The 55,191-nt window shown below is 67.3% G+C and carries 57 protein-coding genes (2 of these 57 cut by a window edge); 31 read left to right on the top strand and 26 right to left on the bottom strand.

Annotated elements, in window-relative coordinates:
* The 7 genes from lepB to folK form a co-directional block, all read right to left on the bottom strand.
* On the bottom strand, nucleotides 1-591 hold the 5' portion of the coding sequence (gene lepB / locus P2G62_RS03230) for a signal peptidase I (protein WP_275733431.1). The gene continues 192 nt to the left of window position 1, outside the view; 591 of the gene's 783 nt are visible here — the first part of the coding sequence; the start codon lies at nucleotides 589-591; the stop codon falls past the left edge of the window.
* A gap of 57 nt (nucleotides 592-648) precedes the next feature.
* Complete coding sequence (gene acpS / locus P2G62_RS03225; protein WP_275733430.1) at nucleotides 649-1,050, bottom strand: holo-ACP synthase; 402 nt, start codon at nucleotides 1,048-1,050, stop codon at nucleotides 649-651.
* Entirely contained in the window at nucleotides 1,047-1,790 is a 744-nt protein-coding gene (locus tag P2G62_RS03220; RefSeq protein ID WP_275733429.1) for a pyridoxine 5'-phosphate synthase, read from the bottom strand. Before P2G62_RS03220 ends, acpS begins: the two co-directional genes overlap by 4 nt.
* A gap of 123 nt (nucleotides 1,791-1,913) precedes the next feature.
* Nucleotides 1,914-2,597, bottom strand: a complete 684-nt coding sequence (locus P2G62_RS03215; RefSeq protein WP_275733428.1) for a DUF2062 domain-containing protein — start codon at nucleotides 2,595-2,597, stop codon at nucleotides 1,914-1,916.
* Nucleotides 2,598-2,627: 30 nt separating this feature from the next.
* Complete coding sequence (locus P2G62_RS03210) at nucleotides 2,628-4,745, bottom strand: bifunctional (p)ppGpp synthetase/guanosine-3',5'-bis(diphosphate) 3'-pyrophosphohydrolase (protein ID WP_275733427.1); 2,118 nt, start codon at nucleotides 4,743-4,745, stop codon at nucleotides 2,628-2,630.
* Between the two features lie 24 nt (nucleotides 4,746-4,769).
* On the bottom strand, nucleotides 4,770-5,126 hold the full coding sequence (gene rpoZ, locus P2G62_RS03205) for a DNA-directed RNA polymerase subunit omega (RefSeq protein WP_275733426.1): 357 nt from the start codon (nucleotides 5,124-5,126) through the stop codon (nucleotides 4,770-4,772).
* A 48-nt stretch (nucleotides 5,127-5,174) separates the two neighbouring features.
* Nucleotides 5,175-5,792, bottom strand: a complete 618-nt coding sequence (gene folK / locus P2G62_RS03200) for a 2-amino-4-hydroxy-6-hydroxymethyldihydropteridine diphosphokinase (RefSeq protein WP_275733425.1) — start codon at nucleotides 5,790-5,792, stop codon at nucleotides 5,175-5,177.
* A 140-nt stretch (nucleotides 5,793-5,932) separates the two neighbouring features.
* Between folK and P2G62_RS03195 the strand changes: the two genes are divergently transcribed.
* From P2G62_RS03195 to P2G62_RS03170, 6 genes are all read left to right on the top strand, one after another.
* Complete coding sequence (locus P2G62_RS03195) at nucleotides 5,933-6,496, top strand: NYN domain-containing protein (protein WP_275733424.1); 564 nt, start codon at nucleotides 5,933-5,935, stop codon at nucleotides 6,494-6,496.
* 66 nt (nucleotides 6,497-6,562) lie between these two features.
* Nucleotides 6,563-7,009, top strand: a complete 447-nt coding sequence (locus P2G62_RS03190; RefSeq protein ID WP_275733423.1) for a YqaA family protein — start codon at nucleotides 6,563-6,565, stop codon at nucleotides 7,007-7,009.
* Nucleotides 7,010-7,175: 166 nt separating this feature from the next.
* The gene (gene ispH, locus P2G62_RS03185) at nucleotides 7,176-8,123 is read left to right on the top strand and encodes a 4-hydroxy-3-methylbut-2-enyl diphosphate reductase (protein ID WP_275733422.1); all 948 of its coding nucleotides are present in this window, start codon (nucleotides 7,176-7,178) and stop codon (nucleotides 8,121-8,123) included.
* On the top strand, nucleotides 8,120-8,722 hold the full coding sequence (locus P2G62_RS03180) for a LysE family translocator (RefSeq protein WP_275733421.1): 603 nt from the start codon (nucleotides 8,120-8,122) through the stop codon (nucleotides 8,720-8,722). Before ispH ends, P2G62_RS03180 begins: the two co-directional genes overlap by 4 nt.
* Nucleotides 8,723-8,748: 26 nt before the next feature.
* Nucleotides 8,749-9,207, top strand: coding sequence for a ribonuclease HI (gene rnhA / locus P2G62_RS03175; RefSeq protein WP_275733420.1), 459 nt, complete (start codon nucleotides 8,749-8,751; stop codon nucleotides 9,205-9,207).
* A complete protein-coding gene (locus P2G62_RS03170; RefSeq protein WP_275733419.1) occupies nucleotides 9,204-9,863 on the top strand; it encodes a trimeric intracellular cation channel family protein in 660 nt (219 codons plus the stop codon). Before rnhA ends, P2G62_RS03170 begins: the two co-directional genes overlap by 4 nt.
* Here P2G62_RS03170 and P2G62_RS03165 read toward each other — a convergent pair.
* Nucleotides 9,860-10,576: an LrgB family protein gene (locus P2G62_RS03165; protein ID WP_275733418.1), complete on the bottom strand. Its 717-nt coding sequence runs from the start codon at nucleotides 10,574-10,576 to the stop codon at nucleotides 9,860-9,862. The two genes, P2G62_RS03170 and P2G62_RS03165, sit on opposite strands and share 4 nt — an antisense overlap.
* Nucleotides 10,569-10,925 carry a CidA/LrgA family protein gene (locus tag P2G62_RS03160; protein WP_275733417.1) on the bottom strand — a complete coding sequence of 119 codons (357 nt, stop codon included), beginning with the start codon at nucleotides 10,923-10,925 and terminating at the stop codon, nucleotides 10,569-10,571. The genes P2G62_RS03165 and P2G62_RS03160 overlap by 8 nt, the downstream gene beginning before the upstream one ends.
* A gap of 188 nt (nucleotides 10,926-11,113) precedes the next feature.
* Between P2G62_RS03160 and smc the strand changes: the two genes are divergently transcribed.
* From smc to P2G62_RS03135, 5 genes are all read left to right on the top strand, one after another.
* A complete protein-coding gene (smc, locus tag P2G62_RS03155; protein ID WP_275733649.1) occupies nucleotides 11,114-14,572 on the top strand; it encodes a chromosome segregation protein SMC in 3,459 nt (1,152 codons plus the stop codon).
* Between the two features lie 126 nt (nucleotides 14,573-14,698).
* Nucleotides 14,699-15,157 carry a RidA family protein gene (locus P2G62_RS03150; protein WP_275733416.1) on the top strand — a complete coding sequence of 153 codons (459 nt, stop codon included), beginning with the start codon at nucleotides 14,699-14,701 and terminating at the stop codon, nucleotides 15,155-15,157.
* Nucleotides 15,157-15,918 carry a glycerophosphodiester phosphodiesterase family protein gene (locus P2G62_RS03145; protein ID WP_275733415.1) on the top strand — a complete coding sequence of 254 codons (762 nt, stop codon included), beginning with the start codon at nucleotides 15,157-15,159 and terminating at the stop codon, nucleotides 15,916-15,918. Before P2G62_RS03150 ends, P2G62_RS03145 begins: the two co-directional genes overlap by 1 nt.
* Before the next feature lie 42 nt (nucleotides 15,919-15,960).
* On the top strand, nucleotides 15,961-17,139 hold the full coding sequence (locus P2G62_RS03140) for a GNAT family N-acetyltransferase (RefSeq protein WP_275733414.1): 1,179 nt from the start codon (nucleotides 15,961-15,963) through the stop codon (nucleotides 17,137-17,139).
* Between the two features lie 77 nt (nucleotides 17,140-17,216).
* Complete coding sequence (locus P2G62_RS03135; protein ID WP_275733413.1) at nucleotides 17,217-18,092, top strand: mechanosensitive ion channel domain-containing protein; 876 nt, start codon at nucleotides 17,217-17,219, stop codon at nucleotides 18,090-18,092.
* Between the two features lie 58 nt (nucleotides 18,093-18,150).
* Here P2G62_RS03135 and P2G62_RS03130 read toward each other — a convergent pair whose 3' ends face one another.
* Nucleotides 18,151-18,639: a peroxiredoxin gene (locus tag P2G62_RS03130; RefSeq protein ID WP_275733412.1), complete on the bottom strand. Its 489-nt coding sequence runs from the start codon at nucleotides 18,637-18,639 to the stop codon at nucleotides 18,151-18,153.
* A 77-nt stretch (nucleotides 18,640-18,716) separates the two neighbouring features.
* Here P2G62_RS03130 and P2G62_RS03125 point away from each other — a divergent pair, with 77 nt between their 5' ends.
* From P2G62_RS03125 to P2G62_RS03115, 3 genes are read left to right on the top strand one after another with little or no spacing between them, the layout of a single operon-like run.
* Nucleotides 18,717-19,928 carry an FAD/NAD(P)-binding oxidoreductase gene (locus P2G62_RS03125; RefSeq protein ID WP_275733411.1) on the top strand — a complete coding sequence of 404 codons (1,212 nt, stop codon included), beginning with the start codon at nucleotides 18,717-18,719 and terminating at the stop codon, nucleotides 19,926-19,928.
* A complete protein-coding gene (rsmD, locus tag P2G62_RS03120; protein WP_275733410.1) occupies nucleotides 19,925-20,488 on the top strand; it encodes a 16S rRNA (guanine(966)-N(2))-methyltransferase RsmD in 564 nt (187 codons plus the stop codon). Before P2G62_RS03125 ends, rsmD begins: the two co-directional genes overlap by 4 nt.
* Nucleotides 20,485-21,132, top strand: a complete 648-nt coding sequence (locus P2G62_RS03115; RefSeq protein WP_275733409.1) for an HAD family phosphatase — start codon at nucleotides 20,485-20,487, stop codon at nucleotides 21,130-21,132. Before rsmD ends, P2G62_RS03115 begins: the two co-directional genes overlap by 4 nt.
* Nucleotides 21,133-21,197: 65 nt before the next feature.
* On the opposite strand, the gene map is transcribed toward P2G62_RS03115, so the two are convergent.
* A complete protein-coding gene (gene map, locus P2G62_RS03110; protein ID WP_275733408.1) occupies nucleotides 21,198-22,007 on the bottom strand; it encodes a type I methionyl aminopeptidase in 810 nt (269 codons plus the stop codon).
* A gap of 116 nt (nucleotides 22,008-22,123) precedes the next feature.
* Here map and P2G62_RS03105 point away from each other — a divergent pair, with 116 nt between their 5' ends.
* From P2G62_RS03105 to P2G62_RS03095, 3 genes are read left to right on the top strand one after another with little or no spacing between them, the layout of a single operon-like run.
* Entirely contained in the window at nucleotides 22,124-22,852 is a 729-nt protein-coding gene (locus P2G62_RS03105) for a competence/damage-inducible protein A (RefSeq protein WP_275733407.1), read from the top strand.
* Complete coding sequence (locus P2G62_RS03100) at nucleotides 22,849-23,562, top strand: GNAT family N-acetyltransferase (protein ID WP_275733406.1); 714 nt, start codon at nucleotides 22,849-22,851, stop codon at nucleotides 23,560-23,562. Before P2G62_RS03105 ends, P2G62_RS03100 begins: the two co-directional genes overlap by 4 nt.
* Nucleotides 23,559-24,497: an OmpA family protein gene (locus P2G62_RS03095; RefSeq protein WP_275733405.1), complete on the top strand. Its 939-nt coding sequence runs from the start codon at nucleotides 23,559-23,561 to the stop codon at nucleotides 24,495-24,497. The genes P2G62_RS03100 and P2G62_RS03095 overlap by 4 nt, the downstream gene beginning before the upstream one ends.
* 34 nt (nucleotides 24,498-24,531) lie before the next feature.
* On the opposite strand, the gene P2G62_RS03090 is transcribed toward P2G62_RS03095, so the two are convergent.
* On the bottom strand, nucleotides 24,532-25,437 hold the full coding sequence (locus P2G62_RS03090) for a LysR family transcriptional regulator (RefSeq protein WP_275733404.1): 906 nt from the start codon (nucleotides 25,435-25,437) through the stop codon (nucleotides 24,532-24,534).
* A gap of 228 nt (nucleotides 25,438-25,665) precedes the next feature.
* On the opposite strand from P2G62_RS03090, the gene P2G62_RS03085 reads away from it, so the two are divergent.
* Nucleotides 25,666-27,678, top strand: coding sequence for an NADPH-dependent 2,4-dienoyl-CoA reductase (locus P2G62_RS03085; protein ID WP_275733403.1), 2,013 nt, complete (start codon nucleotides 25,666-25,668; stop codon nucleotides 27,676-27,678).
* 46 nt (nucleotides 27,679-27,724) lie between these two features.
* Here the strand turns inward: P2G62_RS03085 and P2G62_RS03080 are convergent, their stop codons facing one another.
* The 8 genes from P2G62_RS03080 to P2G62_RS03045 form a co-directional block, all read right to left on the bottom strand.
* Nucleotides 27,725-28,093 carry a hypothetical protein gene (locus P2G62_RS03080; RefSeq protein ID WP_275733402.1) on the bottom strand — a complete coding sequence of 123 codons (369 nt, stop codon included), beginning with the start codon at nucleotides 28,091-28,093 and terminating at the stop codon, nucleotides 27,725-27,727.
* 7 nt (nucleotides 28,094-28,100) lie between these two features.
* Nucleotides 28,101-28,874: a DUF6478 family protein gene (locus P2G62_RS03075; RefSeq protein ID WP_275733401.1), complete on the bottom strand. Its 774-nt coding sequence runs from the start codon at nucleotides 28,872-28,874 to the stop codon at nucleotides 28,101-28,103.
* Nucleotides 28,875-29,025: 151 nt separating this feature from the next.
* On the bottom strand, nucleotides 29,026-29,649 hold the full coding sequence (locus P2G62_RS03070) for a hypothetical protein (protein WP_275733400.1): 624 nt from the start codon (nucleotides 29,647-29,649) through the stop codon (nucleotides 29,026-29,028).
* 59 nt (nucleotides 29,650-29,708) lie between these two features.
* Nucleotides 29,709-30,359 (bottom strand): ATP-binding cassette domain-containing protein, encoded by a 651-nt coding sequence (locus P2G62_RS03065; protein ID WP_275733399.1) that lies wholly within the window; start codon nucleotides 30,357-30,359, stop codon nucleotides 29,709-29,711.
* On the bottom strand, nucleotides 30,349-32,010 hold the full coding sequence (locus P2G62_RS03060) for an ABC transporter permease (protein WP_275733398.1): 1,662 nt from the start codon (nucleotides 32,008-32,010) through the stop codon (nucleotides 30,349-30,351). Before P2G62_RS03060 ends, P2G62_RS03065 begins: the two co-directional genes overlap by 11 nt.
* Complete coding sequence (locus P2G62_RS03055; RefSeq protein WP_275733397.1) at nucleotides 31,986-33,164, bottom strand: ABC transporter substrate-binding protein; 1,179 nt, start codon at nucleotides 33,162-33,164, stop codon at nucleotides 31,986-31,988. Before P2G62_RS03055 ends, P2G62_RS03060 begins: the two co-directional genes overlap by 25 nt.
* A 3-nt stretch (nucleotides 33,165-33,167) precedes the next feature.
* A complete protein-coding gene (locus P2G62_RS03050; protein WP_275733396.1) occupies nucleotides 33,168-33,779 on the bottom strand; it encodes a CDP-alcohol phosphatidyltransferase family protein in 612 nt (203 codons plus the stop codon).
* On the bottom strand, nucleotides 33,776-35,881 hold the full coding sequence (locus P2G62_RS03045; protein WP_275733395.1) for a bifunctional TVP38/TMEM64 family protein/FAD-dependent oxidoreductase: 2,106 nt from the start codon (nucleotides 35,879-35,881) through the stop codon (nucleotides 33,776-33,778). Before P2G62_RS03045 ends, P2G62_RS03050 begins: the two co-directional genes overlap by 4 nt.
* Nucleotides 35,882-36,073: 192 nt before the next feature.
* Here P2G62_RS03045 and P2G62_RS03040 point away from each other — a divergent pair, with 192 nt between their 5' ends.
* Complete coding sequence (locus P2G62_RS03040; protein WP_275733394.1) at nucleotides 36,074-36,907, top strand: BadF/BadG/BcrA/BcrD ATPase family protein; 834 nt, start codon at nucleotides 36,074-36,076, stop codon at nucleotides 36,905-36,907.
* Nucleotides 36,895-38,028, top strand: a complete 1,134-nt coding sequence (nagA, locus tag P2G62_RS03035) for an N-acetylglucosamine-6-phosphate deacetylase (RefSeq protein WP_275733393.1) — start codon at nucleotides 36,895-36,897, stop codon at nucleotides 38,026-38,028. Before P2G62_RS03040 ends, nagA begins: the two co-directional genes overlap by 13 nt.
* On the opposite strand, the gene serB is transcribed toward nagA, so the two are convergent.
* On the bottom strand, nucleotides 38,016-38,888 hold the full coding sequence (gene serB / locus P2G62_RS03030) for a phosphoserine phosphatase SerB (protein ID WP_275733392.1): 873 nt from the start codon (nucleotides 38,886-38,888) through the stop codon (nucleotides 38,016-38,018). The two genes, nagA and serB, sit on opposite strands and share 13 nt — an antisense overlap.
* Nucleotides 38,889-39,040: 152 nt before the next feature.
* Between serB and P2G62_RS03025 the strand changes: the two genes are divergently transcribed.
* The 11 genes from P2G62_RS03025 (at nucleotide 39,041) to P2G62_RS02975 (ending at nucleotide 51,341) form a co-directional block, all read left to right on the top strand.
* Entirely contained in the window at nucleotides 39,041-40,189 is a 1,149-nt protein-coding gene (locus P2G62_RS03025; protein WP_275733391.1) for a phosphoserine transaminase, read from the top strand.
* Between the two features lie 72 nt (nucleotides 40,190-40,261).
* The gene (serA, locus tag P2G62_RS03020; RefSeq protein WP_275733390.1) at nucleotides 40,262-41,857 is read left to right on the top strand and encodes a phosphoglycerate dehydrogenase; all 1,596 of its coding nucleotides are present in this window, start codon (nucleotides 40,262-40,264) and stop codon (nucleotides 41,855-41,857) included.
* A 62-nt stretch (nucleotides 41,858-41,919) separates the two neighbouring features.
* Entirely contained in the window at nucleotides 41,920-42,651 is a 732-nt protein-coding gene (locus tag P2G62_RS03015; RefSeq protein ID WP_275733389.1) for a metallophosphoesterase, read from the top strand.
* 92 nt (nucleotides 42,652-42,743) lie between these two features.
* A complete protein-coding gene (locus tag P2G62_RS03010) occupies nucleotides 42,744-43,646 on the top strand; it encodes a lysophospholipid acyltransferase family protein (RefSeq protein ID WP_275733388.1) in 903 nt (300 codons plus the stop codon).
* Complete coding sequence (locus P2G62_RS03005; RefSeq protein ID WP_275733387.1) at nucleotides 43,643-44,671, top strand: N-acetylneuraminate synthase family protein; 1,029 nt, start codon at nucleotides 43,643-43,645, stop codon at nucleotides 44,669-44,671. The genes P2G62_RS03010 and P2G62_RS03005 overlap by 4 nt, the downstream gene beginning before the upstream one ends.
* On the top strand, nucleotides 44,668-45,855 hold the full coding sequence (locus P2G62_RS03000) for a capsular biosynthesis protein (RefSeq protein ID WP_275733386.1): 1,188 nt from the start codon (nucleotides 44,668-44,670) through the stop codon (nucleotides 45,853-45,855). The genes P2G62_RS03005 and P2G62_RS03000 overlap by 4 nt, the downstream gene beginning before the upstream one ends.
* Nucleotides 45,849-46,781, top strand: a complete 933-nt coding sequence (locus tag P2G62_RS02995) for a glycosyltransferase family 92 protein (protein ID WP_275733385.1) — start codon at nucleotides 45,849-45,851, stop codon at nucleotides 46,779-46,781. The genes P2G62_RS03000 and P2G62_RS02995 overlap by 7 nt, the downstream gene beginning before the upstream one ends.
* Nucleotides 46,778-47,578: a hypothetical protein gene (locus P2G62_RS02990; protein WP_275733384.1), complete on the top strand. Its 801-nt coding sequence runs from the start codon at nucleotides 46,778-46,780 to the stop codon at nucleotides 47,576-47,578. The genes P2G62_RS02995 and P2G62_RS02990 overlap by 4 nt, the downstream gene beginning before the upstream one ends.
* A gap of 58 nt (nucleotides 47,579-47,636) precedes the next feature.
* Nucleotides 47,637-48,758, top strand: coding sequence for a UDP-N-acetylglucosamine 2-epimerase (gene neuC, locus P2G62_RS02985; protein WP_275733383.1), 1,122 nt, complete (start codon nucleotides 47,637-47,639; stop codon nucleotides 48,756-48,758).
* A complete protein-coding gene (locus P2G62_RS02980; protein ID WP_275733382.1) occupies nucleotides 48,751-50,037 on the top strand; it encodes a glycosyltransferase N-terminal domain-containing protein in 1,287 nt (428 codons plus the stop codon). The genes neuC and P2G62_RS02980 overlap by 8 nt, the downstream gene beginning before the upstream one ends.
* The gene (locus P2G62_RS02975) at nucleotides 50,028-51,341 is read left to right on the top strand and encodes a glycosyltransferase N-terminal domain-containing protein (protein WP_275733381.1); all 1,314 of its coding nucleotides are present in this window, start codon (nucleotides 50,028-50,030) and stop codon (nucleotides 51,339-51,341) included. The genes P2G62_RS02980 and P2G62_RS02975 overlap by 10 nt, the downstream gene beginning before the upstream one ends.
* Here the strand turns inward: P2G62_RS02975 and P2G62_RS02970 are convergent.
* From P2G62_RS02970 to P2G62_RS02950, 5 genes are all read right to left on the bottom strand, one after another.
* Nucleotides 51,338-52,279 (bottom strand): hypothetical protein, encoded by a 942-nt coding sequence (locus P2G62_RS02970; RefSeq protein ID WP_275733380.1) that lies wholly within the window; start codon nucleotides 52,277-52,279, stop codon nucleotides 51,338-51,340. The genes P2G62_RS02975 and P2G62_RS02970 overlap by 4 nt on opposite strands.
* Complete coding sequence (locus P2G62_RS02965; RefSeq protein WP_275733379.1) at nucleotides 52,273-53,064, bottom strand: SDR family oxidoreductase; 792 nt, start codon at nucleotides 53,062-53,064, stop codon at nucleotides 52,273-52,275. The genes P2G62_RS02970 and P2G62_RS02965 overlap by 7 nt, the downstream gene beginning before the upstream one ends.
* 3 nt (nucleotides 53,065-53,067) lie before the next feature.
* A complete protein-coding gene (locus tag P2G62_RS02960; RefSeq protein ID WP_275733378.1) occupies nucleotides 53,068-53,775 on the bottom strand; it encodes an acylneuraminate cytidylyltransferase family protein in 708 nt (235 codons plus the stop codon).
* Nucleotides 53,772-54,680 (bottom strand): hypothetical protein, encoded by a 909-nt coding sequence (locus P2G62_RS02955; protein ID WP_275733377.1) that lies wholly within the window; start codon nucleotides 54,678-54,680, stop codon nucleotides 53,772-53,774. Before P2G62_RS02955 ends, P2G62_RS02960 begins: the two co-directional genes overlap by 4 nt.
* A gap of 93 nt (nucleotides 54,681-54,773) precedes the next feature.
* On the bottom strand, nucleotides 54,774-55,191 hold the final stretch of the coding sequence (locus P2G62_RS02950) for an acetyl-CoA C-acyltransferase (RefSeq protein ID WP_275733376.1). The gene runs 761 nt beyond the window's last position; only the last 418 of its 1,179 coding nucleotides appear in the window; its start codon lies off the right edge, out of view; the stop codon is at nucleotides 54,774-54,776.

Genomic DNA, 55,191 nt, shown 5'->3' with positions numbered 1-55,191 from the left:
CTGCCCTTCGGGAACGGTGAAGACCGGCGTGTTATCGGCCACCCAAGTATCGCTGATGTTCAGGATCGAATGGGTCACACCATTGGGCAGCGTTTCGAGTTTGCGCGATTTCACGCAAAGGCCACCCTGCCCCACCGGGTCATTCTCGCAGCGCGGCTTGGAGCCCTGCGGCCCCTGCAGTTCCATGACTTCCTCGAACTTGCCGCCATCGGCCAGTTTCACCGGGGTGCCGTTGATCTGCAGCACGCCGTCGATCACCTGAATCGTGTCACCCGGCAGGCCGATCACACGCTTGATGAAATCGACGCCACGGGTCGGGTGACGAAACACCACGACATCGCCGCGCTCGGGTTCGGAACCGAACAGCCGCCCCTCGATCGGGCAGGCCGAGAACGGGCAGGAGTGCTTCGAATAGCCATAGGCCATCTTGTTGACGAACAGGAAATCGCCGATCAGCAGCGTGTCCTTCATCGAGCCCGAGGGAATCCAGAACGGCTGAAAGAACAGCGTGCGGAACACGCCCGCAATCAGCAGCGCCCAGACCACGGTCTTGACCGTCTCGACGATGCCGTTTTCCGACTTGCTTGCCATTATCTGCCCGATCCTTGTGAAATTTCCCGCCTTCCTTGGCCCGGCTGCGCCCCCGAGTCAAGGAAGCGCGCGCGCCTCGATGACCACGAAGGCTTGAGCCCAGGGGTGATCGTCGGTCAGCGTGACATGCACGATCGCCTCATGGCCCGCGGGCGTCATCTGCGCCAGCCGGTCGGCCGCCCAGCCCGTCAGATGCATCACCGGCTGGCCGGTCGGCAGGTTGGTGACCGCCATGTCCTTCCATGAAATCCCCATGCGCAGCCCGGTGCCCAAGGCCTTGGAACAGGCCTCTTTCGCGGCCCAGCGTTTGGCATAGGTGCCCGCCACATCGGCCCGGCTTCCGGCCTTGGCCTGTTCGGTCGGGGTAAAGACCCTGTTGCGAAACCGATCGCCATGACGCGCCAACACCCCGGCGATGCGGTCGATATTGGCAAGGTCGGACCCGATCCCCAGGATCATGCCCGCGCCGCATCCATCAGACGGCGCATTTCGGCAATCGCGGGCCCAAGCCCGATGAACACCGCTTCGGCGATCAGGAAATGGCCGATGTTCAGCTCGCGGATCTCGGGGATGGCGGCGATCGGCGCCACGGTTTCAAACGTCAGGCCGTGGCCCGCGTGAACCTCCAGCCCCAGACTGTGGGCATAGGCCGCGCCTTCGCGCAGGGCGGCAAGTTCGGCGTCGCGCTCGGCAAAGCGGCCTTCGTAATGCAGGTCGCAATAATGGCCGGTGTGCAGCTCGACCACCGCCGCGCCGATCCGGGCCGAGGCCGCGATTTGCGCCGCATCATGGCCGATGAACATGGACACCCGCGCGCCCGCATCGCGCAGCGGCGAAACATAAGCCGCCAGCCGCGCCTCGTCGCCGGCCACATCCAAGCCGCCTTCGGTCGTGCGCTCCTCGCGTTTTTCGGGCACCAGGCACACCGCATGCGGCCGCGTGGCCAGCGCGATTTCCTGCATTTCCGCAGTCGCGGCCATTTCGAAATTCAGCGGAATGCCGATCCCGGCCTTCAGCGCGGCCATATCGGCGTCGCGGATATGGCGGCGGTCTTCGCGCAGATGCGCGGTGATGCCGTCCGCCCCCGCAGCCTCGGCCAGAAGCGCCGCGCGCAACGGGTCGGGATAGGCCGAGCCGCGCGCGTTACGGATCGTGGCGACATGGTCGATGTTGACGCCAAGACGCAAAGGTTTGGACATGGGAGACTCCGCGTTGTTTGGCGCGAGTATGCGCGAGCGGGGCGGCAGATTGAAGGGGCAGCGCAGCGCCGCGGCCGGTATTTATACCCGGCAGCGGCCGCCTTGGCCCGCAAGGTCAGGCACTCAGGCCTCGGGGCCAGTTTTATCCAGCCGGGCTGCGTCCTTGCGTTCGTCCCGCTTGGCGTGCAGCTTGGCCCGCAGCTTTTCCAGCCGCTCTTTCAGCCGTGTGCGGCGCCGCTTCTGATAGGCGTCGATCAGCGGCAACGAGATATAATAGCACGCCAGCCCGCAGACGATGCCCGGCAGCAGCCCGCCCACCAGATACGGCAGCCAGACATCTTCGAAAAACTGCGCCAGCCCCGACCATTCCGCATGGCCATGGGTAAAAAGCGCCACGACATTGTGTTTCAGATCCGCCCCGGCCGCCAGAAAGGCATCGGCCACCCCGCCGATGCGATGCATTCCCGGCGCATGGCCCAGGATCATGTGGCCCAGTTTCAGCGAGGTGACCGCGATCACCGGAAAGGTGATCGGATTGCCGAAAAACGTGGCCAGCAACGAGGCCAGCACATTACCGCCCAAGAGCCAGGCGATCGCCGCCGCGCCGAAGAAATGCCCGCCGAAGAACGGCGTGAACGAGATGAACACCCCCGCGAAGATCCCGCGCGCGATCCGATGCGGCTGATCGGGCAGACGATGGATCCGGTGCTTGATATAATGAAACCCACGCGCCCAGCCGCGCCGTGGCCAGACGGCTTCGCGCAGCGTCACCAGCCAGGATCGCTTGTCGCGCCGTTTGAAAACCACCGTCTATCCTTCCACCCGATCAGGGTCGATTCAGGGTTTGCGCGCCAGATCCCGCCAGCGCTCGACCTGCGCCACATCTGTTTCCGCCTCGAGCGCCGTCAAGAGCGTGTGCAGATGTTCGACGTCCCGCAACTCGACCTCTACCACCAGCGAGTAAAAGTCCGGTTTCCGGTCGATGAAGTTCAGATCCGAAATATTGGCCTTCTGCTGCCCGATCAAGGAGCAGATATGGCCAAGAACCCCCGCATCATTCGAGATCGTCAGCTTGAGCGAGGCCGAATAGACCGGCGGGTGCTGCCCCAGATGCCAGTGCAGATCGACCCAGCGGCCGGGCTGTTCCTCGAATTCCTCCAGCGCAGGGCAGTCGATGGCGTGGATCACCACGCCCTGCCCGCGATAGGTGATGCCGACGATCCGTTCACCGGGCAGCGGCTGGCAGCAATTGGCGCGGCGGAAGCTCTGATCGGCGGCCAGCCCCAGAACGGCGCGGGTCGGCTCGATCATCTCGGGGCCCTTGGCGGCCAGTTCGGGATAGAGCGCCTCGATCACCTCGCGCGAGGTCAGCTCGGCCGAGCCAAGCCGCGCCATCAGTTCGATCTCGTCGGCCAACCCAAGGGTTTTTGCTGCGGTGCGCAGCGCCTTGTCGGACACCTTGCGCCCGACATGTTCAAACGCCACCCGCGCCAGTTCGCTGCCCAGCTTGACGAAGCGCCCGCGATCTTCCTCGCGCAGGGATTTGCGGATCGCGCCCTTGGCACGACCGGTCGCCACAATGTCCAGCCAGGTCGCCTGCGGGCGCTGGCCCGCGGCGGTGATGATCTCGACCGACTGGCCGTTCTTCAGCCGGGTCCAGAGCGGCACGCGAATACCGTCGACCTTGGCGCCGACGCAGGAATTGCCGATCCGGGTGTGGATCGCGTAGGCGTAATCAATCGGCGTGGCACCTTTCGGCAGCTTGACCACATCGCCCTTGGGGGTGAAGCAGAACACCTGATCGGAATACATCTCGAGTTTGACGTTCTCGAGGAATTCGTCGTGATCGCCCTCGCCGAAACGTTCGGTCAGTTGCGAAATCCACTGCCCGGGATCGACCGCAAACGGGTTCACCGCCAGTTCGCCGTCCCGATAGGACCAGTGCGCCGCCACGCCCGCCTCGGCCACTTCGTGCATCTGCCGGGTGCGGATCTGCACCTCGACGCGTTTGCCGTCGCGCCCCGACACCGTGGTGTGGATCGAGCGATAGCCGTTGGTCTTGGGTTGGCTGATGTAATCCTTGAACCGCCCCGGCACCGCGCGCCAGCGCTGATGGATCAGCCCCAGCACGGCATAGCAATCGGCCTCGGTCCGGGTGATGACGCGGAACCCGTAGATGTCGGACAGCCGCGAGAACGCCAGCTGCTTTTCCTCCATCTTGCGCCAGATCGAATAGGGCCGTTTGGCGCGGCCGAACACATCGGCCTCGATCTGCGATTTTTCCAGCAGGCCGCGAATGTCGGCGGTGATCTTGGGGATCACATCGCCCGATTCCTTCTGCAGGCTGACGAAACGGCGGATGATCGAGGTGCGCGCCTCGGGGTTGAGCACCTTGAACGCCAGGTCTTCCAGCTCTTCGCGCATCCACTGCATGCCCATGCGGCCCGCCAGCGGCGCGAAGATTTCCATCGTCTCGCGCGCCTTCTGCGCCTGCTTCTCGGGCCGCATCGACTTGATCGTGCGCATGTTGTGCAGCCGGTCGGCCAGCTTGACCAGGATCACCCGCAGGTCCTTGGACATCGCCATGAACAGCTTGCGGAAGTTTTCCGCCTGCTTGCTGGCCGAGGACGACAGTTGCAGATTGGTCAGCTTCGTCACGCCATCGACCAGTTCCGCGATATCGGCTCCGAACAGTTCGGTCACCTCGGAATAGGTCGAACGCGTGTCCTCGATCGTGTCGTGCAACAGCGCGGTCACGATGGTCGCATCGTCCAGCCGCTGTTCGGTCAGGATCGCGGCAACGGCAACGGGATGGGTGAAATAGGGTTCGCCGGAATGGCGAAACTGACCGTCATGCATCCGCCGCCCGTAATCATAGGCACGGCGGATCATGTCGGCATTGGTGCGCGGATTGTAATTGCGAACGAGCGCGATCAGGTCTTCGACGTCGATCATTCGCGCTCGCTTGCCCCCGTCAGCTTATTCGCGGCCCTGCGCGTCCATCAGCGCGCGCAGCATGCGCTCTTCGGACATGTCGTCTTCGCGCGGGCGATCCGCCGTTTCGCCCCCCATCAGCAGCGACATCGCGTCGTCTTCCGGCTCGTCGACCTCGATCTGGGTCTGGTTGTTCTCGATCAGACGTTCGCGCAGATCATCGGCGCTTTGCGTCTCTTCGGCGATCTCGCGCAGCGAAACGACCGGGTTCTTGTCATTGTCGCGGTCCACGGTGATCGGGGCACCGGCGGCGATTTCGCGCGCGCGATGGGCCGCGAGCATCACCAGCTCGAAGCGGTTCGGAACCTTGTCAACGCAATCTTCAACCGTCACGCGGGCCATCGGCAACTCCAGTCAGACTTGGGCGGTGTGAGGCGCCTATTTAGGCCCTCAGTCCGGGCTTGACAAGCGCTGTTCCCCGCCAAACGGCGCGACAAAGGGCGCAAGGGCCGCTTTTTCGGCGTCGGGCAGGGCGTCAAGCATCTGCACAACACTCTGCCCCGTCGCCGGATGGCGCCACTGCGGCGCGATTTCCGCAAGGGGAATCAGCACGAAGGCGCGTTCGGACAGGCGCGGGTGGGGCAGGATCAGGGTTTCGGGCGCGCGCACCATCTGCTCGGCCAGGGGCAATTCCCGCCAGGCGGCCTGCGTCGCCGGATCGGGCAGCACCGCCTGCCCCATCGCCAGAAGATCCAGGTCGATCAGCCGCGCGCCCCAACGCTGCCCCCGCACGCGGCCCAGCCGCGCCTCGACGCGATGCAGCGCCGCCAGCACCGCCCCCGCATCCTTGCCACGCAGGCGGCGCGAGTCGAGCACCGCGCAGGCGTTCACATAATCCGGCCCCGACCCCGCAGGAAAGGCGGGCGAACGGTAGAAGCGGCTGATCGCCTGCAACGGCAGCCCCTCCTCGGGCAACATCGCAAGCGCGGCAACCAGCGTCTGCGCAGGCGATCCCACGGGCGAAGGCAGATTGGCCCCCAAAGCAATCAAAATCGAGTGGTTGCACATAAAGATAGATACCCATGCCCGCTTTGCCTTGCTATGTCAGGCGACATAAACACGGCACGCTGGCGTAATTGGGCATTCTTTAACCTGCGTCAACCACTCAACGACGCTGCCAGACGAGCCCGGGGGGGAAAGGACATTTGATGTTTTACAAGGACGAACGGCTGGCGCTGTTCATCGACGGATCGAACCTTTATGCGGCCGCCAAGGCGCTGGGGTTCGATATCGACTACAAACTGCTGCGACAGGAATTCGAACGTCGCGGAAAACTGGTGCGTGCATTCTACTATACTGCGCTGTTGGAAAACGAGGAATATTCCCCGATCCGGCCGCTGGTCGACTGGCTGCACTACAACGGCTATGCGATGGTCACCAAACCGGCCAAGGAATACACCGACTCCATGGGGCGACGTAAGGTCAAGGGCAACATGGACATCGAATTGGCCGTCGACGCGATGGAACTGGCGCCGCGGCTCGATCATGCGGTGCTGTTCTCGGGCGACGGCGATTTCCGCCCGCTGGTCGAAAGCCTGCAACGCCAGGGCGTGCGTGTCTCTGTCGTCTCGACCATCCGCAGCCAGCCGCCGATGATCGCCGACGAGTTGCGCCGCCAGGCCGACAACTTCATCGAACTGGACGCATTGCGGGATGTGATCGGGCGCCCGCCGCGCGAACCGCGTGACGGCGAAGGGGTGGCAGAGTCCTGATCTGCCGACTATGTGTAGCGAAGGGCGCGCGCGGGGACGCGCGCCCTTTTGCATTGGAGACCTCGCATGCTCGAAACCGCCTCGCTGATCGGGCTGTTCTTTTCGGCGATGCTGGCCGCCTCGCCCATACCGATGCAGTCCGAAGTCGTCTTCGTCGCATTGCAGACCGCAGGGGACGTGCCCGTCTGGCAGATGATCGCGGTGGCAGGCGTTGGCAACACCTTGGGCGCGCTGATCACCTATGGGCTGGGCCGTGGGGTCACGCGCTGGCAAGATCGCAAATGGTTTCCCGCAACCCCGGCACAGATGGCCCGCGCACACCGCTGGTTCGAACGCTGGGGCCTGTGGCTCTTGCTGCTCAGCTGGGCGCCGGGCGGCGACCTCGTGTGCCTCATCACCGGAGTGCTGCGCATTTCGCTGTGGCATTTCATACCGCTGGTGTTCATCGCCAAGACCGGGCGCTATGCCGTCGTTGCCTGGCTGACAGCGCAGGCAATGGGGATGGCGGGATAAGGGGCGCTGCCCCCTCGGCCCGTGCCGGGCCTCACCCCCGGAGTATTTCGGCCAAGAAGAAGATCCCGCATTTCTTCTTGGCCCAAATACTCATCTTGCCACGCCCGCCAAAGGCTGGACGCCGGGGCGGGCGCGCATTAGGTCTGGGGCAAGCAAGGAGCGCGCGATGAAACCTTCTTTGACCCTGTATCTGGCCGCCCCGCGCGGATTTTGCGCAGGCGTGGACCGGGCCATCAAGATCGTCGAGATGGCGATCGCGAAATGGGGGGCGCCGGTCTATGTGCGCCACGAGATCGTGCACAACAAATTCGTCGTCGACAGCCTGCGTGACAAGGGCGCGGTCTTTGTCGAGGAACTGGACGAATGCCCCGATGACCGCCCGGTGATCTTTTCGGCCCACGGCGTGCCGAAATCGGTGCCGGCCGAGGCCGCGCGGCGCCAGATGGTTTATGTCGATGCCACCTGTCCGCTGGTCAGCAAGGTGCATATCGAGGCCGAGCGGCATTCCGAGGAAGGCCTGCAGATGGTGATGATCGGGCACGCGGGCCACCCCGAGGTGCTGGGCACGATGGGGCAGTTGCCCGAGGGCGAGGTGCTGCTGGTTGAAACGGTCGAGGATGTGGCGACACTGGCGCCGCGCGATCCGACGCGGCTGGCCTGGATCACCCAGACCACGCTGTCGGTCGACGATACCGCGGGGATCGTCGCCGCCCTGCAGGCGCGCTTTCCCGCCATTGTCGGCCCCGCCAAGGAAGACATCTGCTATGCCACCACCAACCGGCAGGCGGCGGTCAAGGCGATCGCGGGCAAGATCGACGCGCTTCTGGTGATCGGCGCGCCGAACAGTTCGAACTCGCGCCGACTGGTCGAGGTCGGCGCGGCGCAGGGCTGCCGCTATGCCCAGCTGGTGCAGCGCGCCACCGATATCGACTGGCGCGCGTTGGAGGGCATCGCCTCGGTCGGCGTCACGGCTGGGGCCAGCGCACCCGAGGTTCTGGTCGACGAGGTGATCGACGCCTTCCGCGATCGCTTCGATCTGACTGTCGAGCTGGTCGAAACCGCCCGCGAGGACATCGAATTCAAGGTCCCGCGCGTTCTGAGGGAACCTGCATGAGTATCGAATTTCTGCTGACCGCCTTTGTCGTCTGCCTCGCGCCGGGGATCGGCGTTGTCTACACCCTGTCCGTCACGCTGGGTCAGGGCCTGCGCGGCGGGCTTTGGGCGGCGTTTGGCTGTTCGGTGGCGACGCTGGCGCATATGGCGGTGGCGATGGCGGGGCTGGCGGCGGTGCTGCACAGCTCGGCCGTGCTGTTTCAGGCGGTGAAATATGCGGGCGTGGCCTATCTGATGTGGATGGCCTGGGGCACGCTGCGCGGCACCGGCGGGTTGCAGATCAGCGCCGCCGCGCCGCAGCCGGTGGTGCAGATCGTCCGCCGAGGCATCCTGCTGAACCTTCTGAACCCGAAACTGCCGATGTTCTTCATGGCCTTCCTGCCGCAGTTCATGGCGCCCACCGACGGCACCGGCGTGATGCTGGGTCTGGGGCTGGCCTTTGCGGGCATGACGTTTGCGGTGTTCGTGGGCTATGCGATGCTGGCGGCCTCGGGGCGGCAGGCGGTGCTGGGGCGTCCGGCGGTCATGGCCTGGATGCGGCGGGCCTTTGCGGCGTCTTTCGCGGCCTTGGGCTTGCGGCTGGCGCTGGAGCGGGCATAACGCGCGCTCTGACGAAAGGAATTGCGATGCCCGAACTCTTTGCATGGACCGATGGCGCCTGCTCCGGCAATCCCGGCCCGGGGGGCTGGGGCGTGCTGATGCGCGCGATGGAGGGCGACACCATCGTCAAGGAGCGCGAGCTGTCGGGCGGCGAGGCGGACACCACCAACAACCGGATGGAACTGCTGGCCGCGATCAACGCGCTGGAGGTGCTGAGCCGCGGCACCGCGCTGACCATCACCACCGACAGCGCCTATGTGAAGAACGGCGTCACCGGCTGGATCTTCGGCTGGAAGAAGAACGGCTGGAAAACGGCCGACCGCAAGCCGGTGAAGAATGTCGATCTGTGGCAGCGGCTGGATGCGGCGCAGGCCCGCCATCAGGTGACGTGGAAATGGATCAAGGGGCACGCGGGCCACGCCGAAAATGAACGCGCCGATGAACTGGCCCGCGCCGCGATGGCGCCCTTCAAGCGCGCGAAATGAGCGGCTGGGCCACGGCGCTGGCAGGTCTGCCGGTGGGGGCGATCCTTGACTATGCCTCGGTGCTGATCTTCGCGCTGACCGGCGCGCTGGTCGCCTCGCGCCAGCAGCTGGATCTGGTGGGATTCATCTTCATCGCCGCGCTGACGGCGGTCGGCGGCGGCACGCTGCGCGACCTGCTGTTGGGGCGCGATCCGGTGTTCTGGGTCGGCAGGCCCGATCTGATCGTGCTGATCGCCGGGGCTGCCATCGTGGTGTTCTTCACCGCGCATCTGCTGGAAAGCCGCTACCGCGCGCTGCTATGGCTGGATGCCTGCGCGCTGGCCGTTGCGGTGCCGGCGGGGGTGGCGGTGACGATGACGTTGGGCCACGGCCCGGTGATCGTGCTGATCATGGGGGTGGTGACCGGATCGTTCGGCGGGCTGGCGCGCGATGTGGTCTGCAACGAGGTGCCGCTGACGCTGAAACAGGGCGAACTGTACCTCAGCTGCGCCTTTGCGGGGGCCGCGGTGGCCCTGCTGGTCACGGCGGCGGGCTTTGTCGGGCTGCCCGCGCTGATCGCCTGCGGCGCGGTCACCTTCGCGCTGCGCGCCGGATCGCTGCGCTGGGGGTGGAAGCTGCCGGTCTACAAACCGCGTCCCCCGCGCACGCGCGGCTAAAAAAACAGCCGCAGCACCAGCGGCGCCAGAAACGCCGTCAGCACCGCATTCAGCCCCATCCCGATCGAGGCAAAGACCCCTGCCGTATCGTGTACCTGAAACGCGCGCGCCGTGCCGATGCCATGCGCGGCAACCCCGGTGGCAAAGCCCCGCGCGCGCCAGTCGCGCAGCCCCAGCGCATTCAGCATCGGCGTGACGAAGATCGCGCCGATCATCCCGGTCAGCAGCACCAGAACCGCAGTCAGCGTGGGCTGGCCGCCCAGGGCCTCGGAAATCCCGATGGCAACCGGCGCGGTGGCCGATTTCGGCGCCAGCGAGGCCATCAGCGACGCATCCGCCCCCAGGGCCCAGGCAATAGCCAGCGCGGTGAAGACCGCCGTGAACGACCCCGCCAGCAGCGCCGCCGCAATCGGCAGCGCGGCGCGGCGGATCTGCCGCAGATTGGCCTGCAGCGGCACCGCCAGACACACCGTCGCCGGGCCCAGCATGAAATGCACGAACTGGGCGCCTTCGAAATAGTTGCTGTAGGGCGTCGCGGTGGCCCACAGCAGCACCGCCAGCAGGATCACCGCGATCATCACCGGATTGGCAATCGGCCTGCGCCCCGAAGCGCGGAACGCCGCATCGCCCGCCCAATAGGCGAACAGCGTGGCGCACAGCCACAACAACGGTTTGGAGGCCAGATAGGACCAGATCAGCGCGGCATCAGTCATCGGGATGGCTCCGCGTCAGGCGGGCGACAAGGGTGAAGATCACCGCCCCCACAATGATTGCTGCCAAGGTCGAGACGACCAGCGCCAGCGCCAGCGCCGGGCCGTATTTGGCCAGCGTCGGCAGATGCGCCACCACCCCCACACCCGCGGGCACGAACAACAGCGACAGATGCGCCAGCAGCCCCTGCGCCGTGGGCCGGATCAACGCCCCCAGACGCGGGCTGAGCGACAGCGCCACAACCAGCCCGACCATCCCCAAAACCGGCCCCGGCAAGGGCAGATGCGCTGCACGCGAGATCACCTCGCCCAGCAGTTGAAACAGAAAGACGATGGCAAGCGCGGGCACCATGGGTCGCTCCTTTCCTGCGGAAAACGGGCTCAGACTAGCGCCGCGCGCCCCATACGAAAAGGGAAAACCTCGCATATCTTGTGGATAAGCGGCACGCTTCCGCCAGATCATGGGGTTCGGCGTTGACACGCCCCGCCCTGCACCCGAAACTTGCAGGTCAACCCGAACGGAATCGGAAAGGCCCGCTATTGCGCTTCTCGCGACTGCGACTCAATGGCTTCAAAAGCTTCGTGGACCCGACGGATCTGGTGATCCACGACGGGCTGACGGGGGTTGTCGGGCCCAACGGCTGCGGCAAGTCGAACCTGCTGGAGGCGCTGCGTTGGGTGATGGGCGAAAACCGCCCCACCGCGATGCGCGGCGGCGGGATGGAAGACGTGATCTTCGCGGGCGCGGCCACGCGCGGGGCGCGCCATTTCGCGGAAGTGTCGCTCAGCATCGACAATACCGAACGGCTGGCGCCTTCGGGGTTCAACGACAGCGACACGCTGGAAATCGTGCGCCGGATCACCCGCGATGCTGGCTCGGCCTACAAGGTCAACACCAAGGACGTGCGCGCGCGCGACGTGCAGATGCTGTTCGCCGATGCCTCGACCGGGGCGCAAAGCCCGGCCCTGGTGCGGCAGGGCCAGATTGCCGAGCTGATCAACGCCAAGCCCAAGGCGCGGCGCCGCATTCTGGAAGAGGCGGCGGGGATTTCGGGCCTGTATCAGCGCCGCCACGAGGCCGAGCTGAAGCTGAACGGCGCCGAACAGAACCTGCTGCGCGTCGATGACGTGATCGAACAACTGGCCGCGCAGCTGGCGCAGCTGGGCCGTCAGGCACGCCAGGCCGCGCGCTACCGCGAGATCGGCGAGGCACTGCGCCGGGCCGAGGGGATGCTGCTGTATCGTCGCTGGCGCGAGGCCGATCTGGCCCGGGCCGAGGCAGAGGCCGGCCACCGCGACAGGGTGCAGGCCGCCGCGCAGGCCGAACTGACCGCCCGCGCCGCCGCGAAGGACCGGGCGACGCGCGAAGACGCCCTGCCGCCCTTGCGCGAGGAAGAGGCCGTGGCGGGCGCGATCCTGCAGCGCCTTGTGGTGCAGCGCGATCAGCTGACCGATCAGGAAACGCAGGCCGCACAGCGCATCGAGACGCTGAAGAACCGCATCCTGCAACTGGATCGCGATATGGAGCGCGAGGCCGGGCTGAACCGGGACGCGGACGAAACCATCGCGCGCCTCGAATGGGAACTGGGCCAGTTGGCAAAGGCCGCCGAAGGGCATGACGACAAGCTTTCCGCCGCCTCGGACATCGCGCAAGAGGCCGCTTCGGTCCTGCAGGATCGCGAGGCGACGCTGAGCGAGCTGACCGAAGATGTCGCGCGGCTGGCAGCGCGCCACCAGTCGGCGCAACGTCTGGTGGCCGACACCCGCACCACCGCCGAGAAATCCGAAGCCGAAGCCGCGCGTGCCGAAGAGGCCGCGGCGCAGGCAGAAGAGGCGCTGGAACGCGCGGCCGAGGCCTTCGAGACCGCGCAAACCGCGCAGGAAGAAGCGCAGGAGATGGCCGAGGCCGCGGAAGAGGCCCTCGGCGCCGCCGAAGAGGCCCGCGCCGCGATCCAGTCGCGCGAAAGTGCCGCGCGGGCGATGCGCTCCGAGGCCGAGGGCGAGGCCGGGGCCCTGCGCGCCGAGGTCAGCGCGCTGGCCCGGCTGGTCGAGCGTGAATCCGCGACCGGCAAGCAACTGCTGGATCGGGTGCGGGTCGACAAGGGCTATGAAGCGGCCCTTGGCGCGGCGCTGGCCGACGATCTGCGCGCGCCCGAGGTTGAGGCCGCGGCGAAATCCGGCTGGGGTCTGCTGCCCGATTACGACGCCGCCCAGCCCCTGCCCGTGGGGGTCGAACCGTTGTCGGCCCATGTCGAGGTGCCCGCCGTGCTGACCCGCCGGATCGCGCAGATCGGGCTGGTCGCCGACCGTGACGAAGGCGCGCGGCTGCAGGTGCAACTGGCCCCCGGGCAGCGGCTGGTGTCGATGGCGGGCGATCTGTGGCGCTGGGACGGGTTCCGCGCAGGGGCCGAGGATGCGCCCACCGCCGCCGCGCTGCGGCTGCAACAGCTGAACCGCCTGGTCGAATTGAAACGCGATCTGGAAGATGTCGCGGCCCGGGCCGAGGGCGCACGGCAGGCGCATGAGATGCTGACCCGTCAGCTGGCCGAAGCCAGCGCCGCCGATGCCCGTGCCCGCGAGGCGCGCCGCACCGCCGATCAGCGCGTGGCCGAGGCGGGACGCGCACTGAGCCGGGCCGAGGCTGACCGCGCGCTCAGCGCCTCGAAACTGGAAAGCGCGGGGCTGGCCGTCAACCGCCATGCCGAGGCCGCCAGTGCCGCGCGGATGGCCCTGCGCGAGGCCGAGGGGCAGCTTGCCGCGCTGCCCGATCTGGACGCCGCCCGCGCCGAGGTGGACGCGGTGAAGATGGCGGTCGAGGCGGCGCGGGTCACGATGTTGACCCGGCGTTCCGCGCATGACGAGATCCGCCGCGAGGGCGAGGCCCGGCTGCGGCGGCGTCAAGAGGTCACCAAGGAGCTGTCGGGCTGGAAGCACCGGCTGGAGACGGCCGAGAAACGCTCGACCGAGCTGGCGGCGCGGCGCGAGGAGACCGAAGCCGAACTGGAAGAAGCCGCGGCCGTGCCCGAAGAGCTGGCCGCCAAACGCGACGAGTTGAACGAGGCGATCGACACGGCCGAAGCGCGCCGCACCGCTGCCGCCGATGCGCTGGCCGCCGCCGAAGGCGCGCTGCGCGAGGCGCAGATCGCCGAACGCGACGCGGAGCGGCTGGCGGGCGAGGCGCGCGAAGCCCGCGCCCGCGCCGAAGCCCGTGTCGAAGCCGCCCGCGAAACCGTCGCGCATGCCGCCGAGCGGATCACCGACGAGACCGAACAGACGCCCCAGACCCTGCTGGAAAGTCTGGATGCCGACCCCGATCAGATGCCCTCGGCCGAGGATCTGGAAATCGAGGTCGGGCGGCTGAAACGCGGACGCGACGCGCTTGGCGCGGTCAACCTGCGCGCCGAGGAAGACGCCCGCGAGGTGCAGACCGAACACGATGCGCTGGTGCAGGAAAAGACCGATCTGGAAGAGGCGATCCGCAAGCTGCGCGCGGGCATCTCGGGGCTGAACCGCGAGGGGCGCGAACGCCTGCTGACCGCCTTCGAACAGGTCAACGAAAGCTTCCGCACGCTGTTCACCCACCTCTTCGGCGGCGGCACGGCGAACCTGCAGCTGGTCGAAAGCGACGATCCGCTGGAGGCGGGGCTGGAAATCATGTGCCAGCCGCCGGGCAAGAAGCTCAGCACGCTGTCGCTTCTGTCGGGCGGCGAGCAGACGCTGACCGCGATGGCGCTGATCTTCGCGGTGTTCCTGGCCAACCCCGCGCCGATCTGCGTGCTCGACGAGGTGGACGCGCCGCTTGATGATGCCAACGTCACCCGCTTCTGCGACCTGCTGGACGAAATGACCCGGCGCACGGACACCCGTTTCCTGATCATCACCCACCACGCGGTGACGATGAGCCGGATGGACCGGCTGTTCGGCGTGACAATGCAGGAACAGGGTGTGAGCCAACTGGTCTCGGTCGATCTGAAACGGGCCGAGGCGCTGGTGGCTTGAGCCGAGGGGGCGCTGCCCCCGCCTGCGGCCCCCCCGGGATATTTCGACCAGAGAGAAATACAGGGTTTGGGCTTGCAGGGGCGGCGGCGCAGTCCTAGCCTCCGCGCGACAAGGATGGAGGCCCTCATGGCAAAGATCGAGAACCGTCTGGCAGAGCTGGGCATCACCCTGCCCGCCGCCCCCGCACCGGCCGCGAACTATGTGCCCTTCGTGCGCACGGGAAATCAGCTGTTCGTGTCGGGGCAGATTTCGGCCACGGCAGAAGGGTTGATTACCGGGAAGCTTGGCGCAGATCTTGCGACCGAGGAGGGCGCGGCGGCAGCGCGGCGCTGCGGGTTGTCGCTGATTGCGCAGGCCAAGGCCGCGCTTGGCGATCTGGACCGTGTGGTGCGGGTGGTGAAACTGGTGGGCTTTGTCAATTCGACGCCCGAATTCATCGAACAGCCCAAGGTCGTCAACGGCTGTTCCGACCTGATGGTCGAGGTCTTCGGCGAGGCCGGGCGGCACGCGCGCTCGGCGGTGTCGGCGGCATCCTTGCCGCTGGGTGTGGCGGTGGAAATCGAGGCGATCTTCGAGGTCGCCTGATGCTGCACCCCGATTTCCTGCGCCTGCCGATCGCACATCGCGCGCTGCATGACCGTGCCGCGGGGCGCCCGGAAAACAGCCGGGCCGCCGTGCAGGCGGCTGTGGCGGCAGGCTATGGGATCGAGGTCGACATCCAGCCTTCGGCCGATGGCGTGCCGATGGTGTTTCACGACTACGACCTGAAGCGTCTGACCGGCATCGCCGGGCCCGTCTGCGCGCGCAGCGCGGCGGAGTTGGGCGCGACCCGGCTGCTGGATGCGCCCGACGGCATTCCGACGCTGGCCGAAGTGCTGGGGATCATCGCGGGGCAAGTGCCGCTGCTGATCGAGTTGAAGGACCAGGACGGCGCCATGGGGCCGGGCGTCGGCCCGATGGAACATGCGGTGGCGGCCGTACTGGCAGGCTATGCCGGGCCGGTCGCGGTGATGTCCTTCAACCCGCATGCGCTGGCCGCGTTTCGGGCCGCCGCGCCGGGGGTTGCGGTGGGGCTCACGACCTCGGCCTACCGGGCGGAGGATTGGCCGCTGCTGCCCGCCGATGTGCGCGCCCGTCTGGCCGGTATCCCCGATTATGACCGGGTCGGTGCCTGCTTCATCTCGCATGAGGCTGCGGATCTGGGCAGCCCGCGTGTGGCCGCGCTGAAGGCGCAGGGGGCGGCGGTGCTGTGCTGGACGATCCGCTCGCCCGCAGCCGAGGCCGAGGCGCGCCGCGTGGCCGACAATGTTACCTTCGAGCAATATCTGGCTGCCCTGCCCGCTTGACGCCGCAGGGCGGCGCGCCACCTTGGGCCAAAAGGGGTGCGCATGACGGACACGATCGAAATCACCATGCTGTCATCGGTGGGGGATATTCCCGCCGCCCAATGGGATGCCTGCGCCTGCCCCGAAGCGGCGGAGGGCCGCGCGCTGGACCCGTTCACCACGCATCGTTTTTTGCACGCGCTGGAAACCTCGGGCTCGGTCGGGCCGGGCACCGGATGGGACCCGCGCCCGATCGTGGCGCGCAAGGCCGGCGAGGTGATCGCCGTCGCGCCGCTGTATCTGAAAACACACAGTCAGGGCGAATATGTGTTCGACCACGCCTGGGCCGACGCGTTCGAGCGCGCGGGCGGGCGTTACTACCCCAAGCTGCAATGTGCGGTGCCTTTCACCCCGGTCACCGGGCGCCGCCTGCTGACCCGCCCCGGATACGCGGCCGAGGGCCGCGCGGTGCTGCTGGCCGGGATGGCGCAGATTGCCGGGCAGGCCCGGGTGTCTTCGGCCCATGTCACCTTTTGCGCCGCAGACGAGGTTCCACTGGCCGAAGCTGCGGGTTTTCTGCACCGGACGGGCCAGCAATTCCACTGGCTCAATCGCGGCTATGACAGTTTCGAGGGCTTCCTGGCCGATCTGTCCTCGCGCAAGCGCAAGGCGCTGCGCAAGGAACGTGCCCGCGCGCAGGGCTTCGGCGGCACGATCCGCGCGCTGACGGGCGATGCGATCACCCCCGCGCATTGGCAGGCGATGTGGGCGTTTTATCAGGATACCGGCGCGCGCAAATGGGGGCGGCCCTATCTGACGCGGGCCTTCTTCGACGCGTTGCACGATATGCGCGACGATGTGCTGCTGATCGTCGCCGAACGCGACGGGCGCGCGGTGGCGGGCGCGCTGAACCTGATCGGGCGCGAGGCACTGTTCGGCCGTTACTGGGGCTGCGTCGAAGATCACGCCTTTTTGCATTTCGAACTGTGCTATCATCAGGCGGTCGACTGGGCGATCGCGCAGGGCCTGCGCCGGGTCGAGGCTGGCGCGCAGGGCGAGCACAAGCTCGCCCGCGGCTATCTGCCGGTGGCCACCCATTCGCTGCATTGGATCGGCCATTCGGGCCTGCGCAGGGCGGTCGCCGAGTATCTGGACGCCGAACGCGCCGCCGTGGCCGAGGATATCGCGATGCTGACCGAAGACGGGCCCTTTCGCGCACCGTCCCCCGGATCGGGGCGGTAATACCGGATATTCGGAAACCGAATGCCGGTTCGCGCGTTGACTTCAAAAATTTTCACTCACGGATGAAGGACAGACGGATGGATCTTGCGCAAATTGCGACGTTGAATGGCTGGCTGACGGAGGAACGGATCAACGCCGCCGTGCTGCTGGCCGCAAACGTGGTCTATGCGCTGGTGATCCTGCTGGTGACGCTGGCGGTGTCGGGATGGCTGCGGCGGCGCATTTCGGGGCTGACGCAACGCCATCCGCGGCTGGACCCCACATTGTTCGGGTTCCTTGGCAATCTGGCCAAATACCTTGTGCTGGCGATGGGCGTCATCTTCATTCTCAACCGCTTCGGCATCCAGACAACGTCGCTGGTGGCGCTGATCGGGGCGGCGGGTCTGGCGATTGGTCTGGCGCTGCAGGGCGCATTGTCGAGCCTGGCGGCGGGGGTGATGATCATCCTGTTCCGCCCGTTCCGGGTGGGCGACTACATCGAGGCCGGGAGCGAATCCGGCACGGTCAGGGAAATCTCGCTGTTCTATACCGAGTTGCGCACCTACGACGGGCTGCAGATCATCGTGCCGAACTCCGACATCTGGTCGTCCGCGATCAAGAATTACTCGGCCAATCCCACCCGCATGGTCGATCTGACCGTGGGCATTTCCTATGATAGCGATCTGAAACGCGCGGGCGAAATTCTGGAACGCATCGCCCACCAGGACCCCCGCGTCCTGGCCGAGCCCGCGCCCTTCGTGAAGGTCAAGGAACTGGGTGACAGCGCGGTCAATTTCGTGTTCCGCGTCTGGGCCGACAGCCCCGACTGGTGGGCGCTGAAATGCGATCTGAACGAGGCGATCAAGACCGCCTTCGACGCCGAGGGCATCGGCATCCCGTTCCCGACGCAAACCGTGATCTACGAACCCACGCGCGCGGCTGAAGGCACCAGCACGGCGCAGCGCCCGAACTGACACGAAAACGGGGCGCCCTGTGCAAGCGCCCCGTTTCCTTGCCGTCCGGCCAGTCGCCTCAGATCGCGGCCAGCAGGCTTTCGCCGCCCGACGCCTCGCAGGTGCCGGGGCTTTCCTCGCGGTGCAGCACCTTGACCACGCCATCCTCGACCAGCATCGCATAGCGTGCCGAGCGGTTGATCAACCCGGCGGGCGGCGCGCTGAAATCCATGCCAATCGCGGTGGTAAAGGCCGATTCCGCATCGGCCAGCATGGTGATGCCTGCCGCGGCGGCGCCGGTCGACTCGCCCCAGGCCTTCATCACGAAGGGATCGTTGACCGCCAGACAGATGATTTCGTCCACGCCCTTGGCATCGAATTTCGGCTTGGTGCGGATGAAGCTGGGCACATGGGCCGTGGTGCAAACCCCGGTATAGGCCCCCGGCACCGCAAAGATCACCACCTTGCGTCCTGCCAGTTTGTCGCCCAGGCTGACCGCCTCGGGGCCCTCGGCCCCCAAATGCAGCAGCGTGGCGCCGGGAAGTTTGTCTCCGACCGTAATACTCATGTTGCTCTCCCTGTCGCGTTGCACATCGTTCGCAGCACGATATAGGGTCGGGCGGAGTTTGGACCAGAGGGGATATGATGGCGGGCATCGTAATTGTGGGGGGCGGTCAGGCGGCGGCCTCGATGGCGGCAAAGCTGCGCAGTCTGGGCTATGTCGGCGCGGTGACGATTGTCGGCGAAGAACCCGTGCCCCCCTATCAGCGCCCGCCGCTGTCCAAGGCCTATCTGCTGGGCGATATGCCGCTGGACCGGCTGACACTGCGCGCCGATGACTGGTGGGCTGCGCAGGACATCACGCTGCGCACCGGCACCCGCGTCACCGCCATCGACCGTGCCGCGAAAACAGTGCGGATTGGCGACGAGGTGCTGGGCTATGACCAGCTTGCGCTGTGCACCGGGGCGACGCCGCGCTGGCTGCCCGAGGCTATCGGCGGGCACCTGCCGGGGGTGCATGTGGTGCGCACGCTGGCCGATGTCGATGCGATGGCGCCGCAATTCGTGGCCGGGCGACGGCTGGTCGTGATCGGCGGCGGCTATATCGGGCTGGAGGCCGCAGCCGTCGCGCGCAAACTGGGGCTGGAGGTCACCCTGATCGAGGCCGCCCCGCGCATCCTTGGCCGCGTCGCCTGCGCCGAAACCGCCGATGCGATCCGTGCCCTGCATACCACGCACGGGGTGGAGATCATCGAAGGCGTCGGGCTGGCACGCCTGCTGGGCGATACTGCCGTGACCGGCGCGGAACTGGCCGATGGCCGCATCATTCCCGCCGATTTCGCGATTGTCGGCATCGGTGTGACGCCGGAAGCCGGGCTGGCGCAGGCCGCCGGGCTGCGCGTTGAAAACGGCATCGCGGTGGATGCACAGGGCCGCACCAGTGACCCGGCGATCTGGGCTGCGGGCGATTGCGCGGCCTTCCCGCTGAACGGCCGCCCGGCCCGGATCGAATCGGTCGGCAATGCCATCGACATGGGCGAGCTGGTGGCCGCCAACATGCTCGGCGCCGGGCGCGATTATGCGCCGAAAGCCTGGTTCTGGTCGGATCAGTTCGACATGAAGCTGCAGATCGCCGGGCTGAACACCGGCTACGATCAGGTCGTCGCGCGGGCGGGCGAAGGCGGCGGTGCGGGGCAAAGCTTCTGGTATTTCCGCGCGGGCCAGCTGATCGCAGTCGATGCGCTGAACGATCCGCGCGCCTACATGATCGGCAAGCGGCTGATCGAGGCGGGCAAACCCGTGACCGCCGCGCAGATCGCCGATCCCGCAACCGAACTGAAGGCGCTGATGGCATGAGGATCATCGGCGGCGACAAGCGCGGGCTGAAACTGGCCGATGTGGGCGAAGGTGATGCGCAGGCGCATCTGCGCCCCACCACCGACCGGGTGCGCGAAAGCATCTTCAACCTGCTGATCAACGGCACGCATGGCAATCCTGTGCCCGGCGCGCGGGTGCTCGACCTGTTTGCGGGAACCGGCGCGCTCGGGCTCGAGGCGCTGTCGCGCGGCGCCGCCCGCGTGGCCTTTGTCGATGACGGCATGGCGGCCCGCGCGCTGTTGCGGCAGAATATCGAGAAGATGCGCGCGATGGGCGTGACCGATGTGTGGCGCCGCGATGCCACCAACATGGGGCCCTGCCGGGGCGCGGGCTACGACCTGATCTTCCTGGACCCGCCCTATGGTCTTGGCCTGGGCGAACGCGCGCTGGCATCGTGCCTGCAAAACGGCTGGGTCGCCCCCGGCGCCACAGTCGTGTGGGAGGAAAACACCGCCCCCACCGTGCCCGCGCCCCTGGAACAGATCGACCAGCGCAAATACGGCGACACGCTCGTCACCCTGGCACGGATGCCGGCATGAAACCCGCCGCCGTCCTGTTTGATTGCGACGGGGTGCTCGTCGACAGCGAACCCGCGACCTTCGCGCTGATCCAGTCCGATTTCGCGGCCCATGGCGTCACCCGCACGATTCCCGAGCTGGAGGCGCTGTTCATCGGCGGCACCATCGAGGGCGTGGCCCGCACCGGCCGCGAGCTTGGGGCCGACCTGCCCGACAATTGGGTCGAAACCTATTACACGCGGCTCTATGACCGGCTGCGGGCGGGCACGCCCCTGATGCCGGGCGTCCCTGAACTGCTGCAGCGGCTGGATGCGGCAGGCATTCCCTTCGCGGTCGGCTCCAACGGGCGCATGGCCAAGATGGAGGCGACCTTGGGCCAGCACCCGGCCATTCGCGCGCGGCTCGACGGGCTGATGTTCTCGGGGCAGGATCTGGGCTGCCCGAAGCCGCGCCCGGACCTTTACCTGCATTGCGCGCGGGTTCTGGGGGCCGATCCCGCCCGCTGCGTGGTGATCGAAGACAGCGCGACGGGCGCGCGGGCAGCCCGCGCCGCGGGCATGCGCTGTTTGGGCTATGCCCCGCACGGCCCCAACCCGCGCCTAGCCGCCGAAGGGGCCGAGCTGTTTGGCACGATGGATCAGGTCCCCGCCCTGCTGGGGCTCTGATCCCTTCATCTTGGCGCAAATATCCTCGGGGGTCCGGGGGCAGACAGCCCCCGGCGCGCCGGGCCTCAGCCCCAGGTCGGGTGGAAGCGATCGGCCGGGCTCAGCGTGAAGATCTCGCAGCCATCGGCGGTCACGCCCACCGAATGCTCGAACTGTGCGCTCAGCGACTTGTCGCGGGTGACCGCGGTCCAGTCGTCGGCCAGCACCTTGGTTTCGGGCCGCCCCAGGTTCACCATCGGTTCGATCGTGAAGAACATGCCTTCCTCCAGCACCGCGCCCGAGCCCTTGCGCCCATAGTGCAGCACATTCGGCGGCGCATGGAACACCCGGCCCAGACCGTGGCCGCAGAAATCGCGCACGACGCTCATCCGGTGGCCTTCGACGAATTGCTGGATCGCATGGCCGATGTCGCCGAAGGTATTGCCCGGGCGGACCTGCTCGATCCCGATCATCAGCGCGTCATGGGTGACCTGGATCAGCCGCTCGGCCTTGCGGCTCAGGTTGCCGGCCACATACATCCGCGAGGTATCGCCATACCAGCCGTCCAGAATGACCGTCACGTCGATGTTCAGGATGTCGCCATCCTTCAGCACCTTGCCGCCGGGGATGCCATGGCAGACCACATGGTTCACAGAGATGCACGAAGCATGCTTGTAGCCACGATAGCCGATAGTAGCCGATTTCGCCCCGAGTTCGGTCACCCGGTCGCGGATGAAATCGTCCAGCGTTTCGGTCGTCACACCCGGCGCGACCAGCGGCGCAACCTCGTCCAGAATGCGTGCGGCCACATGCCCGGCAGCCTGCATCCCTTCGAAATCGGCGGCCTCGTAAATGCGGATGCCATCCTTGGTCACACGGCCACGGTTCTCTTCCACGCGCTTTCTCCTGCTAACATGGGCCTCTAGATAGTCACAAAACTGCGGCTTGGCCAGAGCCGGGCTTCCCCGTGCCCGCAGCCCGGCTTATACCTTGGCGCAAAGGAGGCCCCCCGATGCCCAATCCGACCGCAGCAATCCTGATTATCGGCGATGAAATCCTGACCGGCCGCACCCGCGAGGGCAACGCCCATCATCTGGCTGGCGAACTGGTCAAGGTCGGCATCGACCTGCGCCAGATCCGGGTGATTTCGGACGATCACCAGACCATCGTCGCTGCGGTGCGCGAACTGGCTGGCAGTCACGATCATCTGTTCACCTCGGGCGGGATCGGACCGACGCATGACGACATCACCGCCGATGCCGTGGCCGAGGCCTTCGGACGCACGATCGACGTGCGCGAGGACGCCCGCGCGATCCTGGCAGCACATTACGCGGCGCGCGGGGTCGAGTTCACGGCCGCGCGGCTGCGCATGGCCCGCATCCCCGAAGGCGCGCGGCTGATCGACAACCCGGTGTCGGGCGCGCCGGGGTTCTCGGTCGGGAATTGCCATGTGATGGCGGGGGTGCCGAACATATTTCAGGCCATGGTCGCGGGGCTGTTGCCCGGGTTGACCGGCGGGGCGCCGCTGATCAGCCGCACCTGGCAGGTGATGGTTGCCGAGGCCTCGATCGCCGACGATCTGCGCGGGCTCGTCGGGCAGTTCCCGGACCTCAGCTTCGGGTCGTATCCTTTCGTGCAGGACGGGGTCTATGGCACCAACCTGGTGGTGCGCGGCACCGATCCCGCACAGGTCGCGGCCGGCCACGCCGCCCTGCAAGCCGCCTTCCCGGAGGGCAAATGACCGATCCGATCTTCGAGGTGATCGACGCCACCTGGCCCGCCGCCAGCACCCGTCAAGCGGGCGGCTTTCTTGTGCGCGAGGGCCGTGGCGGCGGATCGCGCGTCAGTTGCGCCAGCCTTGAGGTGCCGCTGGAACAAGCCGACCCCGACGCCGCCATCGCGGCCCAACGCATCCTGGGGCAACAGCCGAAATTCATGCTGCGCCCGGGGGAAGACGCGCTTGATGCAGACCTGGAGGCGCGCGGATTCGAACTGTTCGACCCGGTGGTGATCTATGCCGCGCCGGTCGCCGAACTGCTGGGCGAGGTGCCCCCGGTCACCGCTTTCGCACATTGGCCGCCGCTGCGCATCGCCCGCGATCTGTGGGCCGATTGCGGGGTCGGCCCCGCGCGACAGGCGGTGATGGACCGCGCGCCCGCACCGAAATGCTGCGTCCTTGGCCGCAAGGAAGACCGCGCCGCGGGTGCCGCCTTTGTCGGCATTCACAACGGCATCGCGATGCTGCACGCCCTGGCCGTGCTGCCCGAAATGCGCCGCAAGGGACTGGCCCGCGCCATGATGTTCGAGGCCGCCCGCTGGGCCCATGAAAACGGCGCCACGCAGATGACACTGGTCGTGACCCGCGCCAATGCCGGGGCCAATACGCTGTATCAGGGGCTGGGGATGCAACCGCTGTGTCACTATCACTACCGCCGCGAGCCGCAGGCATGAGGCGGCCCGCCGCAATCGCCGCCCTGATCTTTGCGCTGGCCACCCCCACGCTGGCCGCTCCGCCCGAACTGACCCTGCCGCAGGGCGCGGGGCTGAGCGCACATGCCACCAACCCCGCCACCAGCTATGACCTGCTGACCGGCCCCTGGCACGCGGGCGGTGGCGAACGGCGGCAGTTGGAAGGCGTGCGCGCCGACAGCGCGTGGCGGCTGCGCGCCAATCAGATGACGACGTTGCAGATCCTGGCGGATCTGCGCGAACAGATCGTCGCGGCGGGCTATCTGCCGCTTTATGAATGCGAAACCGACAGCTGTGGCGGGTTCGACTTCCGCTATGCGCTGGATCTGCTGCCCGAACCCGAGATGCATGTCGATCTGGGCGATTTCCGCTATCTCGCCGCCAGCCGCGGCGCCGAATTTCTGGCCCTGACGGTCAGCCGTTCATCGGAATCGGGGTTTGTGCATCTGACCACGCTGAGTGCGCAGGCCATTTCCACCGCGCAGCCCTCGAACCCGTTGCAGCCCGACAGCCCCTTGCCGGCGCCCGCCCCTGCCCCGGGGCTCGGCCCGACGCTGGAGGCCAATGGCGCGGCGGTGCTGGAAGATCTGATCTTCGAAAGCGGCAAGGTCGAGCTGGAACCGGCCGAGTTCGAATCGTTGCGCGCCCTGGCCGATTACCTGTCGACCCGCCCCGAGATGCGCATTGCCCTGGTGGGCCACACGGATACCGAGGGCAGTCTGGCGGGCAATATCGCGATTTCGCAGAAACGTGCCGCGGCGGTGCGCGCGCGGCTGATTGCCGATTACGGCGTGACGCCCGCGCAGATCAGCGCCGAAGGCGCCGGCTGGCTGGCGCCACGCGCCAGCAACCAGACGCCCGAAGGCCGCGCAAAAAACAGACGGGTCGAGGTGATTATCACCTCGACCCAGGACTGACGGGCCCGACGGAAAGGCCCACCAAGAGGGAAACTTACCAGTTGTCAGGGCCTTTGTCGGCGAAGGTCTGGGCCAGGAAGTCGATGAACGCGCGCACCTTGGGCTGGGTGAACCGCCCGGGCGGATAGACCGCGTAAATCCCCAGCGTCTCCATCGGCAGATCGGGGATTGCCTCTTCCACCAGCCCCTGCTTCATCGCGTCGGCATAAAGGAAGCTGGGCAGATAGGCGATGCCAAGCCCGGCGATCGCGGCATGCAGCAGCGACTGGCCGTCGTTGACCGTCAGCCACCCGGCAGACCGCACCTGCCGCCGTTCGCCGGACGGCGCGGTGATCTTCCACACATTGCCTGCCGACTGGTTCGAATAATGCAGCAGCTTGTGCTCGTTCAGATCGTCAATCTTCAGCGGGCGGCCGTATTTCTGGAAATAATGCGGCGAGGCGATCATCCGGCGCGACGTTTCGGTCAGCTTGCGCGCCCGCAGCGTGCTGTCTTCCAGATCGCCTACGCGGATCGCCATGTCGAAGCCTTCGGAAATCAATTCGACATAGCGGTTGTTCAGTACCATGTTGACATTGATTTCAGGAAACTCCTGCAGGAAATCCCCCAGCACGGGCGACAACAGGTTGACGCCGAAATCAGTGGCCACGGAAATCCGCAGCAGGCCCGAAGGCGCCACCTGCATTGATGTCACCAGCGCGTCGGCCTCGCCCGCATCGTTCAGAACGCGGCGCGCGCGGTCGTAATAGGCCAGCCCGATCTCGGTCGGGGACACCCGGCGCGTGGTGCGGTTCAAAAGACGCGCGCCAAGACGGGCCTCCAGCGCCGATACATGTTTGGAAACGGCGGATTTCGAGATCCCCATCTTCTTTGCAGCATCGGTGAAGCCGCCCTGATCCACAACGGTGGCGAAGGCTTCCATTTCGGTAAGGCGGTCCATTGTACACCCTTCGGGAACATAACAGTCTTTCTGTCTCCAAGCTTTCGGGGCCAAATCGGGCGCAAATGGGGCCACGGGGGGACAATACCGGGGAATTGCGACGGTTGGCCTGCGTCGGGAAACGATTGTTGCGTGAATGGCTGCCTGCCGGTTTCCCCCATGACGCCGCGTTTGACGTGACATGCGCTGCCGCGCGCGTCACCTTGACGCCAGCCAAGGGAGGAAACCATGAGCTATTATCCGCATATGCTCGCCCCGCTCGATCTGGGGCATGTCGTGTTGAAAAACCGCGTGCTCATGGGCTCGATGCATACCAATCTCGAAGAGACCGGCGACTGGAACCGTGTCGCCGAATTCTATGCCACCCGCGCGCGCGGCGGCGTCGGCCTAATGGTCACCGGCGGCATGGCGCCGAGCCGCGAAGGCGGCGTGTTTCCGGGGGCTGCGGGCCTGTTCACCGCGCAGGACATCGCCAATCACCGGATGATTACCGACCGCGTGCATGATGCGGGCGGGCGCATCGCGATGCAGATCCTGCATGCCGGGCGCTATGCCTACGGCCCCGACTGCGTGTCGGCCAGTGCCGTCAAATCGCCGATATCGCCCTTCGCCCCGCGCGCGCTGGACGAAGAGGGCATCGAAAAGCAGATCGCCGATATCGTCACCGCCGCCGTGCGTGCCCGCGAAGCGGGCTATGACGGGGTCGAGGTGATGGGGTCCGAGGGATATTTCCTGAACCAGTTCCTGGTGCGCCACACCAACAAGCGCGAGGATCGCTGGGGCGGCGCTTATGAAAACCGCATGCGTCTGCCGGTCGAGGTGGTGCGGCGCGTGCGCGAGGCCGTCGGCCCCGATTTCATCGTGATCTATCGCATTTCGCTGATCGACCTGGTGCCGGATGGCTCGACCTGGGACGAGGTGGTGACCCTGGCCCGCGCGATCGAGGCGGCGGGCGCCTCGATCCTGAACACCGGCATCGGCTGGCACGAGGCGCGGGTGCCGACCATCGCCACATCGGTGCCGCGCGCGGCCTTCACCTGGCTGACCGCCCGGCTGCGTCCCGAGGTCGGCATTCCGGTCATCACCTCGAACCGGATCAACACGCCTGCGGTGGCCGAGGATATTCTGGCCAGCGGTCAGGCCGATATGGTCAGCCTGGCGCGCCCCTTCCTGGCCGATCCCGACTTCGTGGCCAAGGCCGCCGAGGGCCGCGCCGACGAAATCGCGCCCTGCATCGCGTGCAACCAGGCCTGTCTGGATCACACCTTTTCGGGCAAGATCTCGACCTGTCTGGTCAACCCGCGCGCCGCGTTTGAAACCGAACTTGTGCTGCGCCCCACGACGACGCCGAAAACCATTGCCGTGGTCGGTGCCGGCCCCGCGGGGATGAGCGCCGCGATCACCGCCGCCGGGCGCGGCCATGCGGTGACCCTTTTCGACCGCGCGCCCGAGGTGGGCGGCCAGTTGCGGCTGGCCAGGCAGGTGCCCGGGAAAGAGGAATTCCACGGCCTCACCACCTGGTTCGCCACGATGCTGGAGCGCGCGGGCGTCACCCTGCGGCTGAACACCGACGCCACGCCCGAGGCGCTGGCCGGGTTCGACGAGGTGGTGATCGCGACCGGCGTCACCCCCCGCGATCCGGGCATCCCCGGGCAGGAACGCGCGGTCAGCTATATCGACATCCTGAACGGCACCGTCACGGCGGGGCCGCGCGTGGCCGTGGTCGGCGCAGGGGGCATCGGCTTTGACGTGTCGGAATTCCTGACCGTCAGCGACAGTCCGACCCTGCACCCGGCAGAATGGATGCGCGAATGGGGCGTGGGCGATCCGGCGCAGACGGCGGGCGGTCTGGCCGCGCCGCAGCCCGAACCGCCCGCGCGCCAGGTCACGCTGCTGCAACGCAAGCCCGAAAAACCGGGGCGTCGGCTGGGCAAGACCACCGGCTGGATTCACCGCGCCGCGCTGCAGGCGAAGGGCGTCAAGATGATCGGCGGGGTGAATTACGAACGCATCGACGCGGACGGCCTGCATGTCAGCTTCGGGGCCGCGCGGGAAAACCCGACGCTGATTGCCGCCGATACCGTGGTGCTATGTGCGGGTCAGCTGTCCGACCGCGGGCTGGCCGATCAGCTGATCGCCGCGGGCCGCACGCCGCATGTGATCGGCGGCGCCGATGTTGCGGGCGAGTTGGACGCGAAACGCGCGATTGATCAGGGCACCCGGCTGGGCGCGGTGCTCTGACCCCACCCCCGGCAAAACCGGCGGGGCAATGCCCCGTCGGTGCGGCTCAGGCCTCGCCCTTGGCCTCGGTTTCGACGCAATGGCGCCGGAACGCCTTTTTCAGAAGGTCCAGTTCGGCGCGCAGCAGGTCGACCTCGGCGCGGATGTCATCTTCCAGCGGCACCCCGGTAACGATGGTGAACCGGCCCAGAACCTCGCCCGTGCCAGTGTCACGCAACAGGAAGGTCTGCACCCCGTCGGACAGGATTTCCGCCGGGATCGGCAAGCTCAGCCGCCACTTCCCCTGATGTTGCGCCGCAACCTCCAGCCCGGCCAGGGGCTGTTCCAGATGCACCACTTCCAGCGTCGGCTCCTCGGGGGAAACCACGATCCCTTCCCAGCGCCCGGCCCGGATTCGCGACGTTTCCAGCATCATCTTCCTCTCAGATCTCGGCGCGCGGATGCCGCGCAAAGGTCAGATCGCGCAGCACGATCTGGTTCATCTGCGGCCCTTCGAAGATCAGATCGACCCAGACCTTCTCGATCCGCTTTTCGTTCATCTTGCTATAGGCCAGATCGAATTCCACGAATGTCTCGCCCTTATAAAGCGGCAATTCGCGGACCAGTTGTTCGGTGTTGGGGCCGTGCTTCACGTTCAGCCGGCAAAAGATTTCCAGCGGCTTTTCCAGTTCGACCTGCAGATCGAGCCGAATCAGATGGGTCAGCCGCAGCCCCCGCACCGCCGCCTCGGGCAGGTCCAGAACCAGCGACAGGAACGAACCGTCGAAGCGGAACACATCCATCCGCAACCCGAAGGGCGCGCCATCCTCGGCCCGGGTGTTGCGGATCTGGCGCAGCGTCAGTTCCGAGGTCTGGCAGTCGTGAAACAGCGTGACCTCGCCGCCCATCTTCGCCTGGCTCTGCGCCGCCGCCATGCCCTGCGGCACAACCGGGCCACGCCACAATTCCGGGCGCCAGGCCCAGTCACAGCCCAGCGGGCGCACCACGGTATCGGCCCCGATCACCGGCACTGCCAGACGGCTTTCGGCCACGAACAGCACGCGGTCTACCTCGCGCCGGATCTCTCGGGCGTCCAGACGCAACTGATCCAGATCCCCCAGCTCCAGCTTCTCGGCCAGCCGTGCCGCGCGCGACCAACGCGACAACGCGCGCCGCTGCACCAGCCGGTCCAGAAAGGAATTCTGCATTTTCGTCATCGGACCCCGGGCACCCCAGCAATCGTCACCATTCCAGAAACAGTATCCCGTTATCGTTTCGTTTCCACTAAAGCGAAAGGGCCTGGAAGCGATTTCTTTTCAGAGTCTTGCCCCACGCCCGGATTTTTTGCACCGGGCGCGGCCGGTTGGGTCAATTGGCCGCGCGCGTCGCGCTGGCAAAACTTTGCAACAGATCGATCTGCGCGGAATCGTCCAGCGGCACGGCCTGCAGCGGCATCACGGACAGCGCCGTGACATGCCCGCCGAATTGCCCGATCGCCCGCCAGTAGCGCGCCGCGACCGGCACCGATTGCGGCGCCGAACGGTCATTGATCTTCAGCAGCAGCAGATCACCCTTGCGCGTGACCTTCTCGATCGTCACATCCTTGGCCTGCCCGGATCGGGCCAGCGCGGCGCGCCCCGGTTCCGAACGGAAGAATCCCTCCATTCCCGCGAATCGTGCGGCCATCGGTTCCGTGGTCCGCGGGCCGAGCGTCGCACTGAGCAGCGCACGATAGGCCGGGCGCGGTGCGTTCGGATCGCGCGAGATCGCCGCGCAAGTGCCAAACAGCACGAAGGCACCCTCGGCGGTGTCGCGCGTCGAGGCCGGGTCCACGCAATAGCCGCGCGGCGCGACAAGCGTCAGCGTCCCGTCCGCCACGGTGATACGGTTCGACGCGGGCACACGGCCCAATTCGGATGGCACGCAGGCCCCCACCACGGCCAGAAGGCTCAGCCCGGCAAGCGTGCGACGAAGATAAGAAGCAACAGGCATGTGATCGTCCCAGACAGCGTGCTGCAGACCTATCGTCCCCGCGCCCGTGCGACAACCCTTCAGACTGTGTCAAACGGGCGCAAGGCAAGGGTCCGCGCACAGGCGGCCAGATCTGACGCATCGTGGCTGACTAGCAGCGCGGGGATCTGCGCGGCCAGCAGGTGGCCCATCACGAAACCCCGCATCTCGGCCCGCAAGCCCGGGTCGAGCGCGGCGAAAGGCTCGTCCAGCAGCAAGGCCCGTGGCGCGGCCAGCAGCGCCCGCATCAGCGCCACCCGGGCCCGTTGCCCGCCCGACAGGCGGGCCGGCGCGCGCGCCGCCATCCCGGCCAGCCCGGCGCGCTCCAGCGCCTGCGCCACCGCCGCCTGCCGCGCCGCGGGCCCGCGCACACCGGGCGGCAGGGCCAGCGCCAGATTGTCGCCAATGGACAGATGCGCGAACAGATGCGCCTGCTGGAACATCACGCCGACGCCGCGCCGCTCGGCCGGCAGGGCACGCAGGTCACGGCCCTCCAGCGCGATCTGGCCGTGCAGCGTGAACCCGGGCGGCAGATGCCCGGCGATAGCCGCGATCAGGCTTGATTTCCCCATACCCGATGGGGCGCCCACCCCCAGCACCTCCCCCGCCGCGATCCGCAGACCAATCGGCGCGAACAGCGGCTGCGCTGCCCCCGGGGCGGCGATCGTCACATCGCGAAGTTCAAGAGCCATCGCCCGCCCCCCGCCGATCACGCGCCTGCCAGTCCGGCACGACCAACGCCGCGGCAAATCCCAGCAGCGGCAGCAGCGCCAGCAGCAGGCCATAGACCGCCGCCAGCCGCCGGTCGGCACCGGAACTGAGCGTCACCGCCTCGGTCGCCAGCACCGCGACACGCCCCGCGCCGGGCAGCAGCACCGCCAGATATTGCGCCGCCGACACGGCAAAACCGATCGCCGCCGCCACCATCAGCGGGCGCTGCAAAAGCGGCAGTTTGATGCGTCCCAAGACACGCCAGGGCCCCGCGCCAAGGCCAGCCGCCGCGCGCAGATGCGCAGGGTCGAGCGCGCGCCACGGCCCGGCCAGCGCCAGCAGCACATAGGGAAAGACGAACAACAGCTCGGCCCAGATCACCGCCCAAGGCCCCGGCGGAAGGCCCAGAACCAGAAAGCCGCTGGTCAGCCCCTGCAGGAACCCGATCTGCGGCAGCAGCAGCGGCAGCACGATCAGCGCCCCAAGCCGCAGAGGGCGGCGGGCGCGGTCTTCGGCCTCCAGCACGGCCACTGCCAGGGCCAGCGCCAGCGCGGTGACCGTCACGCCAAGGCCCAGTGTCGTGCCCAGCACGGACCAATCGACCCGACCCCAGCGTGCAAGGCTCGGGCCTTCCGGCCAAAGCTGCGGGAAGGTCCAGCGCCCGGCAACGGACCACAGCGCCAGCCCCGCCAGCGCCAGCAGCGGCAGCCCGGCCCCCAAAGCCGCGCCTGCGGCGGCGCATCCGGGCCACGCCCGCCCCCGCCGCCCGGCGCGCACCATGTGCCGCCCCAGCGACGCCACGCCCCGTTCAGCTCCGATCCACAGTGCGACCACCCCAGCGATCAGCCCCAGCAAGACCAGCGCCAGTGCCGAGGCGGGCACCCGCAGCGCCAGATCGGGCGCCATCAGCAGCCGCAGGATCTGCACTGCCAGCGTGGGGGGATGCGACGGACCAAGGATCAGCGCCATATCCACGACCGACAGCGAAAACGACAGGGTAATGAACAGCGGCAGACGCAGCGCGGGGTAAAGCTGCGGCCAGATCAGCCGCGCCCAGACCCGCCCCGGGGCATAGCCCAGACTGCGCCCGACGGCCATTTCGGCGGCGACATCGCGCGACGCCGCCGCGGCCAGCGTGACCAGCAGCAGAAACGGCACCTCCTTCAACACCAGTCCGACGATCAGCGCCCCTCCCCAGGGATCGCCCGGCAAGGGCCAGGCGGGCGGCACACCCCAACCCAGCGGCACCGCCAGCAGACGCGCGATCCAGCCCGAGGGGGCCAGCAGGAACGCCAGCCCCAGCGCCAGCGCCGCATGCGGCACCGCCAACAGCGGCGCCAGCACCCGCGCCGCCCCCGCCCGCCCGATCAGCCAGCCCGACAGCGGCACCGACAGCGCCAGCGCGATCAGCGTCGCCCCCAACCCGGTGACCAGCGTCAGCCAGACACTGCGCCCGATCCCGGGCAGGGCCAGCGCCTGCGCAAACCCGGCCAGCGACAGATCCCCGCCCAACCCGGGCTGCCAGCCCAAGGCGGCCAGCGCTGTCAGCCCGGCGCCCAGCCCCACCGGCGCGCCGATCAGCAGCAGAAGGGCCACCCGCAGCCCGGTCACGGCGCGGTGCGCGCCGCCCATTCCGCCGTCAGGCGGGTCATCCAGCTGGCGTGCGGCTCGGGCAGGGTCGGGCCCAGATCGGCCAGCGCGGGCAAGGCGGGCGCGGTGGGCAGCGCGTCAAACAGGGCCTGCGCATCGGCATCCAGCCGCGCCGGGTCCAGCACCGCATAGCTGCCCAGGACGGTGACATCCTGCATATGCGCCTGCGTCGCCGGTTCGAGCAGGAAATCGGCCACCACCTCGGCCCCTGCGCGGTGGGCCGCGTTGAACGGGATCGCCACGAAGGAAATGTTGCCGATGCTGCCCGCCTCGGGGGTGAAAACACGCACCGTGTCAGGCAGGATGCCCTGCTCGATCAGCGCGGCAGGCGCGGCGGGATCGAAGAACATCGCCACGTCGACCTCGCCATCGGCCAGCAGCTGCGCCTGCACGCTCTCATTCTCGGGGAAGGCCGTGCCCTGGCGCCACAGATTCGGGCGCAGCGCGTCATACCAGGCCCAAAGCGGCGCGGTCTGCGCGGCAAAGGCGGCATCGGTCACCGGCTGCGCCAACACAGCCGGATCGGGCGCCAGTTCGACCAGCGCCTGTTTCAGAAAGCTCGCGCCCATGAAATTGGCCGGGTTCGGGTGGGTCATCCGCCCCGGATGCGCCGCCGCCCAGTCCACAAACCCCGCCATCGTCGCGGGCACCTCTGGCACGCGCGCGGCGTCATGGGCAAAGACGAATTTCGCCAGCCGCCACGGGCTTTCATACCCCTCGACCGGCACGGTGAAATCGACCGAGGCCGGGGCATCCGGGCCAAGATCGACGAAGCGCGCATTGGGCAGATCGGCCACGAAGGGCCCGTGCAGCAGCCCGGCCTCTTTCATCGCCAGAAAATTCGGCCCGTTGATCCAGATCAGGTCGACCGCGCCGCCCGTCGTCTGCCCCGCCGCCTGTTCGGCCAGCACACGGGCGACCGCCTCGGCGGTGTCGGTCAGCTTTACCTGTTCGATCGTCACGCCATAGCGCGCCTCGGTCTGGGTGCTGGCCCAGGCGATGAAATCATTGGTGCGCGGATCGCCGCCCCAGGCGTGCCAATAGACGGTCTGGCCACGCGCCTCGGCCAGGGTGTCGGACCAGTCGGCCAGCGCGGGACTGGCGCCCAGCAAAAGCGCGGCAAGCAAAAGTCGCATCGGTTACCTTTCAGAAAATGCCCGCCAGCCGATCAGCCAGCGGCTCAGGGTGGTCAGCAGGCAGGCGGCAGCGAACAGCAACGCCAGCGCCGGGAAGGCGGCGGGCCACAGGCACATGGCGACGAAAACCGCGATCGTCTCGGCCCCCTCGGTCAGCCCGCCCAGATAATAGATCCCCTTGGCGGGATAGGCCCCCGCCTGCAAGCCGCGTTTGGCCGCGATGCTGGCAAAGGCCAGAAAGCTGGACCCGGTGCCCACGAAGGCCGCGATCAGCACCGCAGCTGGCAGCGCATTGCGCGCCGGATCGGCCAGCGCAAATCCCAGCGGCACCAGCGCGTAGAACAGGAAATCAAGCGCGATATCCAGAAAGGCGCCCCGGTCGGTGGGCCCAACGATGCGCGCGATGGCGCCGTCCAGACCATCGGCCAGACGGTTCAGCAAGATCAGCACCAACGCCAGCGGCCACAGCCCCGCCCAAAGCGCAGGCAGCGCCAGCAGCCCCAGTGCAAACCCAACAAGCGTGACCTGATCGGCGCCCACGCCCCGCGCGGCCAGCCCCTGCGCCGGACCGGCCAGCACGGCGCGCTGCATCGGCAGGAGGGCCGCGTCGATCATCCGCGCCTCCAGCCATGAAACCGTTCGGCCCAGGCCAGCAGGCGCGGGTTGACGCGCGCCTGTTTCCAGCGCCCGGAGGCGTTCTTTGCGGCCTCGGACCAGCTGGGGTAGATATGCGGCGTGGACAGGATCTTGCCCAGACCCAGACCATGCCGCATCGCCAGTGCAAATTCCGCCACGATCTCCCCCGCCTGTGCGCCCACCACCGTTGCGCCCACAATCCGGTCGCGGCCCTGTGCGGTCAAGATCTGCACGAACCCGGTGGTCGCGCCCTCGGTGATCGCGCGGTCCAGATCGGCCAGCGGATAGCGGGTGATTTCCACCGCCAGTCCCCGCGCTGCCGCTTCGGCGACGGTCAGGCCGACCCGCGCCACCTCGGGGCTGGTGAAGACGGCTGCCGGAATCGCTGCGGCGGCGGCGCGGAACCGCCAGAACGGCGCGGCCAGCGCATTGGCCGCCGCGATCCAGCCCTGATGACCCGCGGCATTGGTCAGCTGCGCAGGCCCCGCCAGATCGCCCGCAGCAAAGATATTCGGGTGCAGCGTTTCCAGATAGGCGCCGGTTTCGATCACCCGGTCGGCCGGAATCCCCAACTCCTCCAACCCCAGACCTTGCAAGCGCGCCCGCCGCCCCACGGCGACCAGAAGCGTGCCGAACCCCAGCCGCGTGCCATCCTCCAGCACCGCCTGCACGCCCTCGAACCTGTCAACGCGGCTGTCCAGCAGCAGGCGCACGCCATCGGCCCGCAGGCTGGCGGCCACCAGATCGCTGGCCTCGGGTTCCTCGCGCGGCAAGAGCCGCGGCCCGGATTCGAGCAACGTGACCCCGGCACCCAACCGCGCCAGCGCCTGCGCCAGTTCGCAGCCGATCGGCCCGCCGCCCAGCACCAGCAGGTTTTCAGGCGGCGTATCGAGCCCGGCCAGATGATCCCACAGCGTTTCCGAGGTCAGCGGATGTGCCGCCTCGATCCCCGGGATCGGCGGGATCACCGGCGCGGCGCCCGTGGCCAGAACCACCGCCCGCGTGGTCAGCCGGGTGCCGTTGACCTCGACCGTCCAGGGATCAACCAGCCGGGCATGGCCCCGGATCACCTCGACCCCCAGACTGCAATAACGCGCTTCGGAATCATTGGGGGCGATCGCCTCGATCACCCCGCGCAGCCGTGCCATTACGGCCGGAAAATCGACCTGCGGCGCGGCACAAACGCCCAGCCGATGCGCCCCCCGCGCAGCCGCCGCCGCCTTGCCGCTGGCGATCAGCGCCTTCGAGGGCACGCAGCCGGTATTCAGGCAGTCTCCGCCCATCGGCCCCTCGGCAATCAGCGTCACCCGCGCGCGGGCCGCCGCCGCGACATAGGCCGCCACCAGCCCCGCAGCCCCCGCCCCGATCACCACCAGATTGCGATCAAACCGCGCAGGTCGCGGCCAGCGTGCCCGCCGCCGCGCGCCCGCGATCAGCCGCAGCACCCCGCGCGCGATCCACGGCAACAGCCCAAGCGTGACCAGCGCCGCCACAACTCCGGGCGACAGGATGCCCGACAGGCTGTCGATCTGTGCCAGTTGCGTGCCCGCAAACACATAGGCGGCAGTGCCCGGCACCATACCCAGCTGGCTGACCGCGTAGAACGTGGCCACCCGCATCGGCGTCAGCCCAAAGGCCAGATTGACCGCAAAGAACGGCACGACCGGAATCAACCGCAGCGAAAACAGATAGAAGGCCCCGTCGCGCGCCAGCCCCGCCTCGATCCGCGCCGCGCGCGGCCCCAGGCGCCCATGCACCCAGTCCCGTGCCAGATACCGCGCCGCCAGAAACGCCAGCGTCGCCCCCACCGAGGCGGCAAACGACACCAACAACAGCGCCGCCCAGAACCCGAACAGCGCGCCCCCCAGCAAGGTCAGCCACACCGCAAAGGGCAGCGAAACCGCCGTGACGGCGACATAAAGCGCGAAAAACCCCGCCGCCAGCGCCAGCGGATGCGCCGCCCGCAACGACTCGGCCTGCACAAGCCAACCGCGCAAGGCCGCCAGATCGGGCTCGGCCACCAGAACGGCGGCCAGCACCGCCAGCCCCAGCACCACCAGAAAAAGGATTGGTTTGCGCACGCTTTGTCCTTCGGTCGGCCCCTGCCTCTCGTCATAGCGGCAGCGGGGGGATAAAGTCCATTTCGCAGCCGCACGGCATTTGTTACATGCCGCCGGGAGCGGGGCGGATCGGCGCGCAATGTGCCCGACCTGCCCTTTTTTCTTTTGTTGCCCAGACAGGTTTGGCATGGTGCATCAGCACTTGGGGGTTCGATGTATTTTCTAGGGCTGGACGGCGGCGGCACCGGATGCCGCGCAGCACTCTGCGATGATACGGGACGCAGGCTTGGTGAAGGCCGTGCGGGCCCCGCGAATATCGCAACGGATTACGACATGGCCCGTGCGAATATTCTGGCCGCCTGTTCGCAGGCGATGGCCGGGATTTGCCCACCCTCGGCGGTGCGCGCCGTGCTGGGCGTGGCGGGGGCCAACCTGTCGGGCGCGGGGCAGCAACTGGCCGCCTCGATGCCGTTTGCGCATCTGCGGGTGGTGCAGGACATCGTGATTTCGGTGCGCGGCGCCCTGCATAACGATGACGGGATCGTCGCGGCGCTTGGCACCGGCTCGGTCTTTGCGCGTCAGCTGGACGGCGAAATCCGCTCGGTCGGGGGCTGGGGCCTGCGGCTGGGCGATGAAGGTTCGGGCGCTTGGATCGGCCGCGCCATCCTGATGCGGGCCACCCGGGCGCTGGATGGGCTCGTCGCTGCGACGCCGCTGCTGGCCACCCTGTGTGGCGAAATGGGCGGCGGCCCCGGCATCGTCAGCTTCAGCCTGCACGCGACGCCTGCGGATTATGCGGCCCTGGTGCCGCGGGTTCTGGCCGCGCGCAACGATCCGGCCGCCCATGCCGTGCTGGAGGCTGCGCGCGCCGAAATCCGCGCCCTGATCGCGCATCTGCAGCCCGATGGCGCGTGCCTGCCGGTCTGCTGGCTGGGGGGGCTTGGCCCCACGCTGGCATTGCCCGACTGGCCGGTGCGCACACCGCTGGGCACGGCAGTGGATGGCGCGCTGTGGATGGCGCAGGAGGAGAAAGAGTGGCCGATCTGATCCTGACCGGCGCCGCGATCTTCGACGGGGCCACACGCCGGACCGGGCAGGCGCTGGTGATCGGGAACGGAACGGTGACTGCGATCCTGCCCGAGGACGAAGCCCCCGCAGGCCCGCGCCAGGCGCTGCCCGGCGGCACGCTGGCGCCGGGGCTGATCGACCTGCAGGTGAACGGCGGCGGCGGCGTGATGCTGGACGGCGCCGCCCCCGATCAGATCGCCACGATCTGCGCGGCCCACGCCGCCCTTGGCACCACCGGCCTGTTGCCCACGCTGATTACAGACACCCCTGCCGCGACCGAAGCCGTGATTGCCGCGGGCATCGCCGCCACGGGGCGCGTGCCCGGGTTTCTGGGCCTGCATCTGGAGGGCCCGCATCTGGACCCGGCACGACCCGGCTGCCATCCGCCGGGATTGATTCGTCCGATGAATGACGACGATCTGGCGCGTTACCTGCGGGCCGCCGCCGCCCTGCCCGCGCTGATGATCACGCTGGCCCCCGCTTCTGCCCGCCCCGATCAGATCGCGGCGCTGGCGCAGGCCGGCGTCGTCGTCTGTCTGGGCCATGCCGAGTGCACATATGCCGAGGCCGCGGCAGCGCTGAATGCGGGCGCGCGCGGCGTCACCCATCTGTTCAACGCGATGAGCCAGATCGGCGGGCGCGAACCCGGGCTGGTCGGGGCCGCGCTGACGCTGCCCTTCGCGGCCGGGCTGATCGCCGACGGCATCCATGTGCATCCCGCCAACCTGCGCCTTGCACTGGCGGCCCGGCCCGAGGGGTTGTTTCTGGTCACCGACGCGATGGCGGTGGCGGGCACGGACATGACCGAATTTCCGCTGGCCGGGCGGCGTATCCTGCGCCGCGATGGCGCGCTGCGGTTGGAAAACGGCACGCTCGCCGGGGCCGATCTGAGCCTGCCGCAGGCGATCCGGTTTCTGATTTCCGAACTGGGCCTTGCGCCCGATAGGGCCCTTGCGATGGCCACGTCGCGCCCCGCCGCGCTGATCGGCGCGCCCGCGGGGCGCATAGCTCCCGGCCTGCCCGCCGATCTGGTGCATTTCGATGCCGACTGGCACCTGACCGGCATCTGGCGAAACGGGGTCGCGGTTCAGGCGAACTGATCGACCGCGTAGCCCTGGATATACAGCAGCGCCGTCAGATCGCCGTGATTGATGCGGATGTCGCATTGCGCCGCGACACTGGGTTTGGCGTGCAGCGCAACGCCCGCCCCCGCCAGCCCCAGCATCCCCAGATCGTTGGCGCCATCGCCCACCGCCATCACCTGATCGTGGCCGATCCCCAGACGTGCCGAAATCTCGACCAGCGCCTGCACCTTGGCTTCGCGGCCCAGAATCGGGCGCGCCACGGTGCCGGTCAGGAAGCCGTCCTCGATCAGCAGCGTATTAGCGCGGTTTTCATCAAACCCGAGCGTGCCCGCGACATGGCCGGTGAAGGCGGTGAACCCGCCCGACACCAGCGCCGCATAGGCGCCGTTCGCCTTCATCGTGGCCAGCAAGTCGTGCCCGCCCGGCATGAAGGTGATGCGGGTCTCGATCACCTCGGCGATCACGCTTTCGGGCAGGCCCTTGAGCAGCCCCACACGTTCGGTCAGCGCGCCTTCGAAATCCAGTTCGCCGTTCATCGCGCGCGCGGTGATGTCCTTGACCCGCGCACCCACGCCCGCCACATCGGCCAACTCGTCGATGCATTCCTGCTGGATCATCGTGCTGTCCATATCGGCCAGCAGCATCGCCTTGCGCCGCCCGGCCTGCGGTTGCACCACCAGATCGACGCCCAGCCCCTGCAGACCTTCCCAGACCTCCCACTGATTCGCGGGCACCTCGGGCAGCGCGAATTCCGCGGCCACCCCGGGGTTGAGCCAGCGCGCCTCGCCCCCCGCCCAGGCATCACGCAGGGATTCCACCGTCACCCGGTCAAGGTTGGCGGCTTTCGGGTCGGCAAGCAGGGTCGCAATAAACATGGGAAGTTTCCGATAGTGGAGCGCGGTGTCGCATTTGTGTGCAGATGCGGCGCATTAGCGCAATTTTCCCGCTTGTGCCAGAGCGGACCTGCCCGTATGTCCGGCGACGGGACACCCCTCCCCAACGAGGGGCGTTTATCTGAGAGGATACCATGACGAATACGACTGCACCGGCCACGCGGCCGGCTAATCCGCGCTTCTCCTCGGGCCCCTGCTCGAAGATCCCCGGTTTCACCCTCGATATGCTCGCCGACGCGCCCTTGGGCCGTTCGCACCGTGCCGCCGTCGGCAAGGCCAAGCTGAAAGAGGCGATCGAGACCACCCGTGACATTCTCGGCGTGCCGGCGGATTACCGCATCGGCATCGTGCCCGGCTCGGACACCGGCGCCGTGGAAATGGCGATGTGGTCGCTCTTGGGCGCGCGCCCGGTCGAGATGCTGGCCTGGGAAAGCTTTGGCGAAGGCTGGGTCACCGATGTCGTGAAACAGCTGAAGCTTGACGCCACCGTCAAGAAGGCCGGCTACGGCGAGATCGTCGATTTCGCGACCGTCGATTTCGACAAGGATGTCGTGTTCACCTGGAACGGCACCACCTCGGGCGTGCGTGTGCCCAATGGCGATGCGATCCCGGCGGACCGCGCGGGCCTGACCATCTGCGACGCGACCTCGGCCGCCTTCGCGATGGATCTGCCCTGGGACAAGCTCGACGTCGTGACTTTCAGCTGGCAGAAGGTGCTGGGTGGTGAAGGCGCGCATGGCGTGCTGATCCTGTCGCCCCGCGCCGTCGAACGGCTGGAAAGCTACACCCCGGCCTGGCCGCTGCCGAAAATCTTCCGCATGACCAAGGGCGGCAAGCTGATCGAAGGCATCTTCGTCGGTGAAACCATCAACACGCCCTCGATGATGGCGGTCGAAGATTACCTGGTCGCGCTGAAATGGGCGCAGACCGTGGGCGGCCTGAAGGGCCTGGTGGCGCGTGCCGCCGCCAACGCCCAGACCGTGTGGGATTTCTGCGCGGCGCGTCCGTGGATCGCCAATCTGGCGGTGGACCCGGCGACGGCCTCGACCACCAGCGTTTGCCTGAAATTCACCGATGACCGCATCAAGGACGCGGCCGCCTTCGCGAAAGCCGTTGCCAAACGGCTGGAAAAAGAAGGTGTTGCGCTGGACATCGGCGCCTATCGCGATGCGCCCGCCGGTCTGCGGATCTGGTGCGGATCGACCATCGAGAAGGCCGATATCGAGGCGATGCTGCCCTGGCTCGAATACGCCTTCGAAGCCGAGATCGCGGCGCAAGCCTGATCCCAAGTGAAAGCGCGGCGGGCAGCCCTGCCCGCCCTTTCCCCCAAGTCCAAAATTTCAGGAGCCCAGATCATGGCCCCCAAAGTCCTCATCTCCGACGAACTCTCCGACGCCGCCGTCCAGATCTTCAAGGATCGTGGCATCGAGGTCGATTTCCAGCCGAAACTCGGCAAGGACAAAGAGAAACTGGCCGAGATCATCGGCAACTATGACGGCCTGGCGATCCGCTCGGCCACCAAGGCCACCGCGGCGCTGCTGGAAAAGGCCACCAACCTCAAGGTGATCGGCCGCGCCGGTATCGGTGTCGATAACGTCGACAAGGAAGCCGCGTCGAAGAAGGGCATCATCGTGATGAACACGCCCTTCGGCAACATGATCACCACCGCCGAACACGCGATTGCGATGATGTTCGCCGTGGCGCGCCAGATCCCCGAGGCCTCGGCCTCGACCCATGCGGGCAAATGGGAAAAGTCGAAATTCATGGGCGTCGAGCTGACCGCGAAGACGCTGGGCGTGATCGGCGCGGGCAACATCGGCGGCATCGTCTGCGACCGCGCCAAGGGCCTGAAGATGAAGGTCATCGCCTACGATCCCTTCCTCTCGGAAGAGAAGGCCGAGAAGATGGGCGTCGAGAAGGTGGAACTGGACGAGCTGCTGAAACGCGCGGATTTCATCACCCTGCACGTTCCGCTGACCGACAGCACCCGCAACATCCTGTCGCGCGAAAACCTGGAAAAAACCAAGAAAGGCGTGCGCATCATCAACTGCGCCCGTGGCGGTCTGGTTGACGAGGAAGCGCTGGCCGATCTGCTGAAATCGGGCCATGTCGCGGGCGCGGCCTTCGACGTGTTCTCGGTGGAACCGGCGACCGAAAACCCGCTGTTCGGCCTGCCGAACGTCGTTTGCACCCCGCACCTGGGCGCGGCGACCACCGAAGCGCAGGAAAACGTGGCGCTGCAAGTGGCCGAGCAGATGTCGAACTACCTGCTGGATGGCGCGGTCGAGAACGCGCTGAACATGCCGTCGATGACCGCCGAAGAAGCCAAGGTCATGGGGCCGTGGGTCGCGCTGGCCGAACATCTGGGCGCGTTCATCGGCCAGATGACCGACGAGCCGATCAAGGCGATCAACGTCACCTATGACGGCATCGTTTCGGAAATGAACCTCAAGGCGCTGGATTGCGCGGTCGTCGCCGGCATCATGAAGAAGTCGAACCCCGACGTGAACATGGTTTCGGCCCCGGTGATCGCGAAGGAACGCGGCATCCAGATCTCGACCACCACGCAGGACAAGTCGGGCGTGTTCGACGGCTACATCAAGGTGACCGTCGTCACCGAGGTGCGTGAACGTTCGATCGCGGGCACCGTGTTCTCGGATGGCAAACCGCGCTTCATCCAGATCAAGGGCATCAACGTCGACGCCGAAGTCGGTCGCCACATGCTTTACACCACCAACAAGGACGTGCCCGGCATCATCGGCACGCTGGGCGGCCTGCTCGGCTCGCATGGTGTGAACATCGCCAACTTCACGCTCGGCCGCTCGGCCGCCGGTGGCGAAGCGATCGCGATCGCCTATATCGACGAGGCGCTCGATCCCGCGGTTGTGAAAGAACTGGAAGCGACCGGCCTGTTCCAGCAGGTCAAGCCTCTGGAATTCAACGTCGCCTGACCTAAATATCAAAGACTACCGACCCCTCGCTTCGGCGGGGGGTTTTGCTTTTGAGGAAGACGATGCGCGCTTATGCAATCGGCGACATCCACGGCCAGTTCGATCTGTTGCGAACGGCACAGGATCTGGTCGCCGCCGACCGTGCCCGCGAGGGCGATTTTTCCGCACCCCTGATCCATGTCGGCGATCTGGTCGATCGCGGCCTGAAATCGGCACAGGTGATCGAGCACCTGATGCAGGGCCAGGCCCGGGGCGAACCCTGGCATGTTCTCAAGGGCAATCACGACCGGCTGTTTTCACTGTTTCTGCACGACCCTTGGGCACGCGACCCGAACCTGCGGGCCGAACGGCCGTGGTTGCACCCGCGTGTGGGTGGGGGGCCAACGCTGTTGTCCTACGGCGTGCGCGCGCCCGAGGAACGCCCGCTGGCCGATGTGCATGCCGATGCGCTGCAGGCGATCCCGCAGGCCCATGCCGACTGGATCGCCGCCCTGCCCACGCATCTGCTGTTCGGTCAGGCGCTGTTCGTGCATGCGGGCATCCGGCCGGGCGTTGCGCTGCGCGATCAGACCGAAGACGACCTGCTGTGGATTCGGGCCGAGTTTCACGACGACCCGCGCGATCATGGCGCGCTGGTGGTGCATGGCCATACCGCCATCGACAGCGTGACCCATTATGGCAACCGGCTGAACATGGACAGTTCGGCAGGCTATGGCGGGCCGGTCTCGGCCGCGGTGATCGAGGGACGCGATGCCTGGCTGCTGACGCCCCAAGGCCGTGTGCCGCTGCGCTAGGCGGCACCTCGTGTCACCCCCCTTGCCTTGACGGCCCCGGGCAAGACAATTAGCGGGTAAGAGGGGGCGAGAATTTCGGGCTGAATACCGTCATGCGTTTGAACACCGACAAAGCAACCGACGCCCTGATCCGGGGCCTGATCGCCATGGCTGGCCTGTTGCCCTATCGGATGCGGGTGCGGGTATTCGGGGCGATCACCGGCTATCTGGTGGCCCCGCTGGGCGGATACATCCGCAGGGCCGTGACCAACCTGCACTGGGTGTTCCCCGACATGCCCCGGGCCGAAACCCGCCGGATCGCCCGCGCGGTGGCGGTGAACTTCGGCAAGAACATCATCGAAAACTATTCCAAGGATGACATGGCCAAGGCCCTGAAAACCGCCAAGATCGGCGGCGAGGGGATGGCCGCGCTGCAACAGGCACTGGCCGAGAAGCGGCCTGTGTTGCTGATGTCGGGCCACATCGGCAATTACGAAGCCTTCCGCATCGCCATGTTCAACATGGGCCATCCGGTCGCGGGGCTGTATCGGCCCGCAAGCAACCCCTATTTCAACAGCCATTATGTCGAGACACTGGAACAACTGTCCGGCCCGGCCTTCGCGCAGAACCGCGCCGGTGTTCTGGGCTTTACCCGGCACCTGCATGACGGCGGCGTGGCGGCGATGCTGTTTGACGTGCGCGCCACCAGATATGGCGATATCGACTTTCTTGGCAAACCCGCCCCGACCTCGACCTTCCCGGCGGAAATCGCCCTGAAGACCGGCGCGCTGTTTTTGCCGGTCTTTGCCCATCGCGGCCCCGACGGGATTTCGCACGAGGTCGAGTTCGAGGCGCCGATCCCGCCCTCAACCTCGCATGAGATGACTGTCGAATTGACGCGCAGGCTTGAAGCGCAGGTGTTACGCTATCCCGAACAATGGCTCTGGATCCACGATCGCTGGGGTTCGGAGTATCTGCGCAAGAAACGCGCGGCAAAAAGGAGTTCGCAGCAATGAAAATCGGTTCCCGCGAAATCGGCCACGCCCAGCCGCCGCTGGTGATCGCCGAAATCGGCATCAATCACGGCGGCTCGCTGGCCGTCGCCAAGGACATGGTGCGGCTTGCGGCTGCCTCGGGCTGCGAATGCGTCAAGCATCAGACGCATATCCTTGAAGACGAGATGACCGACGAGGCCAAGCAGATCTTTCCGCCCAATGCCGATGTCTCGATCTGGGAGGTGATGGCCCGCTGCGCGCTGTCGAAAGAGGACGAGATCGAACTGAAGGCCTATACCGAAAGCCTGGGGATGATCTATCTGTCCACCCCGTTTTCGCGCGCGGCGGCGGATTTCCTGCAAGAAATCGGCGTGCAGGCCTTCAAGATCGGTTCGGGCGAGGCCGACAACCTGCCGCTGATCCGCCACATCGCGCGGATGGGCAAGCCGGTGATCCTGTCGACCGGGATGCAGACCATCGAGACGATCCGCGCCAGCGTGGAAATTCTGGCCACCTCCGGCGTCGACTACGCGCTGCTGGAATGCACCAACCTTTACCCCAGCCCGCCCGAGATCGTCTCGCTCAAGGGGGTGACCGAATTGCAGCGCGCCTTCCCGGGCGTGCCGGTGGGGTTTTCGGATCACTCGATCGGGCCGGAAATGGCGCTGGCCTCGGTCGCGCTTGGCGCCTGCATCCTGGAACGGCATTACACCGACACGCGCTATCGCGTCGGCCCCGACATCATCAACTCGATGGACCCGGCCGAGCTGCGCCTGCTGATCGACCGCTCGCGCGAGATCTGGATCGCGGCGAACAACCCCAAACAGCGCACCGAGGCCGAGGAACCCGTCTATCGTTTCGCCCGCGCCTCTGTCGTGGCCGACCGGGATCTGCCGGCGGGGCACCGGATCACCGAAGCCGACATCTGGGCACGTCGCCCCGGCTCGGGCGAGATTGCGGGCTATGACTTCGACAAGGTAGTGGGCAAGCGCACCACCCGCGCCCTGCCCCGCAACACCCAGCTGAAATGGAGCGACCTGGCGTGACGGCCGGGCGCTTCAGCTTCGTCTGTCTGGAAGAACGTCGGTCGCAGCGGGCGCGGCTGGACAAGATACTGTCGCCGCTGGGCGATCTGCGCTGGCGCAGCTTTCCGCCGCTGTCGCTGCGCGATTTTCCCGAAACCCCTGCCCGCGCGCTGGAGGCCTATAACCGCGGGACCGAGCCACCGCAGCGGGGCCTGCTGCGGGCGCTGAAACTGCGGCTGCTAGGGTGGCAATACAACGGCGCGCGTCGGTATTTCGCCAAAAATCCGGGCCTGACCGCCGTCGCCTGGAACGCACAGGCCGGGCATCGGCGCGTGTTCATGCAGGCCGCGCGCGATGCCGGGGCACGACGGCTGTTTTTCGAACTCGGGCCCTTTGCGGGCACGATCACGGCTGACCCCTGCGGGGTGAATTTTGTCAACGCGCTGCCGCGCGAGATTGCGCCCTATCTGGCCTGGGCCGCCGCGCGGCAGGGGGCCACGGGTGACTGGCGCGCGCTTGGGGCCGCGATCCGCCAGCGCGCGCCTTCGGGGGCCGCCAAGCACAGCCCGGCAGGCGCGCCGCCGCTGGACGAACCCTTCCTGTTTGCGCCGCTGCAATATCCCGGCGACAGCCAGCTGCGGATCTTCGGCGGCGCCTACCCCTCGGTCGAGGTCTTTGTCGACGCGCTGGCCGAAGCCAGCGACGCCCTGCCCGAAGGCTGGCATCTGCGGCTGAAGGAACACCCGACTGCGCCGGTCTCGCTGGCCGCACGGATCGCGGAACTCGGGGCGGGCAAGCGGATCTATCTGGACAACACGACCGAAACCTTCAGGCAGGTCCGCGCCTCGCGCGGCGTGGTCACGGTGAATTCCTCAGTCGGGCTGGAGGCGATGTTCTTCGACAAGCCGGTGATCGCGGGCGGGCAGTGTTTCTGGGCCATCGACGGCATCGCCGATCACGCCCCCGACCGCGCGGCGCTGGCCGCGCTGTTCACGCGGGCCGAGGCCCTGGGGTTTGACCCGGCGGCACGCGATGCGTTCCTTGGCTTTCTGACGCAGGAATATTACCCGCATCTGCGCCAGGACGACTTGCCCCCCGAGGCCCGCGCCGCCGAACTCGCCAAGATCACCCGGCGTCTGGCCCCGCCGCCCGGCGATCCGGTCTGGACCGGACAGTGCCCCGTACAGGAGGGCAAGCCATGCTGAAATTCCTGCGTCGCAAGGTGACTCGCGCGGGCCGCATCGACATCACCCCGCCCGCCCCCGCCCCCGGTCGCGCCGGGCTTGCGCTGGTGGTGATCGCGAAGAACGAGGCCGCGCATCTGCACGACTGGCTTTGCTTTCACGCGCTGGCCGGGGTGCGCGAGGTCATCGTGTATGACAATGCCTCGACCGATGCCACGGCGGCCATCGCGCGCGCCTTCACCGGATGCCCGGTCACGGTGATCCCTTGGCAGATCGAGGCGCAGACCGAATCCCCGCCGATGGTCCTGCCGCGTCAGGTGCTGGCCTATGTCCATGCGATCTGCACCTTCGGCGAGCGCTTCGCGCGAATGGCGTTCATCGACGTGGATGAATTTCTGGTCCCGCAAGAGGCGGATACCATCGAAGGCGCCATCGCCCATCTGGGGGACGCGCCGAACATCTCGTTGCCCTGGGCGATGTTCGGCCACGGCGGGCACGACGCGCGCCCCGATGCCGCGATGCCCTTTGCCTATACCGCGCGGGCGCCGCGTTCCGCCGGGCCGCTGTTGCGGTGGAAATGCATCGTGGACCCCTGCGATGTCACGCAGGTCTCGACGCACAAGTTCCACACTGCCTCGCGCGGGGCACGCACCGTCAACACCGAGGGGCGCGAGACGACCAACAAGGGGCGCAACGAAGCCTTCGCCAGCTTTGCCCATCTGACGCTGAACCATTACTACCTGCGTTCGCGCGCCGAGATGGAGGCCAAGATCCGCGGCGGTGCCGTTTCCGGCGTGGCCGAGGATCAGCGCCGCGCGGCCATCGAGCGCAAGGCCCGCATCATCGAGGCCGACACGATCCGCGACGATGGCGCGATCCGGTTTCTGGCGCGCCACGGCATTGCCGACACCGCCGCCCTGCGCGCGGCCTTCGGGGGGACGCCATGATCCGGCTCAGTTTTCAGCACCTGCGCGACACGCGCAATATCGGCGACCGCTGGTGTTCGCCCTTCGACTATTTCGACTGGGCGGCCGATTCCCGGATCGTTGCGCAGGCGGGCGATCTGCACGCCCCCGGCGACGACTATGACATCGGCATTTTCGGCGGCGGCAAGATCATGCGCGATCTGGCGCGCAGCCCGGCGCTGCGGCTGGGGGACGGGCGGGTGAATATCGGCTGGGGCCTGTCCACGGTGCAGCGCAACCCGCTGTCGCTGGCCTATTGGCGCGCGCGGCGGCGGCTCGATCTGATCGGTTCGCGCGATTGGGACGGAACGGGCGGCGCGGGCGGCTGTGACTGGACGCCCTGCGCCAGTTCCGAGCATCGGCTGTTCGACGCCCCCCCGCCCCCGCAGCACGCGGTGGTGGTCTACACCCACAAGTCGAAAAGCGCGAAGATGGGTCTGCAGGTTCCCGATGGCATCCCGCAGCGCAACAACCACGGCGCCACGCTGGACGAGGCACTGGCCTTCATTGCCTCGGGGGAAACGGTCGTGTCGAATTCCTATCACGGCGTGTTCTGGGCGCTGCTCATGGGGCGGCGGGTGCTGTGCCTGCCGTTTTCCAACAAGTTCTCGCATTACCGGCTGCGGCCCGGCTATGGCACGGCGGCGGGGTGGACCGAGCAACTGGCGCAAGCGCAGGCGCAACCCGATCTGCTGGGCCTGTGCCGCGCGGCCACGCGCCGCTTCAAGGCCAAGGTCGATGCGCAGATCGAGCAAGCCGTGCAACGGCGTGGCGGCTGAACCGCCCCTGCCATGAGTCCCGCTTGCGGAAACGCCGCCAGTCACGATATGGAAACCCATGACCCGTAAAATCCTGTTCGTTACCGGAACCCGCGCCGATTTCGGCAAGCTCGAACCCCTCGCCATTGCCGCGCGCGATGATGGCTTCGAGGTTGGCTTCCTTGTCACCGGGATGCATATGCTGGCGCGCTACGGGCTCACCAAGCTTGAAGTGCATCGGGTGGCGGGGGCCACGGTGCATGAATTCCTCAACCAGCGTGAAGGCGATCCGCAGGATCTGATCCTGGCCAAGACCATTGTCGGCCTGTCCGATCTGATGGTCGAAACGCAGCCCGATCTGGTGGTGTTTCACGGCGACCGGGTCGAGGCCCTAGGCTGCGCGCTGGTCTGTGCCACGAATTACATCCGCTCGGCCCATGTCGAGGGGGGCGAGGTGTCCGGCACGATCGACGAGGTGTTCCGGCACTGCAACACCAAGCTGGCCGCGCATCATTTCGTGTCGTCCGAGGACGCCAAGCGCCGGGTGATGGTGCTGGGCGAACCTGCCGAACGGGTGCATGTGATCGGCTCGCCCGAGCTGGATTTCCACGCAGCCTGCTCTGGCGTCACGCTGGAACAGGTGCTGACGCATTACGAAATTCCCTTTGCCGATTATGGCATTGCGGTGTTTCACCCGGTCACCTCGGAAGCCGACAGCATGGGCCAGCAGGCGCGCGACCTGTTCGGCGCGCTACAGGAAAGCGGGCGCAATTTCGTGGTGATCGCGCCCAATAACGACCCGGGCTCTGCCGATATCTTCAAGGTGCTGAACGCCCTGCCGAAAGATCGCTTCCGGCTGATCCCCTCGATGCGGTTCGCGCATTTTTCCGAACTGATGAAGAACGCGGCCTGCATGGTGGGCAATTCGTCCGCCGGCGTGCGCGAGGCGCCGTTTCTGGGCACGCCCTCGCTCGACATCGGCACCCGGCAGACCAATCGCGCGCAGGCGCCCTCGCTGTTTACCGCCGATGCGGGCGAGCGTGCGGCGATCCTCGATTTTCTGATCCGCGAATGGGGGCACCGCTACCCGCCGCATACCGCCTTTGGCGAAGGTCGCGCGGCCGCGCGTTTCGTCGAGGTGCTGAAAACCCCCGGCTTCTGGGACAAGGGCCTGCAGAAGACCTTTCAGGATCATGCCTGAGTCCCGCCCCCCGCTGTCCGAGCGGCTGGCCCGCGCGGGCTATGGCGTGGCAGGCAGCGTGATTGCATGGCTTGCCCCCGCCCTGCTGCGCCGCCGTCTGGCGCGCGGCAAGGAACTTCCCGACCGCTGGCGCGAAAAACTGGGACAGGCCACGCGGCCCCGTCCCGCAGGGCGGCTGGTCTGGCTGCATGCGGTGGGTCTGGGCGAGGCGCTGGCCCTGCGCGGGCTGATTCTTGCGCTGTCCGAACGCAGACCCGACCTGCGGTTTCTGGTAACGTCGAGCACCCGGACCTCGGCGCAGGTGCTGGCGCAGAACCTGCCGCCGCAGACCATCCACCAGTTTCTGCCGCTGGATGCGCCGCGCTTTCTGCGCCGCTTTCTGGACCATTGGCGCCCGGATCTGGTGATCTGGTCCGAACAGGACATCTGGCCCGGCGCGATCTTTGCCGCGGCCGCGCGCGGCGTGCCGCAAGCGCTGGTGAATGCGCGGATCACCGAGGCGAGTTTCACCCGCCGCCGCCGTCTTGCGCCGCTGTATCGCGCGGCGTTGCGCCCGCTGGCCCTGGTCGATGCGCAAGAGGACGGATCAGCCGCGCGGCTGGCGGCATTGGGCGCGCAGCATGTGGCCGCCTCGGGGTCGCTGAAACCGGCGGGGCCTGCGTTAAACGTTGACGCGGACGAACTGGCGCGGCTGCGCCATGCGCTGCAGGGGCGGCGGATCTGGGTTGCCGGATCGACCCACCCGGGCGACGAGGCGGCCGCGCTCGCTGCGATGCAGGCGCTGAACGACCCGGCATGGCTGCTGATCTTGGCCCCGCGCGACATTGCCCGCGCCGAACAGATCGCGCAGACCTTCACCGCGGCGGGGATGGCGGCCGCGCGCCGGTCGCTGGGGCAGATCCCGGGGCCGGACTGCCGCGTCTGGCTGGCCGACAGCTATGGCGAAATGGGGCTGTGGTATCGCTTGGCCGGGGTGGCGCTGGTGGGTGGCGGTTTCGATGCGATCGGCGGCCACAACCCGTGGGAGCCCGCCCGTCTGGGCGCCGCGATCCTGCATGGCCCCGACACCGCGAATTTCAGCGCCGATTACGCGCAGCTTGCTGCGGCAGGGGCGGCACGGATGGTCCGCGCCGGGGATCTGGCCGGGGCCGTGGCGGATGACGCTGCGAACGCCGCCATGGCCGCACGCGCCGAAGCACTGGTCGCGCAGGCCGCCTCTCATGTATCGCAACTGGCAGACCGTCTTGGCGATCTGATCGAGAGGCCGCCATGCGCCTGAGACTGCGCCTTTTCCTTGCCCTCTGGTCGGCGCTCTGGACGCTGGGATTGCCGCTGATCCTGGCCTATCTGGCACGGCGCGGGCGCAAGGACCCGCTTTACACCGCACATCTGGCCGAACGGTTCGGACGCTACCCCACTGCTGCACCGGGCAGCGTGTGGATTCACGCGGTATCGCTGGGCGAGTTCCGCTCGGCCGTGCCGCTGGCACGCGCCTTTCTGGACCGGGGCGAACGGCTGGTCATCACCTGTTTCACCCCGGCGGGCCGACGCGAAGCCGAGCGTGTCTTTGCCCCCGAACGCGCGGCAGGTCAGGTGCAGGTGGTCTGGGTGCCGTTCGAAGCGGCCTGGGCATTTCGCGGTTTCTTCCGCGCCTTCGCCCCGAAATTCGGGCTGGTGATGGAGATCGAGATCTGGCCGCGCATGGTCTTTGCCGCCCGCGCCGCGGGGGTGCCGCTGTTCATGTGCAATGCGCAATACCCGACGAAATCCATCGCGCGCGACAGTCGCGGGCTGCGGCTGCGGCAAGAGGTGATGCGTGGGTTTGCGGGCGCCTTCGTGAAATCCGATCTGCAGGCCAGCCGCTTTGCCGCCATAGGTGTGCAGAATATCGCGGTGACGGGCGAGCTGCGGTTTGAACAGCCGATCCCGCCTGCGCTGCTGGCCGCGGGCGGGCGCGCGCGCGGGCAACTGGGGCTGAACGGGCGCCGGGTGATCGCCTTCGTCAGCACCGTCGAGGGCGAGGATGCCACCTATATCGCCGCGATGCGCGCAGCGCAGGCCAGTGGCACCGACCCGTTCTTCGTCTATGTCCCGCGCAGGCCCGAACGGTTCGACACCGTGGCCGGGCTGCTGACGCAGGCCGGGTTTTCACTGCTGCGGCGATCCGCCGATCTGCCGCCGGTGCTGGACGCGCAGGCCGATTTCACCGCCCCCGCGCCCCTGCCAGAGGTTCTGCTGGGAGACAGTCTGGGCGAGATGTATTTCTATCTGGCGCTGGCCGATGTGGTCGTGGTCGGCGGCGGCTTCACCCCCAAGGGCGCCCACAACATCATCGAGCCGCTGGCGCTGAAAAAGCAGGTCATCACCGGCCCGGAAATCTGGACCATCGAATACCCGTTCACCGAGGCCGAAGCCGCCGGCGTCGCCCGCCGGGTGGCCGATGCCGCCGAACTGGGCGCGGCACTCAGCAGCCCGACCGAAGGCGACGCCGCGCGGATCGAGGCGTTTTTCACCGCCCATTCCGGCGGGGTCGCGCGGTTCTTCGCGGCCCTGCCCGACAGCCTTGCACAGGCGCGCCGTTAACCCATATCCACCGCGACCGTGCCGGTGAACTGCCGCCCCGCCCAAGCCTCGGCCACCAGCGCATTGGTGCCGCGCATCAGATCGAAGCGCGGGGCCAGCGGGTTTTCGGCCACGCCCCCCGACGCCAGCGCCAGAAAATCGGCCATTGCGGCCAGGAACATGTCGTTGCGCTCGAACACATAGGGCGTGACCAGCCGCGCCTCGGGGGTGATCTGCACCAGCTCGGGTTTCAGGAAATCAATCTCCCACAGCCGGTTCAGCCCGCGCAACCGTGCGCTGCGGATGAACACCGGCGACAGGTAATCCATGCTCACGCAGCCCACCGGCCCGCCGGGCGCCGCCAGATGCAGCGAGGTGGCGAAATCGACGCCGGGATAATCGGCATGCCCCAGACTTTGCGCCGAGCGCAGCGCCAGCTGCGGGAACAACGCGCGCGCCATGTCGACCTCGTGCGACAGGTCCAGCAACACGCCGCCGCCTTCGGGCCGCGCGGCATAGCTGTCGCCAAACTGCCAGTTCGCGCGCCATTGCCGCACGTCATGGCCGATTTCCATCGAGAAACTGTAGATGTCGCTCAGGTCTTCGGCGGCCAGCGCCCGCAGCGCCGGGTGATAGCGCATCATGAAACCGATCATTGAGCGCGCAGCCACGGGGGCCGCCGCGGCATAGATCGCCTCGACCTGTTCCACACTCCAGGCCAGCGGCTTTTCGACGTAGAACGGCAGATCCATCTGCGCGCAGATCTCGATCAGCTCCAGCCGGATCTGGGTGGCGGTGGCGATCACCACCGCGCTCAGATCCCGGCGCTGCGCGAAGGTTTGTGCCGAAAATTCCCGCCACGGGATATGGTCGACCTCGACCCCCAGCACGCGCAGGTTATCCGCATGGCGCCGCCCGATGGAGCCCGCTCCGATGACCGCAACGCGCCCGCTTACCACGCCGCGAACCCGCCATCGACGTTGAGCAATTGCCCGGTGATATACCCCGCCTGCGCACTGCACAGAAACAGCATCGCATCGGCGATCTCGTCAGGCTGGGCCATCCGACCCGCCATGATCAGCTCGCCCACGCGGCGCTGGAATTCCTCGGAATGATTGTTGAACACGGCCCCCGGCGCGATCGTGTTGACGGTGGCCTTGCGCGGCGCCCAATAGCCCGCCAGCCACACGGTCAGCCCGTGAATCCCCGCTTTCGACACGCCATAGGCCGAGAAATTCTTGAACGGCATGCCGTCATAGATCGGGTGATGCGCGCCGTTCAGCGCATACATCGAGGCCACGTTGATCAGCGTCGCGGGATAGTTGCCGACGATATCGCGGTCCATCTGCCGCGCGACCATGAAAGCCCCGGTCAGGTTGGTACGCAGCGTGCGTTCGAAATCGGCCACCGTGGTGTCGGCGAAATCGGGGAAGGATTTGCCCGCGCCCATCAGCATCTCGCCGGTGATCGCGGCATTGTTCAACACCACATTGGGCTGCCAGCCGTCGGCCAGAACGCGCTTGAAGATTTCGGTCACCTGATCTTCGTCGCCCACATCCAGTTCGTAGAAACGGAAGTTCGCGTTGCCCTCATGCGCGGCCTGCAGCGCCTCGGCGCGGTGGCCCGGCAGATCGGTGGCCACGACCCGCGCGCCCTGCGCGAGCATGCGCCGCACATAGGTCGACCCGAGCACCCCGCCCGAGCCGGTGATGAAGATCGTGCGATCGGAAAGTTGCTGGTTCATCGCTCACTCCTTGGCGGTTTGCAGGCGCTCGGCCATCAGCATCTCGACCAGTTTGAAGTCAAACGGGCTATCGATGTCGATGCAGCGCTCGGGCGGCATTTCAAAGGGAATCACGCGGCCCTCGTAGATGGTGCTGGCGCGGCGCAGGTAATCGGCCTTCAGCACATAGGTCGAGGCGGCATGTTCCCACACCTTCGGCGCGGCCTGACGCGACCAGACGCCGCCGGGCAGCGGTTTCGATACATGCAGCGCGCCGGTTTCATCGGCCTCGACCAGGTTGAAATAGGGGTTCTTGCGCGCCTCGCAGACGCTCATCACCATGTCGGGCTGTTCGGCGGCGAACAGATCCAGCGCACCTTCCAGATCCTCGGGCAGGCGCAGCGGCGAGGTGCAGTCAAGGTCCACGAAGGTATCCACCGGCGCGCCAAGGGCGGCCTGACCTGCCTCCAGCGCGTGCTGCCAGACGCCCCATTTCGGCGCCGCATCGGTGGCCAGATGCGCGGGTCGCAGGCCGATGTCCAACGCGCCGCGCGCCACGGCGTGTTCATAAATCCGTTCATCATCGGTAGAGACCACCACCGCGTCGATCCGCGGGCAGGCCAGCAACTGATCCAGCGACCAGTCGATCAGCGGCTTGCCCATCAGCGGGCGAAAATTCTTGCCCGGCACACCCTTGGAGCCCTTGCGGGCACCGATATGGCCCAAGATCATTGGGACTCTCCTGTGTTGTCCTGCGCAATCAGCGCGCTGTAATAGTCAATCGTGCGGCGCCGCAGCGGGCCCAGCGTGCGGTCCGACCAGATCAGCCGCCGCCCCTTGCGATCGACGAATTCGAACCCCTCGGGCTGCACCGCCAGATCCTGCCCCTTCAGGTTCAGCCCCGGGAAGGTCACCGCGATCAGCCCGGCCCAGCGGCGCCGGTTCCAGGGCAACGCCCCGCGCAGATAATTCAGCCAGCGCCAGGGCGTCATGAATTCGGTCGGGAATTTCACCGCCATGCTGCGCGGGATCGCCCGCATCACGGGCTGCGCCACCCATGAGATAAACCGCTCGTCCGCGATCATCGGCCGGATGCCGAAGCCGCCGTGTTCGTCAAACAGCGCCCGGAACCGCGCCGCGATGAAGCTGCAGTGCGCGGGGTGATAGACCACGATCGAGGAATTGCCCCGCGCATAGCGCCGCCCGCCGGTCCAGCGCCACAGTGCCCGCCCCAGTGCCCCGAAGGGCAGCAGCGCACTTTGGAAAATCGCGATGGTCTGCGGGGTCTTGGCCAGCGAAAACAGCGCGGTGATGTCGCCCAGAACCAGCGTGTCCAGATCCAGATAGATCGCGGGCAGGTCGTCAGGCACCACGCCCGCTTCGAACATCGCCAGTTTCGCCTGACAGCCGCCGGTGCAGAACTCGGGACGCAGGAAAAATTCCGGGAAGGGCCGCACCACCACCTGCGGCAAAAGCCCCGGGCGGTCGCGATCCGAGATCAGCACGACCCGCGGGGCCGAGCTGGCGCGCGCGACCGTCTGGCGGATCAGCGCGTTCAGCTCGTCAACGCCGTATTTGTCGCCCCACAGGATCAGCACGAGTTGCCATTGCGGCGCTGTGCCCGCTTGCTCAGTCACTGCTCTACCACCCGATCACTGTTCGTCCCTTCGTGTATCGGCTTTTCCCGCGCGGAGTTAAAGCCCCCGCGCGGGGCGCAGGCCATGGCCCGCTCAGGGCCGCTCGATGGCGATTGCAGTGCCTTCGCCGCCACCGATGCAGATCGCCGCGATGCCGCGTTTCAGGCCGCGCCGTTCCAGCGCATGCAACAGCGTCACCATGATCCGCGCCCCCGAGGCGCCGATCGGATGGCCAAGCGCGCAGGCCCCGCCATGCACATTGACCCGGTCATGCGGCACGCCAAGCCGCGCCATGAAGGCCATCGGCACCACGGCGAAGGCCTCGTTCACCTCCCACAGGTCGACATCCTCGACCGACCAGCCCAGCCGCGCCAGCAGTTTCTCGGCGGCGGGCACCGGGGCGGTCGGGAAATCGGCGGGGGCCTGCGCGTGGCTGGCATGGCCCAGAATGCGGGCGCGCACGGCCAAGCCCTCGTCCCGCGCCACCGCGCCCGAGGCCAGCACCAGCGCC

The organism is Paenirhodobacter sp. CAU 1674 (assembly GCF_029222945.1).
GTDB lineage: Bacteria > Pseudomonadota > Alphaproteobacteria > Rhodobacterales > Rhodobacteraceae > Rhodobacter.
This window is presented reverse-complemented; position numbering and strand designations above follow the sequence as displayed.

Excerpts from the sequence above, each read along its gene's own strand:
- acpS (WP_275733430.1), bottom strand. The coding sequence starts at position 1,050 with ATGATCCTGGGGATCGGGTCCGACCTTGCCAATATCGACCGCATCGCC.
- P2G62_RS03220 (WP_275733429.1), bottom strand. The coding sequence starts at position 1,790 with ATGTCCAAACCTTTGCGTCTTGGCGTCAACATCGACCATGTCGCCACG.
- P2G62_RS03210 (WP_275733427.1), bottom strand. The coding sequence starts at position 4,745 with ATGATCGACGTCGAAGACCTGATCGCGCTCGTTCGCAATTACAATCCG.
- rpoZ (WP_275733426.1), bottom strand. The coding sequence starts at position 5,126 with ATGGCCCGCGTGACGGTTGAAGATTGCGTTGACAAGGTTCCGAACCGC.
- folK (WP_275733425.1), bottom strand. The coding sequence starts at position 5,792 with ATGTGCAACCACTCGATTTTGATTGCTTTGGGGGCCAATCTGCCTTCG.
- P2G62_RS03195 (WP_275733424.1), top strand. The coding sequence starts at position 5,933 with ATGTTTTACAAGGACGAACGGCTGGCGCTGTTCATCGACGGATCGAAC.
- P2G62_RS03190 (WP_275733423.1), top strand. The coding sequence starts at position 6,563 with ATGCTCGAAACCGCCTCGCTGATCGGGCTGTTCTTTTCGGCGATGCTG.
- ispH (WP_275733422.1), top strand. The coding sequence starts at position 7,176 with ATGAAACCTTCTTTGACCCTGTATCTGGCCGCCCCGCGCGGATTTTGC.
- P2G62_RS03180 (WP_275733421.1), top strand. The coding sequence starts at position 8,120 with ATGAGTATCGAATTTCTGCTGACCGCCTTTGTCGTCTGCCTCGCGCCG.
- rnhA (WP_275733420.1), top strand. The coding sequence starts at position 8,749 with ATGCCCGAACTCTTTGCATGGACCGATGGCGCCTGCTCCGGCAATCCC.
- P2G62_RS03170 (WP_275733419.1), top strand. The coding sequence starts at position 9,204 with ATGAGCGGCTGGGCCACGGCGCTGGCAGGTCTGCCGGTGGGGGCGATC.
- P2G62_RS03165 (WP_275733418.1), bottom strand. The coding sequence starts at position 10,576 with ATGACTGATGCCGCGCTGATCTGGTCCTATCTGGCCTCCAAACCGTTG.
- P2G62_RS03160 (WP_275733417.1), bottom strand. The coding sequence starts at position 10,925 with ATGGTGCCCGCGCTTGCCATCGTCTTTCTGTTTCAACTGCTGGGCGAG.
- P2G62_RS03150 (WP_275733416.1), top strand. The coding sequence starts at position 14,699 with ATGGCAAAGATCGAGAACCGTCTGGCAGAGCTGGGCATCACCCTGCCC.
- P2G62_RS03145 (WP_275733415.1), top strand. The coding sequence starts at position 15,157 with ATGCTGCACCCCGATTTCCTGCGCCTGCCGATCGCACATCGCGCGCTG.
- P2G62_RS03140 (WP_275733414.1), top strand. The coding sequence starts at position 15,961 with ATGACGGACACGATCGAAATCACCATGCTGTCATCGGTGGGGGATATT.
- P2G62_RS03135 (WP_275733413.1), top strand. The coding sequence starts at position 17,217 with ATGGATCTTGCGCAAATTGCGACGTTGAATGGCTGGCTGACGGAGGAA.
- P2G62_RS03130 (WP_275733412.1), bottom strand. The coding sequence starts at position 18,639 with ATGAGTATTACGGTCGGAGACAAACTTCCCGGCGCCACGCTGCTGCAT.
- P2G62_RS03125 (WP_275733411.1), top strand. The coding sequence starts at position 18,717 with ATGGCGGGCATCGTAATTGTGGGGGGCGGTCAGGCGGCGGCCTCGATG.
- rsmD (WP_275733410.1), top strand. The coding sequence starts at position 19,925 with ATGAGGATCATCGGCGGCGACAAGCGCGGGCTGAAACTGGCCGATGTG.
- P2G62_RS03115 (WP_275733409.1), top strand. The coding sequence starts at position 20,485 with ATGAAACCCGCCGCCGTCCTGTTTGATTGCGACGGGGTGCTCGTCGAC.
- P2G62_RS03105 (WP_275733407.1), top strand. The coding sequence starts at position 22,124 with ATGCCCAATCCGACCGCAGCAATCCTGATTATCGGCGATGAAATCCTG.
- P2G62_RS03100 (WP_275733406.1), top strand. The coding sequence starts at position 22,849 with ATGACCGATCCGATCTTCGAGGTGATCGACGCCACCTGGCCCGCCGCC.
- P2G62_RS03095 (WP_275733405.1), top strand. The coding sequence starts at position 23,559 with ATGAGGCGGCCCGCCGCAATCGCCGCCCTGATCTTTGCGCTGGCCACC.
- P2G62_RS03090 (WP_275733404.1), bottom strand. The coding sequence starts at position 25,437 with ATGGACCGCCTTACCGAAATGGAAGCCTTCGCCACCGTTGTGGATCAG.
- P2G62_RS03085 (WP_275733403.1), top strand. The coding sequence starts at position 25,666 with ATGAGCTATTATCCGCATATGCTCGCCCCGCTCGATCTGGGGCATGTC.
- P2G62_RS03080 (WP_275733402.1), bottom strand. The coding sequence starts at position 28,093 with ATGATGCTGGAAACGTCGCGAATCCGGGCCGGGCGCTGGGAAGGGATC.
- P2G62_RS03075 (WP_275733401.1), bottom strand. The coding sequence starts at position 28,874 with ATGACGAAAATGCAGAATTCCTTTCTGGACCGGCTGGTGCAGCGGCGC.
- P2G62_RS03070 (WP_275733400.1), bottom strand. The coding sequence starts at position 29,649 with ATGCCTGTTGCTTCTTATCTTCGTCGCACGCTTGCCGGGCTGAGCCTT.
- P2G62_RS03065 (WP_275733399.1), bottom strand. The coding sequence starts at position 30,359 with ATGGCTCTTGAACTTCGCGATGTGACGATCGCCGCCCCGGGGGCAGCG.
- P2G62_RS03060 (WP_275733398.1), bottom strand. The coding sequence starts at position 32,010 with ATGGGCGGCGCGCACCGCGCCGTGACCGGGCTGCGGGTGGCCCTTCTG.
- P2G62_RS03055 (WP_275733397.1), bottom strand. The coding sequence starts at position 33,164 with ATGCGACTTTTGCTTGCCGCGCTTTTGCTGGGCGCCAGTCCCGCGCTG.
- P2G62_RS03050 (WP_275733396.1), bottom strand. The coding sequence starts at position 33,779 with ATGATCGACGCGGCCCTCCTGCCGATGCAGCGCGCCGTGCTGGCCGGT.
- P2G62_RS03040 (WP_275733394.1), top strand. The coding sequence starts at position 36,074 with ATGTATTTTCTAGGGCTGGACGGCGGCGGCACCGGATGCCGCGCAGCA.
- serB (WP_275733392.1), bottom strand. The coding sequence starts at position 38,888 with ATGTTTATTGCGACCCTGCTTGCCGACCCGAAAGCCGCCAACCTTGAC.
- P2G62_RS03025 (WP_275733391.1), top strand. The coding sequence starts at position 39,041 with ATGACGAATACGACTGCACCGGCCACGCGGCCGGCTAATCCGCGCTTC.
- serA (WP_275733390.1), top strand. The coding sequence starts at position 40,262 with ATGGCCCCCAAAGTCCTCATCTCCGACGAACTCTCCGACGCCGCCGTC.
- P2G62_RS03015 (WP_275733389.1), top strand. The coding sequence starts at position 41,920 with ATGCGCGCTTATGCAATCGGCGACATCCACGGCCAGTTCGATCTGTTG.
- P2G62_RS03010 (WP_275733388.1), top strand. The coding sequence starts at position 42,744 with ATGCGTTTGAACACCGACAAAGCAACCGACGCCCTGATCCGGGGCCTG.
- P2G62_RS03005 (WP_275733387.1), top strand. The coding sequence starts at position 43,643 with ATGAAAATCGGTTCCCGCGAAATCGGCCACGCCCAGCCGCCGCTGGTG.
- P2G62_RS02995 (WP_275733385.1), top strand. The coding sequence starts at position 45,849 with ATGCTGAAATTCCTGCGTCGCAAGGTGACTCGCGCGGGCCGCATCGAC.
- P2G62_RS02990 (WP_275733384.1), top strand. The coding sequence starts at position 46,778 with ATGATCCGGCTCAGTTTTCAGCACCTGCGCGACACGCGCAATATCGGC.
- neuC (WP_275733383.1), top strand. The coding sequence starts at position 47,637 with ATGACCCGTAAAATCCTGTTCGTTACCGGAACCCGCGCCGATTTCGGC.
- P2G62_RS02980 (WP_275733382.1), top strand. The coding sequence starts at position 48,751 with ATGCCTGAGTCCCGCCCCCCGCTGTCCGAGCGGCTGGCCCGCGCGGGC.
- P2G62_RS02975 (WP_275733381.1), top strand. The coding sequence starts at position 50,028 with ATGCGCCTGAGACTGCGCCTTTTCCTTGCCCTCTGGTCGGCGCTCTGG.
- P2G62_RS02965 (WP_275733379.1), bottom strand. The coding sequence starts at position 53,064 with ATGAACCAGCAACTTTCCGATCGCACGATCTTCATCACCGGCTCGGGC.
- P2G62_RS02960 (WP_275733378.1), bottom strand. The coding sequence starts at position 53,775 with ATGATCTTGGGCCATATCGGTGCCCGCAAGGGCTCCAAGGGTGTGCCG.